The sequence below is a fragment of the Klebsiella sp. K47 genome (assembly GCF_051858335.1).
Taxonomy (GTDB): Bacteria; Pseudomonadota; Gammaproteobacteria; order Enterobacterales; family Enterobacteriaceae; genus Klebsiella; species Klebsiella pneumoniae.
In genome coordinates this window covers 1-53,742 of record NZ_JBPYUI010000030.1, presented here as the reverse complement: position 1 = coordinate 53,742, position 53,742 = coordinate 1, and the positions used below count along the sequence as shown (strand labels likewise).

Annotated in this window: 56 protein-coding genes; 26 read left to right on the top strand and 30 right to left on the bottom strand. The window is 59.6% G+C overall.

The window, feature by feature from the left end; all coding sequences use genetic code 11:
- A partial coding sequence (sbcC, locus tag RRF55_RS23150; protein WP_308904859.1) for an exonuclease subunit SbcC occupies positions 1–2,327 on the top strand: 2,327 nt, incomplete at its 5' end.
- 73 nt (positions 2,328–2,400) lie between these two features.
- Here sbcC and mak read toward each other — a convergent pair.
- A complete protein-coding gene (mak, locus tag RRF55_RS23145) occupies positions 2,401–3,315 on the bottom strand; it encodes a fructokinase (RefSeq protein ID WP_021312321.1) in 915 nt (304 codons plus the stop codon).
- A 91-nt stretch (positions 3,316–3,406) separates the two neighbouring features.
- Between mak and rdgC the strand changes: the two genes are divergently transcribed.
- Entirely contained in the window at positions 3,407–4,318 is a 912-nt protein-coding gene (gene rdgC, locus RRF55_RS23140; protein WP_002890285.1) for a recombination-associated protein RdgC, read from the top strand.
- A 71-nt stretch (positions 4,319–4,389) separates the two neighbouring features.
- Here the strand turns inward: rdgC and ppnP are convergent, their stop codons facing one another.
- From ppnP to aroL, 4 genes are all read right to left on the bottom strand, one after another.
- Positions 4,390–4,674 carry a pyrimidine/purine nucleoside phosphorylase gene (gene ppnP / locus RRF55_RS23135; RefSeq protein WP_002890284.1) on the bottom strand — a complete coding sequence of 95 codons (285 nt, stop codon included), beginning with the start codon at positions 4,672–4,674 and terminating at the stop codon, positions 4,390–4,392.
- A gap of 77 nt (positions 4,675–4,751) precedes the next feature.
- Entirely contained in the window at positions 4,752–5,432 is a 681-nt protein-coding gene (locus tag RRF55_RS23130; protein ID WP_004144619.1) for an AroM family protein, read from the bottom strand.
- Between the two features lie 250 nt (positions 5,433–5,682).
- On the bottom strand, positions 5,683–5,874 hold the full coding sequence (locus RRF55_RS23125; RefSeq protein ID WP_002890278.1) for a YaiA family protein: 192 nt from the start codon (positions 5,872–5,874) through the stop codon (positions 5,683–5,685).
- 71 nt (positions 5,875–5,945) lie between these two features.
- The gene (gene aroL / locus RRF55_RS23120) at positions 5,946–6,479 is read right to left on the bottom strand and encodes a shikimate kinase AroL (protein ID WP_002890276.1); all 534 of its coding nucleotides are present in this window, start codon (positions 6,477–6,479) and stop codon (positions 5,946–5,948) included.
- Between the two features lie 328 nt (positions 6,480–6,807).
- Here aroL and RRF55_RS23115 point away from each other — a divergent pair, with 328 nt between their 5' ends.
- The gene (locus RRF55_RS23115) at positions 6,808–7,518 is read left to right on the top strand and encodes a DUF2076 domain-containing protein (RefSeq protein ID WP_002890273.1); all 711 of its coding nucleotides are present in this window, start codon (positions 6,808–6,810) and stop codon (positions 7,516–7,518) included.
- Here RRF55_RS23115 and RRF55_RS23110 read toward each other — a convergent pair.
- A complete protein-coding gene (locus RRF55_RS23110; protein WP_002890230.1) occupies positions 7,515–7,973 on the bottom strand; it encodes a YaiI/YqxD family protein in 459 nt (152 codons plus the stop codon). The two genes, RRF55_RS23115 and RRF55_RS23110, sit on opposite strands and share 4 nt — an antisense overlap.
- Before the next feature lie 116 nt (positions 7,974–8,089).
- On the opposite strand from RRF55_RS23110, the gene proC reads away from it, so the two are divergent.
- Positions 8,090–8,899, top strand: a complete 810-nt coding sequence (proC, locus tag RRF55_RS23105; RefSeq protein ID WP_004177276.1) for a pyrroline-5-carboxylate reductase — start codon at positions 8,090–8,092, stop codon at positions 8,897–8,899.
- Between the two features lie 67 nt (positions 8,900–8,966).
- Here the strand turns inward: proC and RRF55_RS23100 are convergent, their stop codons facing one another.
- The 5 genes from RRF55_RS23100 to RRF55_RS23080 form a co-directional block, all read right to left on the bottom strand.
- On the bottom strand, positions 8,967–9,284 hold the full coding sequence (locus tag RRF55_RS23100) for a PsiF family protein (RefSeq protein ID WP_002890225.1): 318 nt from the start codon (positions 9,282–9,284) through the stop codon (positions 8,967–8,969).
- 91 nt (positions 9,285–9,375) lie between these two features.
- Complete coding sequence (gene phoA / locus RRF55_RS23095; protein WP_004232385.1) at positions 9,376–10,806, bottom strand: alkaline phosphatase; 1,431 nt, start codon at positions 10,804–10,806, stop codon at positions 9,376–9,378.
- An 89-nt stretch (positions 10,807–10,895) separates the two neighbouring features.
- Positions 10,896–11,156, bottom strand: coding sequence for an anti-adapter protein IraP (gene iraP, locus RRF55_RS23090; RefSeq protein WP_002890221.1), 261 nt, complete (start codon positions 11,154–11,156; stop codon positions 10,896–10,898).
- A 298-nt stretch (positions 11,157–11,454) separates the two neighbouring features.
- Positions 11,455–12,654 carry a multidrug efflux MFS transporter gene (locus RRF55_RS23085; protein ID WP_253893914.1) on the bottom strand — a complete coding sequence of 400 codons (1,200 nt, stop codon included), beginning with the start codon at positions 12,652–12,654 and terminating at the stop codon, positions 11,455–11,457.
- 169 nt (positions 12,655–12,823) lie between these two features.
- Positions 12,824–13,507: an extensin-like domain-containing protein gene (locus RRF55_RS23080; RefSeq protein ID WP_021312323.1), complete on the bottom strand. Its 684-nt coding sequence runs from the start codon at positions 13,505–13,507 to the stop codon at positions 12,824–12,826.
- 99 nt (positions 13,508–13,606) lie between these two features.
- Here RRF55_RS23080 and ddlA point away from each other — a divergent pair, with 99 nt between their 5' ends.
- Complete coding sequence (gene ddlA, locus RRF55_RS23075) at positions 13,607–14,704, top strand: D-alanine--D-alanine ligase (protein ID WP_004151348.1); 1,098 nt, start codon at positions 13,607–13,609, stop codon at positions 14,702–14,704.
- A 32-nt stretch (positions 14,705–14,736) separates the two neighbouring features.
- On the opposite strand, the gene RRF55_RS23070 is transcribed toward ddlA, so the two are convergent.
- Positions 14,737–14,940 (bottom strand): DUF2754 family protein, encoded by a 204-nt coding sequence (locus tag RRF55_RS23070; protein WP_002890215.1) that lies wholly within the window; start codon positions 14,938–14,940, stop codon positions 14,737–14,739.
- Between the two features lie 252 nt (positions 14,941–15,192).
- Here RRF55_RS23070 and RRF55_RS23065 point away from each other — a divergent pair, with 252 nt between their 5' ends.
- Complete coding sequence (locus RRF55_RS23065; protein ID WP_002890210.1) at positions 15,193–15,495, top strand: YaiY family protein; 303 nt, start codon at positions 15,193–15,195, stop codon at positions 15,493–15,495.
- Here RRF55_RS23065 and RRF55_RS23060 read toward each other — a convergent pair.
- The 3 genes from RRF55_RS23060 to RRF55_RS23050 all read right to left on the bottom strand — a co-directional run bounded on the left by RRF55_RS23060 (position 15,492) and on the right by RRF55_RS23050 (position 18,467).
- Entirely contained in the window at positions 15,492–16,598 is a 1,107-nt protein-coding gene (locus RRF55_RS23060) for a DUF1615 domain-containing protein (RefSeq protein WP_004183146.1), read from the bottom strand. The genes RRF55_RS23065 and RRF55_RS23060 overlap by 4 nt on opposite strands.
- Before the next feature lie 18 nt (positions 16,599–16,616).
- Positions 16,617–17,837, bottom strand: coding sequence for a peptide antibiotic transporter SbmA (gene sbmA, locus RRF55_RS23055; RefSeq protein ID WP_439419174.1), 1,221 nt, complete (start codon positions 17,835–17,837; stop codon positions 16,617–16,619).
- 117 nt (positions 17,838–17,954) lie between these two features.
- Positions 17,955–18,467 (bottom strand): isochorismatase family protein, encoded by a 513-nt coding sequence (locus RRF55_RS23050; protein WP_072143249.1) that lies wholly within the window; start codon positions 18,465–18,467, stop codon positions 17,955–17,957.
- Positions 18,468–18,686: 219 nt separating this feature from the next.
- Here RRF55_RS23050 and ampH point away from each other — a divergent pair, with 219 nt between their 5' ends.
- The 4 genes from ampH to RRF55_RS23030 all read left to right on the top strand — a co-directional run bounded on the left by ampH (position 18,687) and on the right by RRF55_RS23030 (position 23,574).
- Positions 18,687–19,847, top strand: a complete 1,161-nt coding sequence (gene ampH / locus RRF55_RS23045) for a D-alanyl-D-alanine-carboxypeptidase/endopeptidase AmpH (protein WP_004178722.1) — start codon at positions 18,687–18,689, stop codon at positions 19,845–19,847.
- Positions 19,848–19,953: 106 nt separating this feature from the next.
- Complete coding sequence (gene hemB / locus RRF55_RS23040; protein WP_439419173.1) at positions 19,954–20,928, top strand: porphobilinogen synthase; 975 nt, start codon at positions 19,954–19,956, stop codon at positions 20,926–20,928.
- Between the two features lie 255 nt (positions 20,929–21,183).
- Positions 21,184–21,675, top strand: coding sequence for an REP-associated tyrosine transposase (locus RRF55_RS23035; protein ID WP_004178721.1), 492 nt, complete (start codon positions 21,184–21,186; stop codon positions 21,673–21,675).
- A 180-nt stretch (positions 21,676–21,855) separates the two neighbouring features.
- A complete protein-coding gene (locus RRF55_RS23030) occupies positions 21,856–23,574 on the top strand; it encodes a lysophospholipid acyltransferase family protein (protein WP_130974901.1) in 1,719 nt (572 codons plus the stop codon).
- A 162-nt stretch (positions 23,575–23,736) separates the two neighbouring features.
- On the opposite strand, the gene tauD is transcribed toward RRF55_RS23030, so the two are convergent.
- From tauD to RRF55_RS22995, 7 genes are all read right to left on the bottom strand, one after another.
- Complete coding sequence (gene tauD / locus RRF55_RS23025) at positions 23,737–24,588, bottom strand: taurine dioxygenase (RefSeq protein WP_004147277.1); 852 nt, start codon at positions 24,586–24,588, stop codon at positions 23,737–23,739.
- A complete protein-coding gene (gene tauC, locus RRF55_RS23020; RefSeq protein ID WP_439419172.1) occupies positions 24,585–25,412 on the bottom strand; it encodes a taurine ABC transporter permease TauC in 828 nt (275 codons plus the stop codon). The genes tauD and tauC overlap by 4 nt, the downstream gene beginning before the upstream one ends.
- Positions 25,409–26,176, bottom strand: a complete 768-nt coding sequence (tauB, locus tag RRF55_RS23015) for a taurine ABC transporter ATP-binding subunit (RefSeq protein ID WP_004178719.1) — start codon at positions 26,174–26,176, stop codon at positions 25,409–25,411. Before tauB ends, tauC begins: the two co-directional genes overlap by 4 nt.
- Positions 26,177–26,187: 11 nt before the next feature.
- Positions 26,188–27,150 carry a taurine ABC transporter substrate-binding protein gene (tauA, locus tag RRF55_RS23010; RefSeq protein ID WP_002890192.1) on the bottom strand — a complete coding sequence of 321 codons (963 nt, stop codon included), beginning with the start codon at positions 27,148–27,150 and terminating at the stop codon, positions 26,188–26,190.
- 239 nt (positions 27,151–27,389) lie between these two features.
- Positions 27,390–28,322, bottom strand: coding sequence for a homocysteine S-methyltransferase (gene mmuM / locus RRF55_RS23005; RefSeq protein ID WP_004144601.1), 933 nt, complete (start codon positions 28,320–28,322; stop codon positions 27,390–27,392).
- Positions 28,309–29,718 (bottom strand): S-methylmethionine permease, encoded by a 1,410-nt coding sequence (mmuP, locus tag RRF55_RS23000; protein WP_002890161.1) that lies wholly within the window; start codon positions 29,716–29,718, stop codon positions 28,309–28,311. The genes mmuM and mmuP overlap by 14 nt, the downstream gene beginning before the upstream one ends.
- Before the next feature lie 82 nt (positions 29,719–29,800).
- Positions 29,801–29,929 carry a hypothetical protein gene (locus RRF55_RS22995; protein ID WP_072143245.1) on the bottom strand — a complete coding sequence of 43 codons (129 nt, stop codon included), beginning with the start codon at positions 29,927–29,929 and terminating at the stop codon, positions 29,801–29,803.
- 62 nt (positions 29,930–29,991) lie between these two features.
- On the opposite strand from RRF55_RS22995, the gene eat reads away from it, so the two are divergent.
- From eat to eutC, 3 genes are read left to right on the top strand one after another with little or no spacing between them, the layout of a single operon-like run.
- Complete coding sequence (gene eat / locus RRF55_RS22990; RefSeq protein ID WP_032438726.1) at positions 29,992–31,371, top strand: ethanolamine permease; 1,380 nt, start codon at positions 29,992–29,994, stop codon at positions 31,369–31,371.
- A 9-nt stretch (positions 31,372–31,380) separates the two neighbouring features.
- Complete coding sequence (locus tag RRF55_RS22985; RefSeq protein ID WP_004147269.1) at positions 31,381–32,769, top strand: ethanolamine ammonia-lyase subunit EutB; 1,389 nt, start codon at positions 31,381–31,383, stop codon at positions 32,767–32,769.
- Positions 32,766–33,542, top strand: a complete 777-nt coding sequence (gene eutC / locus RRF55_RS22980) for an ethanolamine ammonia-lyase subunit EutC (protein WP_063416994.1) — start codon at positions 32,766–32,768, stop codon at positions 33,540–33,542. Before RRF55_RS22985 ends, eutC begins: the two co-directional genes overlap by 4 nt.
- A gap of 439 nt (positions 33,543–33,981) precedes the next feature.
- Here the strand turns inward: eutC and RRF55_RS22975 are convergent, their stop codons facing one another.
- Positions 33,982–34,125: a hypothetical protein gene (locus tag RRF55_RS22975; RefSeq protein ID WP_020804790.1), complete on the bottom strand. Its 144-nt coding sequence runs from the start codon at positions 34,123–34,125 to the stop codon at positions 33,982–33,984.
- Here RRF55_RS22975 and RRF55_RS22970 point away from each other — a divergent pair.
- From RRF55_RS22970 to RRF55_RS22950, 5 genes are read left to right on the top strand one after another with little or no spacing between them, the layout of a single operon-like run.
- The gene (locus RRF55_RS22970; protein WP_004147267.1) at positions 34,118–35,224 is read left to right on the top strand and encodes an ABC transporter substrate-binding protein; all 1,107 of its coding nucleotides are present in this window, start codon (positions 34,118–34,120) and stop codon (positions 35,222–35,224) included. The genes RRF55_RS22975 and RRF55_RS22970 overlap by 8 nt on opposite strands.
- A 19-nt stretch (positions 35,225–35,243) precedes the next feature.
- On the top strand, positions 35,244–36,143 hold the full coding sequence (locus RRF55_RS22965) for a branched-chain amino acid ABC transporter permease (RefSeq protein ID WP_002890128.1): 900 nt from the start codon (positions 35,244–35,246) through the stop codon (positions 36,141–36,143).
- Positions 36,143–37,192, top strand: a complete 1,050-nt coding sequence (locus tag RRF55_RS22960; RefSeq protein WP_439419171.1) for a branched-chain amino acid ABC transporter permease — start codon at positions 36,143–36,145, stop codon at positions 37,190–37,192. Before RRF55_RS22965 ends, RRF55_RS22960 begins: the two co-directional genes overlap by 1 nt.
- Entirely contained in the window at positions 37,179–37,961 is a 783-nt protein-coding gene (locus RRF55_RS22955; RefSeq protein WP_004151354.1) for an ABC transporter ATP-binding protein, read from the top strand. Before RRF55_RS22960 ends, RRF55_RS22955 begins: the two co-directional genes overlap by 14 nt.
- Complete coding sequence (locus RRF55_RS22950) at positions 37,954–38,649, top strand: ABC transporter ATP-binding protein (protein ID WP_002890126.1); 696 nt, start codon at positions 37,954–37,956, stop codon at positions 38,647–38,649. Before RRF55_RS22955 ends, RRF55_RS22950 begins: the two co-directional genes overlap by 8 nt.
- Before the next feature lie 116 nt (positions 38,650–38,765).
- Here the strand turns inward: RRF55_RS22950 and RRF55_RS22945 are convergent, their stop codons facing one another.
- Entirely contained in the window at positions 38,766–38,936 is a 171-nt protein-coding gene (locus RRF55_RS22945) for a hypothetical protein (RefSeq protein WP_002890108.1), read from the bottom strand.
- 333 nt (positions 38,937–39,269) lie between these two features.
- Here RRF55_RS22945 and RRF55_RS22940 point away from each other — a divergent pair, with 333 nt between their 5' ends.
- From RRF55_RS22940 to RRF55_RS22925, 4 genes are read left to right on the top strand one after another with little or no spacing between them, the layout of a single operon-like run.
- The gene (locus RRF55_RS22940; protein ID WP_002890106.1) at positions 39,270–40,079 is read left to right on the top strand and encodes an ABC transporter substrate-binding protein; all 810 of its coding nucleotides are present in this window, start codon (positions 39,270–39,272) and stop codon (positions 40,077–40,079) included.
- A gap of 1 nt (position 40,080) precedes the next feature.
- Positions 40,081–40,899 carry an amino acid ABC transporter ATP-binding protein gene (locus RRF55_RS22935; protein ID WP_004151355.1) on the top strand — a complete coding sequence of 273 codons (819 nt, stop codon included), beginning with the start codon at positions 40,081–40,083 and terminating at the stop codon, positions 40,897–40,899.
- Complete coding sequence (locus tag RRF55_RS22930; RefSeq protein ID WP_009307885.1) at positions 40,896–41,648, top strand: amino acid ABC transporter permease; 753 nt, start codon at positions 40,896–40,898, stop codon at positions 41,646–41,648. Before RRF55_RS22935 ends, RRF55_RS22930 begins: the two co-directional genes overlap by 4 nt.
- Positions 41,638–42,327, top strand: coding sequence for an amino acid ABC transporter permease (locus RRF55_RS22925; RefSeq protein ID WP_048976053.1), 690 nt, complete (start codon positions 41,638–41,640; stop codon positions 42,325–42,327). Before RRF55_RS22930 ends, RRF55_RS22925 begins: the two co-directional genes overlap by 11 nt.
- Before the next feature lie 3 nt (positions 42,328–42,330).
- Here the strand turns inward: RRF55_RS22925 and RRF55_RS22920 are convergent, their stop codons facing one another.
- The 6 genes from RRF55_RS22920 to ecpR form a co-directional block, all read right to left on the bottom strand.
- A complete protein-coding gene (locus RRF55_RS22920) occupies positions 42,331–43,041 on the bottom strand; it encodes a fimbria/pilus periplasmic chaperone (protein ID WP_002890061.1) in 711 nt (236 codons plus the stop codon).
- Positions 43,010–44,653, bottom strand: a complete 1,644-nt coding sequence (ecpD, locus tag RRF55_RS22915; protein WP_002890060.1) for a fimbrial adhesin EcpD — start codon at positions 44,651–44,653, stop codon at positions 43,010–43,012. Before ecpD ends, RRF55_RS22920 begins: the two co-directional genes overlap by 32 nt.
- The gene (locus RRF55_RS22910; RefSeq protein ID WP_102007257.1) at positions 44,643–47,168 is read right to left on the bottom strand and encodes a fimbrial biogenesis outer membrane usher protein; all 2,526 of its coding nucleotides are present in this window, start codon (positions 47,166–47,168) and stop codon (positions 44,643–44,645) included. The genes ecpD and RRF55_RS22910 overlap by 11 nt, the downstream gene beginning before the upstream one ends.
- 25 nt (positions 47,169–47,193) lie before the next feature.
- Complete coding sequence (locus tag RRF55_RS22905) at positions 47,194–47,862, bottom strand: fimbrial chaperone EcpB (RefSeq protein ID WP_004144586.1); 669 nt, start codon at positions 47,860–47,862, stop codon at positions 47,194–47,196.
- A 58-nt stretch (positions 47,863–47,920) separates the two neighbouring features.
- Positions 47,921–48,508: a common pilus major fimbrillin subunit EcpA gene (gene ecpA / locus RRF55_RS22900; RefSeq protein ID WP_002890053.1), complete on the bottom strand. Its 588-nt coding sequence runs from the start codon at positions 48,506–48,508 to the stop codon at positions 47,921–47,923.
- A gap of 74 nt (positions 48,509–48,582) precedes the next feature.
- Positions 48,583–49,125, bottom strand: a complete 543-nt coding sequence (gene ecpR, locus RRF55_RS22895; RefSeq protein WP_004144585.1) for an ECP biosynthesis operon DNA-binding transcriptional regulator EcpR — start codon at positions 49,123–49,125, stop codon at positions 48,583–48,585.
- A gap of 848 nt (positions 49,126–49,973) precedes the next feature.
- On the opposite strand from ecpR, the gene phnC reads away from it, so the two are divergent.
- The 4 genes from phnC (at position 49,974) to phnE (RRF55_RS22875) (ending at position 53,597) form a co-directional block, all read left to right on the top strand.
- Positions 49,974–50,816, top strand: coding sequence for a phosphonate ABC transporter ATP-binding protein (gene phnC, locus RRF55_RS22890; RefSeq protein WP_002890003.1), 843 nt, complete (start codon positions 49,974–49,976; stop codon positions 50,814–50,816).
- A gap of 22 nt (positions 50,817–50,838) precedes the next feature.
- Complete coding sequence (phnD, locus tag RRF55_RS22885) at positions 50,839–51,777, top strand: phosphonate ABC transporter substrate-binding protein (protein WP_002890002.1); 939 nt, start codon at positions 50,839–50,841, stop codon at positions 51,775–51,777.
- A 66-nt stretch (positions 51,778–51,843) separates the two neighbouring features.
- On the top strand, positions 51,844–52,716 hold the full coding sequence (gene phnE, locus RRF55_RS22880; protein ID WP_021312332.1) for a phosphonate ABC transporter, permease protein PhnE: 873 nt from the start codon (positions 51,844–51,846) through the stop codon (positions 52,714–52,716).
- On the top strand, positions 52,713–53,597 hold the full coding sequence (gene phnE / locus RRF55_RS22875; protein ID WP_031588346.1) for a phosphonate ABC transporter, permease protein PhnE: 885 nt from the start codon (positions 52,713–52,715) through the stop codon (positions 53,595–53,597). The genes phnE (RRF55_RS22880) and phnE (RRF55_RS22875) overlap by 4 nt, the downstream gene beginning before the upstream one ends.
- The last annotated feature ends 145 nt before the right edge of the window (positions 53,598–53,742 follow it).

The following is a 53,742-nucleotide window of genomic DNA, read 5'->3' as shown; positions in this document are numbered from 1 at the left end:
AGGCGCTGGCGGACGCCGCCCCGGCGCTGGCGAAGCTTGAGCTGGCCCAGCCCGCCGCCCAACTGCGTCCCCTGTGGGAGCGCCAGCAGGAGCAGACGGCAGGCCTGGCGCAAACCCGGCAGCGGATCAGTGAAGTAAATGCTCGCTTACTTGCCAGCACGGTGCTGCGCGCGCGCATCCGCCAGGGCGCCTTGCGCGCTCAGCAGCAGCGTCAGGCTGAACTGGCCGATCTGGCGCAGTGGCTGGCCGCCCATGAGCGTTTCCGCTTATGGGGTCAGGAGATCGCCGGCTGGCGAGCGCAATTCTCGCAACTGACGCGGGATAAACAACAGCTAACGGCTCAGAGCACCCGCCTGGCCGCGCTACGCCAGAAGCTGGCCACGCTGCCAGCCAGCCCTCTCGCCCTGAGCGCGGATGACGTTGCCGCAGCGATAGAACAGCAAACCCAATCGCGGCCGCTGCGCCAGCGCCTGATCTCCCTGCATGAGCAGCATCAGCTGCTGCGCAAGCGTCTGCGCCAGAACGCCGACAGCGTCCAGCAGGCGCAGGCGGAGCAGGTAAAACTTAACGCTACCCTGACGCTGCGCCGGGAACAATATAAAGACAAAAACCAGCACTATCTCGACCTGAAGGCGCTCTGCCAACGGGAAGAAACGATTAAAGACCTGGAAAGCTACCGCGACCGGCTCGAGGCGGGTAAGCCCTGTCCGCTGTGCGGCGCCTGTGAACACCCGGCGATTGAACAATACGCCTCGTTGACGCTCACGGATAATCAGCGCCGCCGCGATGCGCTGGAAAAGGAGGTCGCCGCGCTGAAAGAAGAAGGCCTGTTGATCCTCGGGCAGGTCAAGGCCCTGACGCAACAGCTCCAGCGTGACACCGAAGCGGCCGGGCGGCTCGCAGAGGAAGAGCAAGCGCTTACTAAAGCGTGGCAGGAGACCTGCGCCTCTCTGCACATCGCGCGGGATATTGCGCAAGAGATAAACGACTGGATGCAGGAGCAGGAGCGCTACGAGCAGCAGCTCTATCAGCTCAGCCAGCGCCTGATGTTGCAGAGTCAGCTTAACGATCAGCAGGCGCTGGAGCGCCAGGCCGAGCAGCAGCTGGCGGCCACGCGCCAGGGACTGGAGAGCGCCCTGCAGGCCCTGGCCCTGAGCCTGCCGGCAGAAGGGACAGAAGCCGCCTGGCTGCACGCTCGCGAAAGCGAATTTGCCCAGTGGCAGGCGCAACAGACCCGACATGATGCCATTCAGCAGCAAATCGCTGCTCTGCGGCCACTGCTGGAGACGCTGCCGACCAGCGACGAGACAGAGGTTGAAGCTGAGTCGGCCATCCCGGACAACTGGCGCGAAATCCACGAGGAATGCCTGTCGCTGCACAGTCAGCTTGTCGCCCAGCAGCAGCAGGAAACCCAGGAAAAGGCGCGTCTGGACCAGTCGCAGGCGCAATTCACCTCCGCCCTGGCCGCCAGCCGCTTTAGCGATCGGGAGGCGTTCCTCGCCGCGCTGCTGGATGACGAGACCGCCCAGCGGCTGACGCAGTTAAAACAGACGCTGGAGCAGCAGCTTCAGCAGGCGGCCGCGCTCTGCGAGCAGGCGACCCGGCAACATGAGGCGCACCTGGCGCTGCGTCCGCAAGGGGTGGACGCTGACGTCCCCACCCTGCAAACCCAGCTGCACGCCCTGGCCCAGCGGCTGCGGGATAACACTACCCGCCAGGGTGAGATCCGCCAGCAGCTCAGGCAGGACGCAGAGAGCCGTCAACAGCAGCAGGCGCTGGGGCAGCAGATTGCAGAGGCGGCGCAGCTGGCGGACGACTGGGGCTATCTCAATTCGCTGATCGGCTCCAGCACCGGCGACCGGTTCCGCAAATTCGCCCAGGGGCTGACGCTGGATAATCTGGTCTGGCTGGCAAACCAGCAGCTCAACCGCCTGCATGGCCGCTATCTGCTACAGCGCAAGGCCAGCGAGGCGCTGGAGCTGGAGGTTGTCGATACCTGGCAGGCCGACGCCGTGCGCGACACCCGCACCCTCTCCGGCGGCGAAAGTTTCCTCGTCAGCCTGGCGCTGGCCCTGGCGCTGTCAGACCTGGTGAGCCATAAGACGCGGATTGACTCCCTGTTTCTTGATGAAGGCTTCGGCACCCTCGACAGCGAAACGCTGGACACGGCGCTGGACGCCCTGGATGCCCTTAACGCCAGCGGTAAGATTATCGGGGTGATCAGCCACGTGGAGGCGATGAAAGACCGCATTCCGGTGCAGATCAAAGTGAAGAAGATTAACGGCCTGGGCTATAGCCGGCTGGACAAAGCGTTTGCGGTGGAGTGAGGTCTGAATTATGGCGATGTCCCCGCCCCCTAACCCTCTCCCGAGGGAGAGGGTTAGGGGGCGGGGAAGCGGTTCAGGTCCCCTGGAGCGGCCACAGCCAGGCCGCGCCGCGTACCCCGCTGGAGTCGCCGTGCATCGCTTTGCGGATCGGCGTTTCACACTCGCAGCCGAAGACCCACTGCTTCACCAGGTCCGGCACCGTCTGATACAGCCGTTCGACGTTGCTCATCCCGCCGCCCAGCACGATAACGTCCGGGTCGAGGATATTCACCACGTGGGCCAGCGATTTCGCCAGCCGCTGTTCATAGCGGCTCAGCGCCAGTTCAGCCTTTTCGTCACCTTCTCCCACCAGGCGCATAATCTCGCTGCCGGTTAACCCTTTGCCGCTCAGCCGCTGATAGTCGGTGGCGAAACCGGTGCCGGAGATAAAGGTTTCGATACACCCCTGTTTGCCGCAGTAGCAAGGGACTTCCGCACGGTAGCGCAGCTCATCGTCGTTCATCCACGGCAATGGGTTATGTCCCCATTCGCCAGCGTTACCATTGCCGCCGATATGCGCCCGCCCGTTGAGCGCCACCCCGGCGCCGCAGCCGGTGCCGATAATCACCGCGAATACCGTTTGCGCCCCCGCCGCCGCGCCGTCCACCGCTTCCGACACCGCCAGACAGTTGGCATCGTTAGCCAGCCGGACTTCCCGCTCAAGGCGCAGGCTGAGGTCCTTATCAAAGGGCTGGCCGTTGAGCCAGGTCGAGTTGGCGTTTTTCACCACCCCGGTATAAGGCGAAATTGAGCCAGGAATGCCCATCCCCACGGTACCCTGCTGTCCGGTCGCCTGCTCGGCCATCGCCACCAGAGTGGCGATGGTCTCGATGGTTTGCCGGTAGTCCTCCCGCGGCGTGGGTAACCGGTGGCGAAACAGCTGCTCTCCCTGGTCGCTCAGGGCTATCACTTCGGTTTTTGTTCCACCTAAATCAATACCAATACGCACGCTCAGCTCCTCACCCCGATTAACAATGCAAGCATAGCGACAATTCGCTATCATGCCCGCCTGATTTAACGACAAAGCCGTGGAAATTATCATGCTGTGGTTCAAAAATTTAATGGTTTACCGTCTCAGCCGCGATATCGAATTGCGCGCCGAGGAGATGGAAAAACAGCTGGCCGAGCTGACATTTACCCCTTGTGGCAGCCAGGATATGGCGAAAACCGGTTGGGTGTCGCCGATGGGATCGCACAGCGACGCGCTGACGCATACGGCAAACGGCCAGATCATTATCTGCGCGCGTAAAGAAGAGAAGATCCTGCCGTCGCCGGTGATTAAGCAGGCGCTGGAGGCAAAGATCCAGAAGCTGGAAGCCGATCAGGGGCGCAAGCTGAAGAAGACCGAGAAAGATTCCCTGAAAGATGAAGTGCTGCACTCGCTACTGCCGCGCGCCTTCAGCCGCTTCAGCCAGACAATGATGTGGATCGACACCGTCAACGGCCTGATCATGGTCGACTGCGCCAGCGCGAAGAAAGCGGAAGATACTCTGGCCCTGCTGCGTAAAACCCTCGGCTCGCTGCCGGTGGTGCCGCTGACCCTGGAGAATCCGATTGAGCTAACGCTGACCGAGTGGGTCCGCTCCGGCACCGTGGCGCAGGGCTTCCAGCTGCTGGACGAAGCCGAGCTGAAAGCGATGCTGGAAGATGGCGGCGTGATCCGCGCCAAGAAGCAGGATCTGGTTAGCGACGAAATCGCTGTACACATTGAGGCCGGGAAGGTCGTCACCAAGCTGGCGCTGGACTGGCAGCAGCGTATTCAGTTTGTGATCTGCGACGACGCGTCAATTAAGCGCCTCAAGTTCTGCGATGAACTGCGCGACCAAAACGAAGATATCGATCGGGAAGATTTCGCCCAGCGCTTTGACGCCGACTTTATCTTAATGACCGGCGAGCTGGCTGCCCTGATCCAAAGCCTGGTGGAAGGGCTCGGCGGCGAAGCGCAGCGCTAAGCGCCGCTTTCCTTCCTGCCGGGCAGGAAGGAAAAAACAACCCGGCGGCAGACGCCGGGCGTCACGCTGGCTTACAGATAGCGGCACAGATAAGAGGTTGGCTCAGCCACCTGCAGATGAAATTCGCTGTTGCCTGGCACATTGAAAACTTCGCCGGCAGCGTAAACTTTCCACTCAGTCTCACCCGGCAGCAGGACATTCAGCGCCCCGCTGACTACCGTCATCTCTTCCGGCTGCGCCGTACCAAAGGTGTATTCCCCTTCCGCCATCACGCCAACGCTGGCGCGACCGGTACTGCTGCTGGTGAAGCCAATGGATTTCACTTTTCCGTCAAAGTATTCATTGCTTTGAAGCATAAACAAGCCCTTCTGATCGTCGGTTAAAGGCTCAATATAGGGGGCGCTCCTTGCCCCTGTCACGCGAAATTAACACATTAGACCAATAGTTCTGCCGCCAGTCGGGAAACCAGCACATTCGACAGCAAAACCGGAACATCGAGGGCTTTTTGTAACACATCGCGATGATGCTGATAGTAACCGAGACAGTCGAGGACCAGCACGTCGGCGCCCTGCTCCAGCAGCGTTTTGCCGGCGGTTAATAGCTCGCTGTCGCTGCCGGTAAACGGATTGGCCAGCGCGTAGTATGGCGACTTTTCCAGCGAGAGCCACTTTTGCCGCTGCATGGGCATGATCTCTTCCACCGGCACGATCACCCCTACCTGGTGCCCATCGACGATCGATGCCACCAGCGGCGGGATGATCCGCTGCGGCTCGAGGAGGATCGCGTGGTGGGTGGTAAAACCGGTCAGCTGTTCGGAACTGAGCAGCAGGATCACATCATAATGTTGTCGATCCAGCATCGCGATCGCGCTGCGGACATCGCGTTCAATTTTCTGTCGCGACACCATCACCAACTGGTTATTACTGAGCAAGGTCAGGAGTCCTTTCTCGCCGTCACCTACGGCGTACTCGGCCATTACCTCGTCAGGCGTCATCTCGCCCAGCAGGCTGATGTGGGCGATCTGTTCTTCCCTGATATGTTCGGTCAGGAGCGGCAATACTCCCGCCAGCGGCACAACGCCGATGGTCAAAATTGCCATCGTTGCACTACTCATATCATGTACCTTTTCACAACCACTGCTTCAACACAGGCTTTCCACACACAGCATCCGCCCCCCTGGTGAGTAAAAATCAACCGTCGAGAAGCGTAGCAGCTCCACGCCGCGGTTGAATGTAAAGATTGCCGGGCGGCGGCGCCGTGCCTGAAAAATCCGTGTGTTAGATATTCATTAGTACGACTGATAAATAAAAAATGTGAGATACGCCCGATATTGCCAGCATGGCGGGCAATTCGGGCTCAGGGGGTTACGACTTGTCAGGATCTTCATAACGCCGTTTGGCATCCACGGCTTCCTGCTCGGTAGGATGTTCGCTGATAAGCGAATCAGGCTCAGGATAATCCGCACGGAGCTGATACCAGGTCACCGTCTGACCCTGAGGACCTTTCTCTACCGCAACCACGCGCGCTTCTCTCGGATATGGGGGCCTGTTTGGCATAGTTCTTCCTTCTTCTGGTAGCAGAACTATTAAGTATAGGCGCCCCTCGCCGCCTTAATGTAAGTAAATTCTTAACTTACCGGGGTTGCCGTCGCGCTGCATAGCATGGACATAATCTGCTCCACCACCCGATCCGGCGAGGCCGTGGCATCCACAATATGGTGGGCAGCGTCCCGGTATAACGCTTCGCGCTGCGCCAGCACCTCGCCCACTTCCTCGCGCACCGGTTTTCCGGTCAGCGTCGGCCGCTGTTCAGCTTTCGGGTAGGCTTCCAGACGGTCAATCAGCGCCGACACCGAGGCCTGCAGATAAATCACCACGCCATTCTCCCGCATAAACTGACGGTTACCTTCCGCCAGCACAATGCCGCCGCCGGTGGCGATTACCGTATTCGGCAGGGTCACGGCCTTCAGCGACAGGGTCTCCAGTTCGCGAAAACGCGCCCACCCTTCCGCCTGCACGATCTCAGCCACCGTCCGCTGCTCATGGGCCTGTAGCCGATGATCGGTATCGGAGAACTGAAAATGCCGCGCTCGCGCCAGCGCATGGCCGACGGTGGTTTTACCGCAGCCGCGTGGCCCAATAAGAAAGATAGGCTGTGTCATAACCGAAGACCCCCTGGTTCCGTCTGTCGCAAAAAAATGAAAACGAAAGCACGTATTATCGCTGTCTGTCCCGCAATGCATACGTAAAGAAAAAATTACACAACTTCTTTACACCCCATTACCACGGTGAGAAGAGGGGCTATTAATGTAAACTTATCATTGCATTTAGTGTTTAACCAGCTTTACTTTCCGCTTGGCGTTATTTTTTATCCACCGCTGGCGTAAACGGTAACACATTTATGCATAGCTTTACGAAGCAACATATTTACAACATCACGTTTCAGAAGCACCCTGATGCCTATTCGACAGTGTGACAGAGGAATGTAACATGCAATCTGAAGAACAACGCCTTATTGATGGACTGTTTTCCCGGCTGAAAGAGGCTGAGGCGCACAGCGCATCGCGCGATGCCAGCGCCGAGGAGCGGATTGCCCAACACGTGAGCGCGCAGCCGGCGGCCCCCTACTATATGGCGCAAACCATTCTTATCCAGGAAGCGGCGATTAAACAGCTTAACGATCGCATCCAGGCGCTGGAGAGTCAGGTCAGCCAACTGCAGGCGGCAAAGCCCAGCAGCGGCGGCTTCCTCTCCGGCCTGTTTGGCGGTGGCGGCTCGTCACGCGGTTCTGACCCTATCCCGGGCGCGGAGCAATATGGTCGCCCGCAGGCCAGCGCTCAGCCGCAGTATACGCCACCACCGCAGCAGAACTATGCCCCGCAGGCTGCCGCACGCGGCGGCGGCTTTATGGCGGGCGCGCTGCAAACGGCCGCTGGCGTGGCAGGCGGCGTGGTGCTGGGCAATATGCTGACCAATATGTTCAGCGGCTCGCACCCGCAGGAGATAGTCAATATCATCGAAGAGAAGCCGCAGCCTGATGCCGCCTCCGCGCAGGACAGCATCGCGCAGGACACCACCGCAGGTGACGATCCGTTCCGCCAGGGAGACGATCAGTTCCTTGCCGACAATACCTGGAACGACGACTTCGACGCCGGCTTTGGCGACGATGATTTTGGCAGCGATGACGATAGCTGGGTTTAACCCTGGCGACGCTTAACCGCCAGCAACCACTTCTCCAGCTCGGCGGCAAACTGTTGCCGATCGCGCTGCGATAAACTATCCGGGCCGCCGGTCTGAACGCCGCTGGCCCGTAATGTCTCCATAAAATCCCGCATCGTCAGCCGCTCGCGGATCGTCGCCTCGCTGTAACGTTCCCCGCGCGGATTCAGCGCCGCCCCGCCCTTCGCCAGCACCTCCGCCGCCAGCGGGATGTCGGCAGTGATCACTAAATCTCCCGCCGCGCACTGGCGAACGATTTCATTATCCGCCACGTCAAAACCCTGCTCAACCCGCAGGGTGCGGATGAAACGCGACGGCGGCACGCGCAGCGGCTGGTTCGCCACCAGCGTCAGCGGAGTCTGGGTCCGCTCTGCCGCGCGGAACAAAATCTCTTTAATCACGTTCGGACACGCGTCCGCATCCACCCAAATGGCCATGCCAGCTCCTGTTACCTGCAATAAGTGACGCCAATGTTACCTGCTTTTCTCCCCCAGGAAAGCGCCAGGATGGTAAGCTAATCAGATCGTAACGAAAAAAGCAGAGGGGAATGGTGATGGATAAGAAAATTGGCTTTATCGGCTGCGGCAATATGGGTAAGGCCATTCTGGGCGGGCTGATCGCCAGCGGTCAGGTACAGCCGGGACAAATCTGGGTCTACACCCCGTCGCCGGACAAGGTTGCAGCTCTGCGCGACCAGTATGGCATCAACGCCGCCGACAGCGCCCAGGAAGTGGCGCAGATTGCCGATATCGTCTTCGGCGCGGTTAAACCGGGGATCATGACCAAAGTGCTGGGCGATATCGCCTCCAGCCTGAATAAAGAGTCGCTGGTGGTCTCTATCGCCGCCGGCGTTACGCTTGAGCAGCTGGCGCGCGCCCTTGGCCACGATCGCAAAATCATTCGCGCGATGCCGAATACGCCGTCGCTGGTTAACGCCGGTATGACCTCCGTCACGCCTAACGCCCTGGTGAGCAGCGAAGATGTTGCCGAAGTGCTGACTATTTTCCGTTGCTTTGGCCAGGCGGAGCAAATTGCCGAGCCGATGATCCATCCGGTGGTGGGGGTAAGCGGTTCGGCGCCGGCCTATGTCTTTATGTTTATCGAAGCGATGGCTGATGCCGCCGTCCTCGGCGGAATGCCGCGCGCTCAGGCCTATAAATTCGCCGCCCAGGCGGTGATGGGTTCCGCCAAAATGGTGCTGGAGAGCGGAGAACACCCAGGGGCGCTGAAAGATATGGTCTGTTCCCCTGGCGGGACCACCATCGAAGCCGTGCGCGTGCTGGAAGAGAAAGGGTTCCGCTCGGCGGTAATCGAAGCCATCACCCAGTGTATGGAAAAATCAGAGAAACTGAGCCGCTCCTGAAGCTGAGCTGGCGGGCTTCAAGCCCTGATAGGTTAAAGAACAAGGGAGCGCGTGCGCTCCCTTTTTTTCAGGCTTTCTTCAGGCAGCTACTCATGAAGGTACTGCGTTCATCACCCTTCAGTGATTTCGCCGTGGCCGCTTTGCTGCAGTCGCTCATTTTCTGCTGCTGAGGGGTGAGCGCCTTTCCCTGCGAGGTCGTGGTCTCTTTTTTCAGACACTGGCTCATAAAGGTTTTGCGCTCCTCACCTTTCAGCATTTTGGCTGACGCTTGCTGATTGCAGTCCGTCATCCTTTGCTGCTGAGGAGTGGGCGTTTTTTCTGCCGCGCCAACCGCGCTGATAAAGATCAAGCCAAACAGTAGGGTCATCAATAAAGTTATTTTCATCGCACCATCCTTCTGTGAGTGGAACGTTGTAAGTCTGGACGCAGATAGAAAAAAAACCAGCCGGTGACGCAATTTCGCCACCGGCAGCGACTTATTTGAGACTCAGGGCAGCTTTCATGGTCGTGAACAGGTCGGTCTGATCGGTCAGGCCGACGACGTTAGCCGCATGCGGACCGTAGGCCGCAATGCGCAGTTGGGTGCCGGTGTGCTCCATCGACTCTTCCTCAGAGTTGCCGTAGCTCATCACCATCACCGCGCCATCGTGCGTGTTCAGAGCCTGGGTCAGCCCCGGGGCTTTGCTATCCGCCGGGATGATCTGGCTGGCATGCGCATGGTCGGCGGTGACGATCACCAGGGTATTACCGTCTTTTCGCGCGAATTCCAGCGCCTTCTGCACCGCTTCGTCAAGATCAACCGTTTCGCCGATCTGGCCGCACGGATTGGCCGCATGGTCCTGCTTATCGATGGAAGCGCCTTCGACTTGCAGGAAGAAACCTTTCTCGTTGCGACTCAGCAGGTCAATCGCTTTCTCCGTCATTTGCGCCAGCGTCGGCACCGAGGCGTCACGCTTCGGGTTTGGCGTACAGGTCACCGGCGGCTTATCGATATTACCGTGATAAGACGCCTTCGGCCCTTCCCAGCGTACCGGCATATTGCCATCGGCAAAGAGTCCCAGCAGCGGTTTATCCTGACTGGCTTCCGTCGCGGCGGCAAGAGAAGCCGCGTCGGTCACAATCTGGTAGCCGCGCGCTTGCGCTTGCTCGCGCAGGGTTTTGCCCTGCCACTCGCCCGCCGTCGCCGTTTCGGCAAAGGTCTTCGCGCCGCCGCCCAGGGTGACATCCGGTCGGGCGTTCAGCAGCTGTTCGGTAATGGAGCCTTTGCCCCCTTTTTCCAGCGCATTGCTGGGGCATTTTTCGCTGGTGACCGTCGGGCCGTAGCATTTACGCGATGTCACATGCGCTACCAACGCCGCGGGGGTGGCGTCCTGCAGCTCGGCGGTGGAAACGTTGCCGGTGGCCAGCCCCGCCGCTTTCGCCAGCTCGAGGATGGTCTGATGCGCATTCTCATGAATATCGACGCCCAGCGCGCCGTTATAAGTCTTCACGCCGGTGGTCCAGGCGGTTGCGGAGGCCGCCGAGTCGGTCACGTAGTCCGGTTTCCCGGTTTTTTTATCCAGCGAATAGTGCGTGTACTGCCCGGTTAACGGCAGAGCATCAATTCCTTTAAAGAAACCGCCCGCCCCCTCGGCATAGTTTCGCGCAGCGGTAATTTCCGAATCACCCATGCCATCGCCAATCAGCAAAATAACGTTTTTAGCTGGCTTATTGATTAACGAGGCGCGCAGCGCTTCGGTTTGATCGCCTGTTAAACGACGCGCGCCGCCAGGAGTGGTGATATCTCCCTGCGCAGCGCGATTTTCCAGAACCGGCGCAGCAGTAGTTTCTGCATGAATAACCGGCGAGCCCAGTAGAGGAATCAGGGCAATAAACAGGGCGCTTAATTTCACTTTTGTCATCTCCATGTAAAAAATACTTAAAAAAACAAAACGAGGGAGACTTTATAAAAGGGAGATGACAGAAAAATGACGGCATCCTTGTCGTGTCACAAAGACTAGCTACGAGGATGCCGCAACAGCTTCTTTAGATATTGCTGCAACAGCATCGCATCATGGTCGTTGACCGGTGGACAGGGGGTCACCTGGTCAATCGCCTGTTCAATATCCTGAATCAATGCCTGCTGGGCATCATGCTCCATATGGCGCAATAATGCGGTGACCACGATCTCCAGCGCTTCAACCTGCACCGTCAGTTCCTTTGCTTCTTCTTCCTTTTGCGCCAGTTTAACCAGTAACTCAGCAATGAGATTCTTCATAGCACCAGTTCCTTATGCGAGGCCTGTTTTGATTGGGATGTCATACGCGATGACGGACCTCAGAATTACTTAAATTAAGAATCATCGCAACACCCAATATACAGCGAAACGTTTTACCACAATAAAATACCACTATAAATAGTATTGTTTAATCATGACCGGGGTTGCTTATAACCAGATTGCCTGGAAAATAATAAAATGGAATAGCGTTCACGCCATGACGATAACAAAAAGTAATAGTAAATCCGCTGAGGCGAATAATGCTGACGGTATCGCAATAAATACCGTCAGCAGAGGTTCAGGCGTTAGCCCGGCGGGTTTGGCGCAGCATCCACGCCAGCTGCCAGAGGTTAATGAAAACGATAATGGCGGTGGCAATAAACACCCAGCGGAAGCCGGCCATGGCTGACACAGAGGCGCCAATTAGCGGCCCGGCGACGTTGCCCAGATACATAAACGACTGGTTATAGCCAAAGATACGCCCGGTGACGCTGTCGCTGCTGTACTTCAGCAATAAGGTCTGCACCGCCGGGAGCATCGCGCCATCGGCAAAGCCGAGCAGAAAACGCAGCGTACCCAATTGCAGCGGGGTGGTGACAAAGGACATGGCGAAGAACATCACCACCGCGCAGCAGAGCGTCGCCAGCAGGATCCGCGAGGTGCCGATGCGGTCGCCAAGCTTACCCAACCGTGGCGCAGAAATCAGTGCCGACACGCCGGGCACCGCGGCGATCATCCCGGCCAGAAAAGCGATATTGTTGCTGTCCGGCGCCATCGACTTAATAAACAGCGCCAGAATCGGGCCGATTGAGCCGTTGCACAATTGGATCACCAGGGTGGTGAAGAACAGGCTGATCACCAGCCCCGGATAGGGCAAAGAGGCAAAGACTTGTTTCCCGGTGAGACACTCGCTTTTGCTGACCTGCGGGCGAACGCCCTCTTTAATCAGAAACAGGGTCACCAGAAAACTGATGGTCAGCAGGATCGCCGTAATAAAAAAGACCATCCGCAGCCCGACGTGGTCCGCCAGGAAACCGCCCAGCAGCGGACCGCCGATCACCCCGCTAATTTGCGCCGTCGACAGCGTGCTTAGCGCCCAGCCGCTGCGCTCGCGCGGCACCTGGGAGGCCACCAGCGCCATGGCGTTGGGAATATAACCGGAGGTTAAGCCCATGATCGCCCGCAGGATAAACAGCTGCCAGACGTTGGTGGCGAAAGCCTGCAGTAAAATGGCAATCGCCATCCCCAACGAGGCGCGCAGCAGCATGAGCTTGCGGCCTTTACGGTCCGCCAGGCTTCCCCACATTGGCGAGACGATCGCCGAGACAAGAAAAGTGACGCTGAAGGTCAGCCCCGACCACATCGATAGCGCTTCATGCGAGGTGACGCCGAGCTGGGAGACGTAGAGGGGTAAAAAGGGGAGAATTTGACTAATCGCCAGGCCGGTAAAAAAGCAACCAAACCAGACGGAGATGAGATTAACCTTCCAGGATTCCATAACTACGCGTATTCATTAATGATTTGCCAATTATTATCTAGCTTAGCAATTTCATCCCACTGGTGTACTACCATAGATGCGCTGGCGGTGAGTTTGGTGTTTTATGGCTGCGGATGAGAGCCTGACGAAGCATTTTCTGGTCATTTAGGCTGCTCATAGCGCTTTATGCTCAAAAGCAGAAGCCCTGCCCGCGCATGCCGAAATGAAAATGGTTGGCGTGAGCCGCGTTGTACTCTGGCCCCAGCGCGTTACCGAAGTAATGGCAACTGCTGCTCAACAGCGCCGCCAGCCAGGGGCGCGAAGTCTCGCTCCGCCAGCCCTGCAGGACGCTAACGCGTCTACCGTCCGCCAGACGGAAACCGCTGACGTCCAGCGCGTCCGCCGTGGCGTGTTCACTGCGCCGCGCCTGTTGACGATGGTAAATATTGCGGCAGGCAAAGCTGCCGAGATGATCGATCTGACGCAGATCGCTCCCCATCAGCTGCCGGGTCAGCGGCTTCGCCTGCTGCTCGATGTACAGCGCACTGCTCAGCGCCAGCGGGCAGCTGGCGAGAAAACTACTGCTCAGCTGCACCGAGCCAAAATTCGCCACCCGCACCACGTTACGCAGAGGGCAGCTTCCCTCGCTGTCGGCCACCGGCCGGCTGGCGATAAGCCGCCGGCGATTGGCTTCCGCCAACAGGGAGGCGCACTGGTCTGCCGTCAGCCTGCGCAGCTTAAACGACGTCAGCCAGCCCGGGGGATCGTCCAGCGCCAGCGGCGCCAGCGGATTCAGGTGCGGCGGCAGATTGCGGTATCCCAACAGGCCCGCGCCGAGCAGCCCGGCCAGCACCAGCAGCGTCTTTCCTCTCACGCCCACTCCCGTCAATTGATCAGGTAAATATTATGGCAGCCAGGCAGCGGTTTCACATGGTATGTTATGCCCTTTGATGTTATCTGGATGGAAGTTGAAATGGCAAAGATGAGGGTTGGGATCGTTTTTGGCGGCAAGTCGGCGGAGCATGAAGTGTCGCTGCAGTCAGCGAAGAATATCGTGGAAGCGATTGATAAATCGCGCTTCGATGTGGTTCTGTTGGGTATTGATAAACAGGGGCTGTGGCACATCAACGACGCCGGCAACTACCTGCTCAACGCACAGGATCCTGCCCGCATTGCCCTGCGCCCTTCCACGGTGACTCTGGCGCAGATCCCGGGCCGCGAAGCGCAGCAGCTGATTAACGCCGAAAGCGGCCAACCGCTGGCGGCCATCGATGTGATTTTCCCGATCGTCCACGGCACGCTGGGTGAAGATGGCTCCCTGCAGGGGATGCTGCGCATGGCGAATCTGCCGTTCGTCGGCTCCGATGTGCTGGGCTCTGCAGCCTGTATGGACAAAGACGTGACCAAACGTCTGCTGCGCGACGCCGGGCTCGCCGTCGCCCCGTTTATCACACTCACCCGCGCCAACCGCGCGCAGTTCAGCTTTGCCGATGTCGAAGCGAAGCTTGGCCTGCCGCTGTTCGTTAAGCCGGCTAATCAGGGCTCGTCGGTTGGCGTCAGCAAAGTTAAAAACGAAGAGCAGTACCATCAGGCGGTGGCCCTGGCCTTCGAATTTGACCATAAAGTGGTGGTGGAGCAAGGCATTAAAGGGCGGGAAATTGAGTGTGCGGTGCTGGGTAACGACCACCCGCAGGCCAGCACCTGCGGTGAAATCGTCCTCAACAGCGAGTTTTACGCCTACGACACCAAGTATATCGACGATCAGGGCGCGCAGGTGGTAGTCCCGGCCGCTATCGCCCCTGAGATCAACGACAAAATTCGCGCTATCGCGGTGCAGGCCTACCAGACCCTGGGCTGCAGCGGCATGGCTCGTGTCGACGTGTTCCTCACCGCCGACAACGAGGTGGTGATCAACGAGATCAACACCCTGCCGGGCTTTACCAACATCAGCATGTATCCGAAGCTGTGGCAGGCCAGCGGTCTCGACTACACCAGCCTGATCACCCGCCTGATTGAGCTGGCGCTGGAGCGCCATGCCGCGGACCGGGCGCTGAAAACCTCCATGAACTAAAACGCGTTTTACCCCGCCTGGCAGCGGCGGCCTCAGGCCTCTTCTGCCGGGCGGCGGCGGATCACAAAGCCCGCAATCCAGAAGCTAATGACCCAGGTGATCAGACCGACGGCGTAGGATTGCCACCCCTGTGTTTCAAACCCCAGCAGCCCCACCACGCCATTAAGAATAAAAATCAACCCCAGCGCCACGGCGTAGTAGTGCCAATCGCGGCGAATTTTATCAGTGAGCTTCATGCGGCCTCCAACAGCAAAAAACGCATCTTCGCATAGCCGCCCGCGGCGGTCTGTAGCGATATGGAGAATGTTGCTGGATTGCGACGCCGCTCTCCCTTTTGTGCTCCTGTGGCGCGGTTAACACAACGGCGAAAACAGGATTATTCCTGGACGGCAATTACCAGCAATCTGATACTGCTGATGGCCCCTGACTGCCAGAATACCTGACATAGAGCTGGAGAAAAAACCAGCAGCGCAGATGTGGGAGGGCCTATGGCTGAATTCAGTTTTTCAAAATCGCTTTTGGGAAATAAAAAAAGGGGGGCGCTGACCGGCAGCCATGTCGCCTACGGGCTGTTCGTGTTGATCTGCTGCTGGGCCGGCGCGCAGATGCTCAGCATGCTGATCCACGCCCCGGGGGTATTTGAACGCCTGATGCAAGCCCAGGACGCCAGCCGTCCGCAAGTCGACATCAGCCTCGCCGTGGGTACCCTCTTTGGTCTGATCCCTTTCCTTATCGGCTGCACGTTCATCGGGGTACTGGCGCTTATCGTGCGCTGGCGTCAGCGCCGTTAACGCCGCGCCATACAGTTTGCCCGCCGCTCATCAACCCGTTTCGCAAACCACGCCGTCGTCAGATTTCGGGTGATTTTTGGACTCTCCAGCTGGATCCCTGGCAACATCTCCCGCGGCAGGGTTTTGCCCGCCTTTTTCTCGGCGAGACGGAAAACCTGCTGATAGAGATCGGTCTTCTCAAACGCCAGGCTGTCGCCCTTTTTCAACTGACGATGGATCTCGCTGTCGCTCATCCCCAGCTGGCTCGCCAGGCGACGCACCGCCAGCTCGGTGCTGCCCGGCTCCTCGCTGTCGTAGCGGATAAGGTCGCCGTCGAGCGCCAGTTTTACCCCGCTGGCTTTCACCACCGCGTTCTGGAAGGCGGCGTTACGGCTGGCGTACCAGCCGGCGTTGAAGTCGGCAAAGCGGTACAATGGCGCACTATAACTGGCCGGATAGTTCAGCAGATGATAGGTGCCAAACCACAGGCCACCGCGCAGACTGAAGACCTCCTGGCGCACCGTGCCGTTCATTTTCCACGGGTAGCCGGAGGTGTGCTGCTCGGCAAAAGCAATGCTGACCTGCATCGGCCCCCCGGTGTGCACCGGGTTAAGGGAACCGAACAGCTTCTGCCCCATCGGCACCATCCCGATAAAGTCATCAAAAATGGCGCTCAACTGCTTTTCCGTCTTCACATTGTCCAGACGGTCGCTATAGCTTTTACCGTTTGGCGAGGTGATCTTCAGCGCGGTATGGACCAGAAACGGCGGAATGTGCATTTTTTCCGCCCGGCGGTCAATTTCCTGCCAGGCGATTTTATTCAGCCCCGGCACCACCGGATCGGACTGATAGTTAGACTCTTGCTGCGCGACCGCCAGCACCGAGCAGACGTTTTCTTCCGTCGGCGCCAGCTTCTGGCTGTCAAACGCGGTGGCGATGGCTTGCGCCCAGGCCTCCCGATCCTTGACGCTGGCCGGCATTTTCTGCCGCACCACCGACGCCACGTCAACAGGCTTCTCGCCCTCTTTCAGCGCCGGAGCCTGCTGGCTGGTACAGGCGCTCAGCGCCATGGCCGCCAGCAGCGTCAATGAAACGGGAATAATGCGCGATAAACGTGCGGCCATTATGCTTCCTTGTCTTGATTAACGTAATGTCGGGATCGCTTCCTGCAGCGGTTTGCCGTCCAGCTCGCGTTCAAAACTGCGCAGACGTTTGTAGATGGACATCAGTTCCACCAGCGTTGTCCACGAGCTGATCAGGTACTGGAACGAGCCGCGCACCTGGCCGAAGACGTTGGTAATTTGCGTCATCAGCCCGAGGGTAATCGTACCGGCAACGATCGACGGAAACAGCAGGAAAAGGCCGAAAACGTTATCCACCTGCAGATAGAGGATGCGGGCGATATTGAAATACATATAGTGGAAATAGAGACGGAAATAGTTGCGACGCACCGCGCGGAATAGCTCGCGCACCGTCGGCGGCGTGGCGCGAGTTTCATCGTCCTCGCCGTAAACCAGCTCTTTACGATAGGCCGCTTCCACGCGCTGGTTTTTAAACTCCAGGCCCGGCAGCTTAATCCCCACCACCGCCAGCAGGCCGGTACCCATCAGCGACCAGACGATAGCGGCAATCACCAGGCCATACGGCAGATGGCCGACGATAGGCAGGTCGGGAACATGTTCGGAGAGCGTCACCAGCACCGGCAGGAAGGCGATCAGGGTCATCACCGCGTTGATAAAGCTCACGCCCATATCTTCGAGGGTGGAAGCAAAACGCATGGTATCTTCCTGCACACGCTGCGCGGCGCCTTCGATATGGCGCAGATGCTGCCAGTGGGCCATATAGTGCTCGTTCATCGCCGTGCGCCAGCGGAAGACGTAGTGGCTGACGAAGAAGTTGTTCATCACGCCAATAATCACCGCGATGATCGCGATGCCGAGAAAGACGCCGATTTCCTGATAAAACTGGTTGATGCTGACCTTATGCGGGGTGGCCAGCGCGCTCTGGATCAGGTCGTAGAACGGCGCATACCAAGCGTTGATCGCCACCCCGACTTCCACCAGAAACCAGGTGACGAAGATGATGAGCGAGGTGCCGAGAATCGACCAGTACTGCCAGCGGTGCGGGCAGTAGACAAACCAGAACAGCGCGAACACGCCGACGCAAAACAGATAGTAAGCGTATAACACCAGATAGTTGAGCGACCAGAAGCGCGCCGCGCTGATCGCCACATTTTGCGATGCCCCGGTGACCCGCAGCAGCCAGTCGCCGCCGCCCGCCTGCCAAAAGATCACGGCCAGCAGCGACCAGATAAAGGCAGAAATAAAAAACGGCCCCGGTTTGGGGAAAAAAGATTTAAACATCATTGTCTCCTGCTAACTTCTTATCGTTCTGCTATTGCTGTGTACGACGCATACGTCGGCCGCCGCGTGGATGAGCCCTCGCGGGACAGACGAATGATAAGACCGGATATCAATAGCTTAGTTCTGCTGCCATGCGTGCAGAATTGTTTCTGTGGGTTTCACCTGTAAAGGATTGCCAGGAATGGTCAGCGTACGCCACACCTCATTGTAGTGGGCGATAAGCGTCGCGGCCTGCGCGGCGGGGCGGTCGGCGGTGGTGTGGGCATCTTCCGCGATAACAATACCGTACCCGCGGCTGGCGCCATTTTTAATGGTGGTATCGAGGCAGTAGTCGGTGGCGCAGCCGCAGATGACGAACTGCTGAATGTCGTGTTCGTCCAGCACCTGCGCCAGCGAGGTGTGATAGAAGGCATCGCAGGCGGTTTTGGTGACATACAGCGCGCCAGCCGGCTGTTCCAGCTCAGGAAGCAGGGCGAAGCCTTCGCTGCCGGCTTCGAGGCCGCCGGCTTCATCATGCTGAATGAAAATAACCTTGTCCGCCGCGCGCACCAGACGATTAATTTGCGCGACGCAGCGCTCGCGCGCCAGACGCGGCGTGGCGAACACGCCGTTTTGCATATCCACGACCATCACTACCCGTTGAGCCGTCATTGTTCTCTCCCACGAACCTTCAGCCAAACGGTCATCATACGCGCCGGCGAAAAAAGCCGGTATCCGAAAGCGTAAAAAAGTCTTTTTTACGCACCGTTACCTTTTTCCTGCAGGAATGTCGTGAATCCCGCTTTGTTCTGCGCCACTTCGTAGTATAAATACCCTCTTCTTTTTTATTTATTTAATGGATGATCTCCGTTGAAACGTAGTTTGCTCATTTTTGCTGCGCTGTGCGCGGCGTCGTGGACCTCGGTGCAGGCCGCACAGCCTACCGTTGACCCGGTTTTCGCCTCGGATGTGGTCGATCGTTACGCCAATCATATCTACTACGGCAGCGGCGCCACCGGCATGGCGCTGGTGGTTATCGATGGCAATCAGCGTGTTTTTCGCAGCTTTGGCGAAACCCGCCCGGGGAATAATCAGCACCCGCAGCTCGACTCGGTGATCCGTATCGCCTCCCTCAGCAAACTGATGACCAGCGAGATGCTGGTGAAGCTGCTCGACCAGGGGGTGGTGAAACTCAACGATCCGCTGAGCAAATACGCCCCGCCGGGCGCCCGGGTGCCTGACTGGCAGGGAAAACCAATCACCCTGGTTAACCTCGCGACCCATACCAGCGCCCTGCCGCGCGAGCAGCCTGGCGGCGCCGCTCATCGTCCGGTGTTTGTCTGGCCGACCCGCCAGCAGCGCTGGAACTGGCTCTCTACCGCGACCCTGAAGACCGCGCCGGGCTCGCAGGCGGCCTACTCCAACCTGGCCTTCGATTTACTGGCGGACGCGCTCTCCACCGCCGCCGGCAAACCGTATCCGCAGCTGTTTGAAGAGCAGATCACCCGGCCGCTGGGGATGAAGGACACCACCTTTACCCCGTCACCGGATCAGTGCCAGCGGCTGATGATCCCGGAAAAAGGCGCCAGCCCATGCAACAACACCCTGGCGGCGATCGGCAGCGGCGGAGTCTACTCGACGCCGGGGGATATGATGCGCTGGATGCAGCAGTTCCTGTCATCCGATTTCTATACCCGCAGCCAGCAGGCCGACCGGATGCAGACGCTGATTTATCAGCGTAACCAGCTGACCCGGGTGATTGGTATGGACGTGCCGGGCCGCGCAGACGCGCTGGGCCTCGGCTGGGTGTATATGAAGCCGAAGAACGGCCATCCGGGGATTATTCAGAAAACCGGCGGCGGCGGCGGGTTTATCACCTATATGGCGATGAATCCGCAGGCTAACGTTGGCGCCTTTGTGGTGGTAACCCGCTCGCCGTTAACCCGCTTCAACAATATGAGCGATGGCATCAACGACCTGGTCAGCGAGCTGAGCGGCGCACAGCCCAACATGCAGACGGCCAGCCAGTAAGCCCGTGGAAGGTTTCGCCGATGCGCCATAACGATCGTTTTGGCGAAACATCCCGCTGCCATTTCAGTTACACTATCGTCTTTCATTTCACAAAATCAGGCAAACCATGACAGATTTAATCACTCGCCCCCGCCGCCTGCGTCAATCCGCTGCGCTGCGCGCCCTGTTTGAAGAGACAACACTGAGTTTGAACGACCTGGTGTTGCCGATCTTTGTTGAAGAAGAAATTGATGATTATCAAGCGATAGAGGCCATGCCCGGCGTGATGCGCATTCCGGAAAAATATCTGGCGCGCGAGATCGAACGCATCGCCAACGCCGGGATCCGCTCGGTGATGACCTTTGGTATTTCTCATCACACCGATGCCACCGGCAGCGATACCTGGAATGAAAATGGTCTGGTGGCGCGTATGTCGCGGATTTGTAAGTCCACGGTGCCGGAGATGATCGTCATGTCCGATACCTGCTTCTGCGAATATACCTCCCACGGCCACTGCGGCGTGCTGTGCGACCACGGGGTGGATAACGACGCGACCCTCGAAAACCTCGGCAAACAGGCCGTTGTCGCCGCCGCCGCGGGGGCGGATTTCATCGCTCCTTCCGCCGCGATGGACGGACAGGTGCAGGCGATTCGCCGCTCGCTGGACGCCGCCGGCTTCACCAATACGGCGATCATGTCCTACTCGACCAAGTTCGCTTCTTCCTTCTACGGTCCGTTCCGCGAAGCGGCCGGTACCGCGCTGAAGGGCGATCGGAAAACCTATCAGATGAGCCCGATGAACCGCCGGGAGGCCATTCGCGAGTCGCTGCTCGATGAAGCCCAGGGCGCCGACTGCCTGATGGTGAAACCGGCTGGCGCCTACCTGGATATTCTGCGCGATATCCGCGAACGCAGCGATCTGCCGCTCGGCGCCTATCAGGTCAGCGGGGAGTACGCGATGATCAAATTTGCTGCCCAGGCGGGCGCTATCGATGAAGAGAAAGTGGTTCTGGAAAGCCTCGGCGCTATCAAACGCGCAGGCGCCGACCTGATCTTCAGCTATTTCGCCCTCGATCTGGCCGAGAAAAAGATCCTCCGTTAAACCCGCCCCTCCCCGGTGGCGCTGCGCTTACCGGGGCTACCAAACCTCATCTCCGGTGCGCTGTATTTATCGCGACCACCACACCGTAGCCCGGATAAGGCGCTTGCGCCGCTATCCGGGGACAGGCGCTAACCAATATCTGTAGCTAAAACTTTGCGCGCCGCTTTCCACCTTCTGCGCCTTCTCCTTGGCGTACCGGATTTCGCCTTCTAACGTGTTAAACCACATCATAAATACCGAATTCCAGGAGATCCTGTGGTGGCTTATCGACGTTATTACATTAAGGGGGGAACCTGGTTCTTCACTGTTAACCTTAAAGACCGTAGAAGCATGCACCTAACTGAAAACATAGAATTATTGCGCTACTCTGTCGCCGTTGTTAAACAACATCGCCCCTTTATTATTGATGCCTGGGTGGTGTTGCCTGAACATCTGCATTGCATCTGGACACTACCTCATAATGATGACGATTTTTCTTCACGCTGGAGAGATATCAAAGGCTGTTTTAGCAGAACGTTAAAACGACAACCCCTCTGGCAACCGCGCTTCTGGGAGCATGCCATACGCGATGAAGATGATTACCGCCGACACGTTGATTACATCCATATCAATCCACTTAAGCATGGCTGGGTCACCCGGGTGATCGATTGGCCATTTTCAACCTTTCATCGCGATGTCCAGCGCGGGCTATATCCCCCAAATTGGGCTGGCGATAGCTTTGATCTTAGCTGCGGTGAACGCCGATAGCCTCTCCCCGGTGGCGCTGACGCTTACCGGGGCTACAAATCGGCGCCAACCGTAGCCCGGATAAGGCGCTTGCGCCGCTATCCGGGGAACCTCGCTTGCTGCGACCGAAACTTCACCCAACTGTAATCTGAACGACATCTCCACCTTCTACTGTCTGGGCAGGACGGAGGAGGAGCCACTATGTTTAGTCTCGACAACGTACTCGATGACCTGTGGCCTCAGGCGAGGCCCGCCCCCTGGCAAAAGAAACTGTTAAAAAAGCTATTTTATGAGGAAGAGTTTCAACAATTTGCCGACCGTCACCGCCACCTGAAGGGGCTTGATACGGTCGAACAGGTGCTGGAATACCTCAATATCCGCTGCGCCATCCCGGCGCACGATCTCGAACAAATCCCCGAATATGGCCCGCTGGTCATTATCGCCAACCACCCCACCGGCACCCTCGACGGCCTGGCGCTCCTGTATGCGGTATCCCGCGTGCGCCGCGATGTCAAAGTGGTCACCAACCGCATGCTCACCCACCTTGAGCCCCTGAGCTCGCTGTTTATTCCGGTAGATAATATTCATGGCCGCACCGCTAAAGCGGCGCTGCAGCAGATGGACCAGCAGCTGCAGGCCGGCGGGGTGCTGATCTTCTTCCCGGCGGGGGAAGTCTCCCGCCTCACCCGTCGCGGCATCCGCGATAAAAAATGGCACTCCGGCTTTATTAAGCTGGCGGCAAAATATCGCGCCCCGCTGCTGCCGGCGTGGATTAACGCCCGCAACAGCGCCCTGTTTTACGCCAGCACGCTGATATCAGACAACCTGCCGCTGCTCCTGCTGATGCAGCAGATGTTTCGCCGGCGCAACAGCAGCCTGCCGGTGCGCATCGGCCAGCAGATCCCCTGGTCGAGCTGGTTCGATGCGCAGTCCAGCGCTCGCGAGCTTACCGGCCGCTGCTATCAGCACCTTGAACAGCTGCGCAAAGGGCTGCCGGGGCGGTTTAAAACCGAAAGCGCTATCGCCCGTCCGGAAGACCGGGCGCTGCTCAAACGCGAACTGCACAAGGCCGAATGTCTGGGCCGCACCGCCGATGGCAAAGCGATTTACCTCTGGCAGCGCAACGGCCAGGAGGACGCGCCGCTGCTGCGCGAGCTGGGACGTCTGCGGGAAATCGCCTTCCGCGCGGTCGGGGAAGGCAGCGGCAAACAGCGGGATATCGACGGGTATGACGACGACTATCTGCATCTGATCCTGTGGGATGAAGAAGACCTCGAGATCGTCGGCGCTTACCGCTTTATGCCGACGGCTATCCAGTTGGCAAAGCGCGGCCTGGAGGGGATCTACAGTTACAGTCTGTTCCATTACGACGGGCGGATGGACGATGTCCTGCAGCACGGCATTGAGCTGGGGCGCAGCTTTATCCAGCCGCGCTACTGGGGGCGTCGCGGGCTGGACTACCTGTGGTCCGGCATCGGCGCTTATCTGGCGCGCTATCCGCACTATCGCTATCTGTTTGGTCCGGTGTCGATTTCTGGCGGATTGCCGCCCGCCGCCCGCGATCTGCTGGTGGCGTTCTACCGGATGTGGTTCCCGGCGACGCATCCGCTGGCGGAGTCGCGTCGCCCTTATCCGGCGTCGCTGCCCGACGTGCTGGCGCAGTTTGGCGGGGAGGATTACAACGACGATCTGGCCCGGCTGAAGTCCCTGCTCGGCAATCTCGGCTGCGCGATCCCGCCGCTGTATAAGCAGTACTCGGAAGTGTGCGAGCCGGGCGGCGTGCAGTTTATCGATTTCGGCAGCGATCCGGATTTCAACAACTGCGTGGATGGTCTGGTGCTGGTGGATCTCACCTACCTGAAGGCCAATCGCTACCAGCGCTATATTGGCGCGCATCTGGGTGCGCAAAAATCGGCATAAACGCTTTTTCCCGGCTTGCGGCGCGTTGCGCCTTAGCCGGGCTATGGTTCACCGTTTCCGACGGTTCGGTAGCCCGGAAAAGGCGCGTCAGGCGCCGCCTCCGGAAAGCAGCGGGCAATGTTCTCCGCGGCTTGCGGCTGATGCCTTAACCGGCCACAAGCCTTACCCCGCCCGGTAATACGGCTTATCGCCGAGGATCGTCGCCCGGTGCATGATCCGCCGCTGCGGCAGATAGTCGGCGTTGGCGTAATGCTGCGTCACCCGGTTATCCCAGATAGCGACATCGTTCGGCTGCCAGCGCCAGCGCACCTGAAACTCCGGTTTAGTGACATGAGCAAACAGGAAGTTCAGCAGCGCTGCGCTCTCTTTCTCACTCACCTCGACAATTCGCGTGGTAAAGCCTTCATTAACGAACAGCGCCTGCTTGCCGGTCACCGGGTGGGTACGCACCACCGGGTGCAGCAGCGGCGGATGCTTCGCCACCGCTTCCTGCCAGCGCCGATGCTCGGCTTCGGTCTTGTTGTACTTATACTCCTGGAACGATTTGCGGAAATCGTGTTCGGCATGCAGGCCGCTCAGCAGCTGCCGGAAGGGTTCTGACAGCGCTTCCCAGGCGGCGATGCCGCTGGTCCACAGGGTGTCCCCGCCGGTCGTCGGCAGCTCTTTCGCCGCCAGAATGGCGCCGGCGGGCGGCGTGTCGATAAAGGTGACATCGGTATGCCAGTTGTCATTATCCGGCGGATTATCGTTGTGGGTATCGAGGACGATAATCTCCTCCACCCCTGGGGCATGAGGGTAGACCGGATGGATATGCAGGTCGCCAAACCGCAGCGCCAGGTCGCGCTGTTGCGCCGGGGTGATATTCTGCTCGCGCAGGAATACCACCTGATGACGCAGCACCGCGTGATACAGCTGTTCAAACTGGTTGTCGCTCAGCGGACGGGTTAAATCCGCCCCGCTCACCTGCGCGCCAATATAGGGCCCCAGCGGGGTAATGCTCAGACGTTCACTCATTGTACTTCTCCATGCCAGGGCGTCAGGCGCCGCTGCAGCGCGCGCAGACCCAGTTCCAGTAAAAAGGCGATAATGGCAATCACCGCGATCCCCGCCAGCACCACATCGGTGGCGAGAAACTCGCCGGCAGACTGCACCATAAATCCTAATCCGCGGGTGGCGGCGATCAGCTCTGCGGCCACCAGCGTTGACCAGCCCACCCCGAGACCAATGCGCAGCCCGGTGAGGGTCTCCGGCAGTGCGCCGGGCAGGATCACCAGCCACAGCACCTGCGCCCGGCTGGCGCCCAGCGAACGGGCGGCGCGAATCCGCACCTGCTGCGCGCTTTTTACCCCTGCCAGCGCCGACATGGCTACCGGCGCGAAAATCGCCAGGTAGATCAGCAGGATCTTCGAGGTTTCACCGATGCCAAACCAGATCACCATCAGCGGTAAGTAGGCCAGCGGCGGTACCGGACGATAGAGTTCGATCAGCGGGTCGAGGATACCGCGCACCGTCGAGTTGAGCCCCATGGCGATCCCCACCGGTACGCCAATAAGCACTGCCGCCAGCAGGGCGATAACGATCCGCGTCAGGCTCGCCGCCAGGTGCTGCCAGAGCGTCGCATCCATAAAGCCCTGTGGCCCGGCGATGGTGATAAGCTTCTGCAGCACCTGGCCCGGCGGCGGCAGAAACAGCGGGCTAATCAGCTGCAGCGCCGCGACCGCCCACCAGACGGCCAGCAATACCGCCAGGGTCGCCACGCTGAGGGTGAGCTGGCGGGAGAGCGGCCAGCGCCACTTCAGCGTCGACTGACGCGGTTTGTCGTTCAGTACCACGCTCATGAGAAAGCCTCCCGTTGGTCAAACACCCGGCTCAGAATGTATTCCCGCTGTTCAATAAAGCGCGGGTCGGATTTGATGCTGCGGCAGGATTCGCCCGCAACAAAGCGACGGCTGAAATCAAGCGGCAGCCTCTCCACCACCCGTCCCGGCCCCGGCGACAGCAGCACCAGCTCGGTCGCCATGAAGATGGCCTCTTCAATATCATGGGTGATCAGCAGCACCTGTTTGCCGGTCTCATGCCACAGTTTCAGCAGCAGCGTCTGCATCTGCTCGCGGGTAAAGGCGTCAAGCGCGCCGAAGGGCTCGTCAAGCAGCAACAGCTGCGGATTCGCCGCCAGCGCCCGGGCGATGCCCACCCGCTGGCGTTGACCGCCGGACAGTTGCCAGATAAAGCGCTTTTCCGCCCCTTCGAGCCCCACCTTCTTCAGCATCTGCGCCGCCGCTTGCCGGCGCTGCGCTTTATCCACGCCCGCCAGCTGGAGGCCCAGCGCCACGTTATCCTGCACATTGCGCCACGGCAGCAGACCTTCGTTCTGGAAGACCACCCCGCGCTCTGCGCCCGGCCCGGTCACCCGCTGACCTTCGAGGGTGATGCTGCCGTGCTGATAGGGCACGAATCCGGCAATCAGGTTCAGCAGGGTAGTTTTACCGCAGCCCGAAGGCCCCAGCACCACCAACAGCTCCCCACTCTCCAGCGTCAGGTTGATATCCGCCAGCGCCGGTTTACCGCCGTAGTCGGCGGAAAGATGCGAGATTTGCAGCATCGCCGCCTCCTTTACTTCACAAAGCGGTCAGTAACGTACTGACGATAATCGGTTCCCGCCGCAGGCACTTTGCCCTGCTCTTTCAGGAAGCGCGCGGTATCGACGATGGCCTGATTGACCGGCCCGTTCAGCGCCTGCGCCTGCTCAGCGGCGGTGAGATAGGTATTGCCCTTCACCAGCCCGGGGACATCGGCTTCCGGCACGCCGCTCAGGCGCGCCAGCTTGCTGATGTTGTCCGGCTGTTTTAGCCATGCCTCCGGGTTGGCGATGTAGGGCTGCTGGGCGTCGATGGCGCTTTTAGCAAACGCTTTGACGATCTCCGGATGCTGCTCGGCGAAGTCCTTACGGACCACCCAGACGTCAAGAGTCGGCGCGCCCCACTCCCCAACCTGAGAAGAATCGGTCAGCACCTTGCCCTCTTTTTCCAGTTCGTTAACCGCTGGCGCCCAGACGTAAGCGCCATCGATATCCCCGCGCTGCCAGGCGGCGATAATCGCCGGCGGCTGCAGGTTAATAATCTGTACCTGGCCCGGCTTGATGCCCCAGTGTTTGAGCGCCGACAGCAGGCTGTAGTGGGTGGTGGAGATAAACGGCACGGCGATGCGCTTGCCGATCAGATCTTCCGGTTTGGTAATGCTTTTCTTCACCACCAGCGCTTCGGAGTTGCCGAGCTTTGAGGCAAGCAGGAACACTTCAATCGGCACCTGCTGGCTGGCGGCCACCGCCAACGGGCTGGAGCCAATATTACCGATCTGCACATCGCCGGAGGCCAGGGCGCGTACCACGCTGGCGCCGCTGTCAAATTTCCGCCAGTCGACGGTCGCCCCGCTGGTTTTGGCGAAGGTGTTGTCCGCCTGGGCGACTTTCGCCGGCTCAGCGGAGGTTTGATACGCCACGGTCACATTGACCGCCTGCGCCTGGAAGGCGGCGACAGCCAGCGCCGCCAGAAGAGTAATTCGCGATGTGAATGCCATAATGTCTGCTTCCCCTGAGTTGTTATAGGTGCAGTATTTCCGGCATCAGGATGGAGATGAAGTAATTAAAAATTCTGGCTAATAGCGAATCGTTTTTAGAACAAAAGCGGGAAAGGATAGTTGGTTTTGTGCGGTGAGTTAGTGACAGATGGTTGGCGCCGGGCGGCGGCTACGCCTTACCCAGCATCCGGTTCGCGCAATATGTAGGCCGGGTAAGCGCAGCGCCACCCGGCAAAAATTTAGCGCTTCGCGTTAAGCGCGGCGATGTCCTTCGGCGTGGTGCGGCAGCAGCCGCCGATCAGCTTCGCCCCGGCGGCCAGCCACTGCGGCAGATAATCCGCCAGGCTGGCGCAGGCTTCGCCATGATGGTGCCAGGTCTTGCTCACCGCATCATAATGTTCGCCGGAGTTAGGATAGACCACCAGCGGCAGGGCCGTCAGGCTGTGCAAATGCGCCAGCGCCGCGGGCGTATTTTCCAGCGCGATACAGTTGATCCCCACCGCCACCACCTGCGGGTTATCCGCCAGGGCGGCCATCACCTCGCGCAGCGGCGTGCCGTCGCTGAGATGTTCGGCGTCGCGCAGCGTGAAGGAGTACCAGGCGCGGGCGCGGGGATACTCCTGCAGCAGGGCCGCCAGGGCCTGGATCTCAGCGAATGACGGCAGGGTTTCGCAGGCCAGCAGGTCGGCGCCGGCATCCAGCAGCGCTTCGACGCGCGGGCGGTGGAAGGCCTGGAACTCTGCCGCGCTGCGCTGATAATCGCCGCGATACTCCGAGCCGTCGGCGAGAAACGCGCCATACGGCCCCACCGAACCGGCCACCAGCAGCGTACCGGCCTGCGGGTTCTCGGCGAGGTACGCCTCGCGCGCTTTGCGCGCCAGCTCGACGCTTTTGCCGATTAGCGCCCGGGACTGCGCCTCATCCAGCCCGCGCGCGGCAAAGCCCGCCGGAGTGGCCTGATAGCTGGCGGTGATCGCCACCTGCGCCCCGGCGCGAAAGTAGTCGAGATGCACATCGCGGATCAGCTGCGGGTTCTCCAGCAGCACTTTCGCCGACCACAGGCTGTCGGCCAGATCGCAGCCGCGGGCCTCCAGCTCGGTGGCCATGGCGCCGTCCAGCAGCACGAAAGGCTGGGCGGCAAGCAGGGCGGTAAACGGATTAGTCTGCGACATGTTGGGGCTCCTGAGTCATATTCCGTGAACGAGTAAGATACCAGGCACCATAGCACAGGGCCACAAAGGGGATCCCGCACCACAGCGCAATTCTCTGGCTCGGGTCAAAAGCGAGGCCCACGCAGGCCACCAGGCACAGCACAAAGCCCAGAACGGGCACTACCGGATACCAGGGAGCGCGATACTGCAGATCGCTCAGCGCCTTACCCTGCTGCAGATGGCGGCGGCGGAACATAAAGTGCGAGGCGCAGATGCTCAACCACACTGCCACCACCGCAAAACCGGAGATCGCCGACAGCGCGACAAACACCGTATCTGGCGCCACCACGCTGGAGAACAGCGCCAGCACGCCGCCCAGCATACTCACCGACAGGGCGGTCACCGGCACGCCCCGTTTATTGACTTTGGCAAAGCAGGCCGGCAGCGTCTTCTCGTTCGACAGCGACCACAGCATCCGCCCCGAAGCGTACAGGCCGGAGTTAGCCGCCGACAGGATCGCCGTCAGGATCACGAAGTTGAACATGTCCGCCGCATAAGGGATGCCCACCTTCTCAAACACCAGCACGAAGGGGCTTTTCTCCACTCCCGCCTGCTGCATCGGGATCAGCGCCGCCAGCACAAACACGGTGCCGATAAAGAAAATAATCAGCCGGGCGATGGTGGTGCGGATGGCAACCGGAATAACCTTATGCGGGTTTTCCGTCTCTCCGGCGGCAATGCCGATAAGCTCCGTCCCGGAGAAGGCGAAGTTCACCGCCACCATGGTCATCAGGATCGGCAGGCCGCCGTGCGGGAACCAGCCTTCGGCGGTGATATTGCGCAGGCCCGGCGCCGGGGAGCCATCCTGCATCGGAATGATGCCGAAAATGGCCGCGCCGCCGAGAATAATAAACGCGACGATGGTGATCACTTTCACCAGCGAGAACCAGAACTCGCCTTCGGCGAAGAAGCGCGTCGAAATGATGTTAAGGCCGAAGATCACTGCGCAGAACACCACGCACCAGATCCAGACCGGCACCTGCGGGAACCAGTACTGCATGCAGAATCCCGCCGCGGTGAAGCTCGACCCCAGCGCCACCGTCCACGTTAGCCAGTAGAGCCACGCCACGGTATAGCCCGTCGCCGGGCCAAGATAGCGCGCCGCGTAAACGTGGAAGGCGCCGGTCTCTGGCATCGCCACCGACAGTTCGCCAAGGCACTGCATCACCAGCCAGACCACCAGGGCGCCAATCAGATACGCCAGCAGCGTCCCGGCCGCGCCGGTGGTGGAGATGATATAGCCGGTATTGAAGAATAAGCCGGTGCCAATCACGCCGCCGAGCGACAGCATGATCAGATGGCGCGTTTTCATGGTGCGCTTCAGCTGCCCACCTTGTTGTTGTGTTGTGCTTTGCATTTTATTTTCTCACGCCAGCCCGCTTGCCCGGGTCATGCTGCGTATAAACGTATAGACATCTAAACATCCAAAAGAAGAAGTGTTATACCGTGCCGCCGCTGAAAAAGCAAAGCCGCTGCACCAGGGTGCGCGCCGACAGCGTGCAGCCTGCCCCATTTTTGCGCAGCGCCAGCGGGCGCGCCACGGACTGACGCCTTATCGCGGCAGACAACGTTCTGGCACTCTCTTTGCAGCCTGTCGTTCAGCACCTTTCTATCTGGCGAGGCAATACGTATGACAGAGCACACCACCACCTTAAAAAGAACGCTCGGCAGTTTTCGTTTATGGGGGATCGCCGTCGGACTGGTGATATCCGGGGAGTACTTCGGCTGGAGCTACGGCTGGTCGCAGGCGGGCACGATGGGGTTTATGGTCGTCGCCCTGGCGGTCGCCGCCATGTACTGCGCCTTTATTTTCAGCTTTACCGAGCTGACCACCGCCATCCCGCACGCTGGCGGCCCTTTCGCCTACGCCTACCGCGCCTTCGGGCCCACCGGCGGCTTTATCGCTGGTTTTGCCACCCTGATTGAATTCGTCTTCGCCCCGCCGGCCATCGCCATGGCCATCGGGGCCTACCTCAACGTGCAGTTTCCGGCGCTGGATCCGAAATGGGTCGCCTGCGGCGCCTACGTGATCTTTATGACGCTCAATATTCTCGGCGTCGGCATCGCCGCCACCTTCGAGCTGATCGTCACTCTGCTGGCCATCTTCGAGCTGCTGGTGTTCGTGGGCGTGGTCGCCCCCGGCTTCTCCTGGAGCCACTTCACCACTAACGGCTGGGCGGGCGCGGACAGCTTCAGCGGCCTGGCGCTGCCGGGGATGTTCGCCGCCATTCCGTTCGCCATCTGGTTCTTCCTCGCCATTGAGGGGGCCTCCATGGCGGCCGAAGAGGCCAAAGATCCGCAGCGCACCATTCCCCGCGCCCTGGGCGGCGGCATTCTGACGCTGACGGTGCTGGCGATCGGCGTGATGGTCTTCGCCGGCGGCGTCGGCGACTGGCGCGCGCTGTCCAATATTAACGATCCGCTGCCCCAGGCGATGAAGACGGTGGTGGGCAACGGCAGCGGCTGGCTGCATATGCTGGTGTGGCTGGGGCTGTTTGGCCTCGTCGCCTCCTTCCACGGCATCATTATGGGCTACTCGCGGCAGATCTACTCCCTCGCCCGCGCCGGCTATCTGCCCGCCGGGCTGGCCTCCCTCAACCGCCGCACCCGCACCCCGCATCTGGCGATCCTTGCCGGGGGCGTGGTCGGGATCGCCGCGATCTTCTCCGACTCGCTGATCACCATCAGCGGCATGCCGCTGACCGCCTGCATCGTCACCATGTCGGTATTTGGGGCTATTGTTATGTATATCACTTCCATGGCGGCGCTGTTCAAACTGCGCCGTAGCGAGCCGAAGCTGATTCGTCCGTTCCGCGCCCCGCTCTACCCGCTGGCGCCGGCCTTTGCCCTCAGCATGGCGGTGCTCTGCCTGGTGGCGATGGTCTGGTATAACCTGCTGTTGGCGCTGATTTTCGCGGCGATGATGCTCGGCGGCTACCTGTGGTTCCGCAAAACCGCAGCGGCCCGTGAACGGGCGCCAGTGGATCCTCAACTGCGCACGGTCTCCTGAGGAGGCGGCATGTATAAAACCACGCTATCGGGCCAGGTATGGCGCTTTGATAGTCTGAAAACGCTGATGGCGAAAGCGTCGCCGGCCCGCTCCGGCGACGCCCTCGCAGGGATTATCGCCACCTCAGCCGAAGAGCGGATGGCGGCGAAAATGGCCCTCGCCGAGGTGCCGCTGACCGACATTCTCGACAACCCGCTTATCCCTTACGAGCAGGACGAAGTGACTCGCCTGATCCTCGACACCCATGATGCGCAGGGCTTTGCCGCCCTGCGTCACCTGACGGTCGGCGATTTTCGCGACTGGCTGCTGGATGATGCTACCGATACCGCCACGCTGCAGCGGGTCGCCCGCGCCATCACCCCGGAGATGGCGGCGGCGGTCAGTAAGCTGATGCGCAATCAGGATCTGATCCTTGCCGCCAGCAAATGCCAGGTGGTGACGCGCTTTCGCAACACCATCGGCCTGCCCGGCCACCTCAGCGTACGCCTGCAGCCCAACCATCCCACCGACGACCTGAAAGGCATCGCCGCCAGTATGCTCGACGGGCTGCTGTACGGCGCCGGGGACGCGGTGATCGGCATCAACCCGGCCAGCGACAGCTTACCGGTGCTGGCGCAGCTGAACGTCATGCTGGACGATATTATTCAGCGCTTCGCCATCCCTACCCAGTCCTGCATTCTGACCCATGTGACCAATACGCTGCAGCTGATTGAGCGCGGCGCGCCGGTGGATCTGGTGTTCCAGTCGGTGGCCGGTACCGAAGCGGCCAACAGCGGCTTCGGCATCAATCTTGCCTTGCTGCAGGAGGCCCGCGAGGCGGCCCTCAGCCTCAGGCGCGGTACCCTCGGCAGCAATGTGATGTATTTTGAGACCGGCCAGGGAAGCTGCCTGTCGGCCAACGCCCACCACGGCGTCGATCAGCAAACCTGTGAGGCGCGGGCCTACGCCGTCGCCCGCCACTTTGAACCGCTACTGGTCAATACCGTGGTCGGTTTTATCGGTCCGGAGTATCTCTACGACGGCAAGCAGATTATTCGCGCCGGGCTGGAGGATCATTTCTGCGGCAAGCTGATGGGCCTGCCGATCGGCTGCGACGTCTGCTATACCAACCACGCGGAAGCGGATCAGGATGATATGGACACCCTGCTGACCTTGCTGTGCGCCGCCGGGCTCACCTTCCTGATAGGCGTGCCCGGAGCGGACGATATCATGCTCAATTACCAGAGCACCTCGTTCCATGACGCGCTGTACGCCCGTCGTCTGCTGGGCTTAAAGCATGCCCCGGAGTTCGCCGACTGGCTGGCGAAGATGCAGATTATCGATCCGCACGGCGCGCTGCGGCTCACCGACGCCCGCCATCCGCTGCTGTCCGTCCTGCCGCAAGGAGCCTCCGTATGAACCGTCCCGATGCCTGGAACCCGCTGCGTGAATTTACCGATGCGCGGATCGCCCTGGGGCGCAGCGGCGCCAGTCTGCCGACCCGCGAAGTCCTCAACTTTGGTCTGGCCCATGCCAGAGCGCGGGATGCCATTCATCAGCCGTTCGCCAGCCAACAATTGGTGGCGCCGCTGGCGGCGCTCGGCCTCGAGGCCCTGACGGTGCACAGCGCCGCGCCGGACCGTCATACCTATCTGCGGCGCCCGGATCTCGGGCGGCAGCTCGCCGATGAGAGTCGCGCCGACCTCGCCGCCAGCGGCGTCCGCCCCGCCGACCTGCTGCTGGTGATCGGCGACGGCCTCTCTTCCTGGGCGGTAGAGCGCCAGGCGGTGCCGTTGATCCGCGCCCTGCTGCCCTATCTGCAGACGCTGGGTATCGGCCTGGCGCCGGTGGTGCTGGCGCATCAGTCGCGGGTGGCGCTGGGGGATGATATTGGCGAAACCCTGAAAGCCCGCGCGGTGGCGATCCTGATTGGCGAACGACCGGGTCTCTCCTCGCCGGACAGCCTCGGCGTCTACCTCACCTGGCAGCCCCATCGTCAGCGCCTGGAATCTGAGCGCAACTGTATCTCCAATATTCGTCCGGAGGGATTAAGCCATGACGCCGCCGCCTTTAAACTGGCCTGGCTGCTGGAGCAGGCTTTTTTACGCCGCGTCACCGGCGTGCAGTTAAAAGATGAAAGTGATAATCCGGCGCTGCATGGTAAAATAAAACCGTTGCCCCCTTTAAAATAATAAGTCACGCGAGCAGCAGAATAGATTTTTAATATTATCTTGTGCACCTGACTTTATATTCCGCCGCGTGCTGAAATTGCCCGACGGCGCTTCGCTGGTACGGGTTTACGGAAGCCGTGCCAGCGGTTTATATGGCGTATTTTTCAGGCCGGGTAAGGCGCCAGTCGCCCCCCGGCAAAATGCTTTCACCGTACCAAAAATCGTGTTGTCGCCAGCCTTATGCCCTTCCCTGCAGGTAATAAGAATATTGCATGAGTAAAAACGAAACGGACGTTGTAAGGTAAATCAGCGCATTAAAAATATCCATCATACTTCAAGTTGCATGTGCGTTGGCTGCGTTCTCTCCCCCAGTCACTTACTTCTGTAAACGCCTGGAGACTCGCTTACTTGCCGCCTTCATGCGACTCGAATTATTTAGGGTATATATCTCGTTATCTATTCAACATAACAGCCAATAATTCGCCGGATACGCTGGCGCATTATTCCTCAATGTTATGCAGTCATTGATGGTTAAAGATAAATAATCGACCGACGGAGAAATATCAATGAAATCGTTTTCCGGGAAAGCGTCTTTAATGGCCACGCTGGTTGCCGCGCTGGTCGGCGCCAGCAGCGCGCAGGCAGCGGAAATTAAAATCGGGGTGGTATTACCCCTGAGCGGCGCCCTCAGCGGCTATGGCCAGCCGTCGCAGAAAGGGCTGGACATTATTCAGGCCATCACCCCAACGTTAAAAAATGGCGATACCATCAAGCTTATCGTTATCGATGATAAAAGCGACAAAGTCGAAGCAGCCAACGCCATGCAGCGCCTGGTCTCCAGCGATAAAGTGGATGCCGTGATCGGGGAAGTCACCTCCTCCAACACCCTGGCGATGACCAAAATCGCCGACGACAGCAAAACGCCGCTGGTCTCCTCCACCGCCACCAACGACCGCGTCACCCGCAACCATCCCTACGTCAGCCGGGTCTGCTTCTCGGACAGCTTCCAGGGGGTGGTCGGGGCCAATCTGGCCTCCCGCGATCTGAAAGCCAAAACCGCCGCCATCGTGTTTGACAGCAGCAACGACTACTCCGTCGGCCTGGCGAAAGCGTTCCGCACCCAGTTCCTGAAAAACGGCGGCACCATTCCCATCGAGGTCCAGGCCCCGGGCGGCAGCAAGGACTTTAAAGCCCAGCTGGCGAGCGTCAAGGCGAAGAATGTCGACATGATTTACATGCCGATCTACTACACCGAAGGGGCGCTGATTGCCGTGCAGTCTAAACAACTGGGGCTCAACAAACCGGTGGTGGGCGGCGACGGTCTGGCCGCGGATCAGGTCTTCTTCGATGTCGGTAAAGACGCGGTCAACGGCTATATGACCACCGATTACTACTCGCCGAACGCCAAAGAGCAGACCCCGGCGGGGGAAACCTTCATCAAAGCCTGGGAAGCCAAATACCAGCAGCCGACCCATACCTGGGGCGCAATGGCGGCGGACGCCTATAACGTCATCGTCAACGCCATGAACCAGTGCAGCGATCCCCACGATCGGGTCTGCGTGAATGAAAAAATCCGCGCCACCAAAGATTTCCAGGGGGTGACCGGCACGCTGACGTTACAGAACGGCGATGCCATTCGCAGCGCGGTCATCAACGAAGTGAAAGATGGCAAGCTGGCGTTTCGTACCGTGGTTAACCCTTAAGTTGTGACGAGGCTACAAAATGGACGGCGCCATTTTTCTCCAGCAAGTGGTCAATGGAATGAGTCTTGGGGGCATGTACGCCCTGATTGCCATCGGTTATACGATGGTTTATGGCGTGCTGCGGCTGATCAACTTCGCCCATGCGGACGTGATGATGGTCGGCGCGTTTAGTACGCTGTTTTTATTTTCTTCGGTTGGGCTACCCTTCGGGGTAGCCGTTTTCCTGACCCTCGGGCTGTGCGGCCTGTTTGGTATGCTGATTGACCGGGTCGCCTATCGTCCGCTGCGTCAGGCCTCGAAAATCTCCATGCTGATCACCGCCATCGGCGTCAGCTTCTTTCTCGAAAACCTGTTTAACGTACTGTTTGGCGGCAGCTCGCGCTTCTTCTCCGCCCCTGACTTTTTCAACCAGACCCGGGCCTTCGGCAGCGTCATCATTACCAACGTGGCGTGGATTGTGCCGCTGATCACCGTCCTGCTGCTGCTGGCGATCCTCTGGCTGCTGTACCGCACCCGCTATGGGATGGCGATCCGCGCGGTGGCTTTTGACGTCAACACCGTGCGCCTGATGGGCATTGACGCCAACCGGATCATCTCCCTGGTCTTCGCCCTCGGCAGTAGTCTCGCGGCGCTCGGCGGCGTGTTCTACTCCATCAGCTACCCGACGATCGATCCCCTGATGGGCGTGCTTATCGGCCTGAAGGCCTTCGCCGCCGCCGTGCTGGGCGGGATCGGCAGCGTCACCGGCGCGGTGCTGGGCGGCTTTATCCTCGGTTTTACCGAGGTGGTCGCCGTGGCGATCTTCCCCGAACTGGGCGGCTATAAAGACGCTTTCGCCTTCCTGTTCTTGATTCTGGTCCTCTTGTTCCGCCCGGTCGGCATTATGGGCGACGAACGTCTGGAAAGGAGCCGTTTCTGATGCTCAACGCGACGACGACCGCCGGGGCGCAGCTGCGCAACCTGGTCATTATTGTCATCTGTATCGCGCTGCTGGCCGGAATCAACGTGGTTTTCAATGACTACATTGTTCGTGTCATCAGCACCATTTTTATCTTTATGATCCTCGCGGTCAGCTACAACCTGATCAACGGCGTGACCGGCCAGCTGTCGCTGGAGCCGAACGGCTTCGTGGCGGTGGGCGCCTACGTCACCGCCCTGCTGATCCTCTCCAGCGACAGCAAGGTAGACATGTTTGAAATGGCCGCCCCCAGCCCGTGGATCCTCAGCCTGCACGCGGGCTTCCTCCCTGCCCTGCTGATAAGCGGCCTGTGCGCGGCGGCGCTGGCGGTGTGCCTCGCCGTGCCGGTCTTCCGGGTACGTGGCGACTACCTGGCCATTGTCACCCTCGGCTTTGGGTTTATCATCAAGATCCTCGCCATTAACAACCCGCAAATCACCAACGGCGCCATCGGGCTGAACGATATTCCGCAGCAGCCGCATCTCCTGTTCTGGTGCGGGCTGTTCGCCCTGCTGGCCACCGGCATGATCCTCCAGCTGGTGTGGTCGAAGTATGGCCGGATGATGAAAGCTACTCGCGACGATGAAGATGCGGCGATCGCCATGGGGGTCAACACCTTCCGCATTAAAACCTGCGCCTTCGCCACCAGCGCCTTCTTCGAAGGGATCGGCGGCGGTCTGCTGGCTTCCCTGCTGACCACCATTTCCCCAGGGCTGTTCGACTTTATGCTCACCTTCCAGCTGCTGATTATTATCGTCCTCGGCGGGCTCGGCAGCACCACCGGCGCCCTGCTCGGCACCGTGCTGGTGGTCGGCAGCGGCGAGTGGCTGCGCTTCCTCGATCAGCCGCTGCAGTTCTTCGGTCACGATCTCGGCGCGTACCCGGGCCTGCGAATGGTGGTCTTCTCCCTGCTGTTGCTGATCATCATGCTCTTCGCCCGCGAGGGGCTGCTGGGGAAAAAAGAGATTTGGCAGACCGGAAGAAGGAGCGGCGGCTATGGCGGAAAATAACGTTATCCTGCAGGTGCAGGATGTCACCATGCAGTTCGGCGGCCTGCGGGCCATCGACAACGTCAGCTTCCATGTTGACGAGGCGGAGATCTTTGGCCTTATCGGCCCTAACGGCGCGGGCAAAACGACCCTGTTTAACGTCATTACCGCCAACTATAAACCCACCAGCGGCAGCGTCACCCTGGCGGGCACGTCGCTGAAGGGGCTGAAGCCCAACCAAGTGGTGAACGCCGGGATCGCCCGCACCTTCCAGAATATCCGCCTGTTTAACTCCATGACGGTGCTGGAGAACGTGATGGTCGGACTCGACCGCGCCAGCCGCTATTCGCTGCTGGAGGCGGCCCTGCATATTGGTCGCTACTTTCCGGCCGAGCGGGCGGCGAAAGCCAAAGCGATGGCCATCCTGGAGGATATCGGCATCGCCCACTTCGCCCATATGCAGGCCACAAACCTAAGCTATGGCAACCAGCGCAAAGTGGAGATCGCCCGCGCGCTGGCCACCGCGCCGAAGCTGCTCCTGCTCGATGAGCCAGCCGCCGGGATGAACCCGAAGGAGACCGAGGATCTGGCGGAGCTGATCTTCCGCATGCGCCATGACTATCAGCTAAGCGTCCTGTTAATCGAGCACGATATGCCCTTCGTCAACCGCCTGTGCGAGCGGGTGATGGTTCTGGAGTACGGTAAGCCGTTGTTCAGCGGCCTGATGGCCGAGGCGATCCAGCATCCGGACGTCATTTCCGCTTATCTGGGAGAAGCCAATTATGCTTAACGCCCGGGAACTGAAGGTCTTTTACGGCGTGATCCAGGGTCTGAAGGGCGTCGATATCGACGTCTATGACCGGGAAATCGTCACCCTGATCGGCAGCAATGGCGCCGGTAAAACCTCCACCCTGAACGGGATCGTCAACCTGGTGCGCTCCAGTGGGCGCGTCAGCTTCCTCAACGACGATATCTCACGCAGCCAGACCCACCAGATCGTGCGTCGCGGGCTGGCGCTGGTGCCGGAGGGACGGCGCGTCTTTACCAACCTGACCATCGAAGAGAACCTGCGCATGGGCGCTTACAATAATCTCGCCGGCTACGCCCGCCTGCGCGATCGCATGTACGCCCTCTTTCCGCGGCTCAAGGAGCGGCGCCATCAGATGGCGGGCACCATGAGCGGCGGCGAGCAGCAGATGCTGGCCATCGCCCGGGCGCTGATGAGCGAGCCGGTGTTATTGATGCTGGATGAACCGAGCCTCGGGCTGGCGCCGAAAATTGTCGGCGAGCTGTTCGGCATCATTAAGCAACTGCGCGAAGAGAATATGACGGTGCTGCTGGTGGAGCAGAATGCGACGGCCGCGCTGGCGATCGCCGATCGGGCGTATGTCCTGGAGAATGGCCGGATCACCTTGTCAGGCGCGGCGCGGGAGATGCTGACTAATCCGGAAATTAAGCGGATGTATCTGGGGGGATAGGCATGGTCAAAACTGCCTGGGCTGCGGCGGCGCCTCCTGCAAGGCCGCAACCTCAGGCAGTCTCTTGCTACACAAAGCACACCTCGTTCCAGTAGGCTTCTCGCGTCCTGCGTCGCTCAGTATGTCTTATCATGACGGAACCACCGGGTTTCCACGTTGCCAATGTCCACGCCGTAGAGGCTGGCTACCGGCAGGATCGCCTCCATGACGCGCTGGGTATCCTGCTGTCCGGCTTCACCGTTGGACAAAAAAGCCAGCCAGCCCGTTAACCGTTGCCACAATGCCACTTTCGTTTTCTCCTCTGTCGGGAAGCGAATCGCCTGGGTCTATTTCAACCACAGTTGGCCGGGCGCGGGAAATATTAATTCCGAATTTGCAATCCTGGCTGGCGCATATTACCCCCGGTCCTATCACCCTCTCCCTGGCCCTCTCCCTGAGGGAGAGGGGACCGCCCGGCAGTCGTTGCCGTCCTGGTAAAAGCCAGCGGCGCATAAAGAATACCCATAGGTTTGTTAAGTTCTTTTTGGTTATAGATAAGAATTTTTTCTTCTTTGCCGCCGACGGGCAATTTGTGGGAGCGTGATGTCCACAAAACAAAACAGGGATTCAGGGGAAAAACTATGCGCAATAAAACCACAAAAATCGCACTGGCGCTGGGTATGCTGCTGCTCGCCTCGCAGGCACAGGCGGACCAGCTGGCTGACATCAAAGCCGCCGGCGTCGTAAAAGTCGCCACCTTCGACGCCAACCCGCCGTTCGGCTCCGTGGACGCCAAAACCCACCATATCGTCGGCTACGACGTCGACTTTGCCCAGGCGCTGGCGAAAGCGCTCGGCGTCAAACTCGAGCTGGTGGCCACCAACCCGGCCAACCGTATTCCGCTGCTGCAGTCCGGTAAAGCCGACCTGATCGTCGCCGACATTACCATCACCCCGGAGCGGGCCCAGGTTATTGATTTCTCAACGCCGTATTTCGTCACCGGCCAGCAGTTCCTCGTGCCGGCCGGCTCTCCGGATAAGCTCGATGAGTACAGCAAAGCGCGCATCGGCGCGGTGAAAGGCACCACCGGCGAGCAGGCCCTGCACCAGCGTTTCCCGCAGGCTCGCGTCCTCTCCTATGACGATATTCCGCTGGCCCTGACCGCCCTGCGCAACGGCAACGTCCAGGCCATCACCCAGGACAGCACCATCCTCGCCGGTCTGCTGGCGGAAGCGCCGGATAAAGCCAAGTTTAAAATTCTGCCCGACCTGCTCAGCAAAGAAGAGATTGGCGTGGGCGTGAAGAAAGGCGAACCGGCCCTGCTGAAGGCCGTCAACGATGAGCTGGTGAAGCTGGAGAAAACCGGCGAAGCCGCGAAAATTTACGATGTCTGGTTTGGCCCTGCCACCAAAACGCCGCAGCCGCGCGCCTTTACCATAGAAGCGAAATAATATGTTCTCGGGTTTACTCTCCCACTCCGCGGCTCCGGCCGCGGATTTTTCACGTCTGCAGCGCGCCAGCATTACGTTCCGTGATGTGGCCAAGCGCTACGGCGATCATCAGGTACTTAACGCCATCAACCTGCAGGTCGAGCCCGGCGAAGTGGTGGCGATCCTCGGCCCTTCCGGTTCGGGAAAATCGACGCTGATCCGCTTGATCAACCAGCTCGAATCCTTAAGCGGCGGCGAGATCCTGATCGACGGCAAACCCACCAGCCGGCTGAGCGGCAGCGCCTTGCGCCAGCTGCGCAGCCGCGTCGGCTTTGTCTTCCAGCAGTTCAACCTTTATGCCCACCTGACGGCGCAGGAGAACATCACTCTGGCGCTGGAGCGCGTTCATGGCTGGGAAAAAAGCGCGGCTCAGGCGCGGGCGCTGGCGCTGCTGCGTCAGGTCGGACTGGAAGAAAAAGCGCAGCAGATGCCGGCGCAGCTCTCCGGCGGCCAGCAGCAGCGGGTGGCCATCGCCCGCGCCCTGGCCTCCTCGCCGCAGATTATCCTGTTCGATGAGCCCACCTCGGCGCTCGACCCGGAGATGATCGGCGAAGTGCTGCAGGTGATGAAAACCCTCGCCCACAGCGGGATCACCATGCTGGTGGTGACCCACGAAATGCAGTTTGCCCGCGAAATTGCCGACCGGGTGGTGTTTATCGACGGCGGCGACATCCTCGAAGTCGCCCCGCCGGCTGAGTTTTTCGCCCATCCGCAGCATGCCCGCGCGCGGCGTTTTCTGCAGAAGGTGCTGGATCCGCTGCACCAGGAGAGCCTCGAGTGACGCCGATGCTTGACTGGCACGGCGTCCTGAGCGGGCAGCCGTTGCAATGGATTATCTCTGGTTTTCTCACCACCATCTGGGTCAGCGTCGCCGGGATCCTGCTCGCCACCCTGCTGGCGGTCCTGCTGCTGGCCCTGCGCCTCGGCGGCGGACGCGCGGGGCGCGGACTGGTGGCCGCGTGGGTCTCGTTGTTTCGCAACACTCCCCTGCTGGTCCAGCTGCTGTTCTGGTACTTTGCCGCCTGGAACCTGCTGCCGCTGGCGGTGAAGGAGGTGGTGAACGACGAACACGCCTGGTCCATTTTGCCGGGTAACGTCTGGTGGCTGACGCCGGAGTTCCTCTGCTCGATGTGGGGGCTGGGGGTCTTTACCTCCGCCTTTCTGGTGGAAGAGATCGCCTCCGGACTGCGCGCCGTCAGCCACGGGCAGCGGGAAGCCGCGCTGTCGCAGGGCTTTACGCCGTGGCAGGAGCTGCGCTTTATCCTCCTGCCGCAGGGGCTGGCCAACGCCTGGCAGCCGATTGTCGGCCAGTATCTTAACCTGATGAAACTCTCATCGCTGGCGAGCGGCATCGGCTTTGCGGAACTGACCTATCAGGTGCGGCAGATTGAGAGCTATAACGCGCACGCCCTGGAGGCGTTTGCCGTCGGCACCGCGCTGTACCTGGCGCTGGGGGTGGCGATGGGCGTGGCGCTCACGCGTCTCGGCCCGGGAAGAAAACTGCAACGGAGCGCCCGACATGAACGCTAATCTGGCGGTGATCGCCGATAACCTCGATTACCTGCTGTGGGGCCGACTGGCGGAGGGCCAGCCCGGCGGCGTGGCGCTGACCCTGCTGATGGCCATCGGCGCCACCCTGCTGGCGCTGCCGGGAGGCATTGCGCTGGCGGGCCTGGCCTGGCGCTACGGCGGGCTGGTGCGGCGTCTGCTGTTTCTGTGGGCGGAAATTATCCGCGGCATCCCGCTGATATTTGTCATCTTCTGGCTGTGGTATCTACTGCCGATGCTGACCGGCGGCGATCTGCCCGGCGCGGTGACCGTGACCCTGGCACTGGCGTGGTTTACCGCCGCCTCGGTGATGCACTCGGTGCTGGCCGGGCTGCAGTCGCTGCCGAAAGGACAGTATGAGGCGGCGCTGACCCAGGGGTTCGCTCCCGGGCAAACGCTGCGCCTGGTGCTGCTCCCGCAGGCGCTGCGCAACGTTCAGCCGTCGCTGGTGGGGATCTTTATCGGCCTGCTGAAGGACACTTCGCTGGCGTTTATCGTCAACGTCCCGGAGCTGACCACCGTGGCCGGCCAGGTCAACAGCCGGGTGCAGATCTATCCCCTGGCGATCTTCGTCTTCACCGGCGCGGTGTACTACCTGCTGTGCTGCGGTCTGAGCCTGCTGGCCAGCCGGCGCTTTACCCGCCGCGCGACCACCAGATAAGGCTCACTCCGCGGGACGGGGCTTCAGCGGACAGGTATCGCTGATCTTAATAAATTTGTCGTTATAGACCAGATAGTGGTTCCCCGGCTGGCGCAGCGCCGGCTGGCGAACCACGTCCCCGGGACGCAGATACCACGCGTCCCCCTCCTCTTCGGTCGAATCGCATCCGGGCTTAATCAGCAGCTTAAACCAGGTATTGCCGGTGTTGCTCACCGTCCCGGCCACCTTATCGAAAGACCATTTAAACTGCACTTCGCGCGGGCGCACCACCAGAATGGTATCCATCACCACCACCGGCTCCATGCTGACCTCGCCGCCGGTCGGGCTGCGCCTCGTCAGGTTGCGGGTGGGGATTTCGCGAAACGAGACCCGATAGTAGCGCTCGCGGTTATCCCGCGGCCCATGATAGTAAAATTTAAAATACTCGCTCTCACCTGCCTGCAGCACCAGCTGGCGGGGGGCGAACAGCAGTTCGCCATCCACCGGCCGGGAGCGGACTTCGCTGCCGCCCGGGCGATCGATGGCGCTGACGGCGATGCGGTACAGCCGCGCGCTTTTATTATTGTTGACCACCCGTTTGCTGGCGAAATCCGCTTCAGCCGGCAGGGAAAAGGTCAGGTTGCCGACCGAGATCGCCTGCGCCAGCGGCGCTGCCAGCAGGCAGCCCACCGTCAGCAGGGCCTTAGTTAATGTTGCGCCACGTCGCCTGGACATGAATCTCTCCTGAAGCGCTGACTTCGCCAAACCAGCCGTTATCGTCTACCGTCCGCAGCGAAATGGCGTTATCCATCGGAATCGAAAATTTCACCGTGGTCTTATCCATCTGCCCCACTTCGCCGGAGATATCGGTCCACGGCGTGGTCAGCCACAGCGCATCGGTCATATCCCGCCAGCTGTCATCGCACCCGGCATCGTAGGTCTGAGTCGTGCCGCTGCGGGTGATAAAAGAGAGCGTCGCCGGGAACGGCACTTTCGCCGTACCGTCATCGGAGCTGAAGAGACAGTAGGAACGCCCGCCAATCACCTGCGCCGGTCCGGTCACCTTGATCAGCACTTCATCGGCGGCCGTTTTACCGCTGGTGGTGACGATGTAGCCGAAATCGAGCGCCGGTTCGCCGCTGCCGACATACCCCTCGCGCGACGGCGCCGAGGTATATTCGTCGGAGATAATGCTGATGCTGAAATCACGGGGCTTGATAATCAGCGTGTTGGAGGTGGAAAACTCATACCAGCCTGACTCCGGCGAGGTGGTGTTCTGAAAGCGAAAGTTGAACAGATCCTTGGTGTTGATATCGCTGATCCCGAGGTTCACCATCTGTTTAAAGAAGTTGCTGGAGAAGAAAACATAGATCGAGTCTGAGCTCTTCATCTCGTTGAAGGTGTAGTAATAGGCGGTATTGCTCACCGGCTTCCAGGAGCTGCCGTTGAGGCTGAACTGCATATCGTACGCCCCGACGGCCGAGGCCAGCGACGAGTTGGCGATCGCCGGGAAAATATGGATCGAGGTGTTGCTTAAGCCGTTGGTCTGCAAGGTATAGTTGACCATCTTACAGCTTAATCCTGAGCGGCTGCCGATGGTCTGCGTCCGGCAGTCGGCGTTCCCTTCCCCGAGGGTCGGCACGCCATCGCTGTTGATAAACACCTCCGCCAGCGAGTGGGTATTAATCAACCGCAGGTTCGCGGCTTTGGTGTGGGTGACGTTGCGCACATACCAGTTACCGGAGGCCTGATCCTTACAGCGCGCGCCGCTGCTGGCATCGTAGTTCACCGAGGTCTGACAGGCATTGATGGTCATCGTAAAGCTGCCGCCGACCGGCATCTGCTGCAGATATTGATAGAAGGCGTCTGACATCATGCCGTGCATCCACTTCGCGCCGCCGCTGGTCACCGTCGCGCCGTAAAACCCGCTGGCGTCGGTGGTCTGCGGCAGGATCAGGCTGGTAGCCATATCGCACCCGGCGTACCAGTTGATGCAGCGCAGGCCGGTTAAGGGGTGTGAAACCGGTGAGTTTTCCAGCCACATATCAAACTTCCAGTTGGCATTGAGCCCGGTGTTGTAGCCGTTATCGATATAGCCGAGACTCTGCTGATAGATGGTGCCGGAGCCGGTGTATTTTAAGCCGGTCCAGCGGTTAGCGCCGGTCATACGCGGATCCAGCGCCCCGCCGGGGGTGACGAAAAAGTTGTCGTCGGAGTTGTTTTCCACAAACACAAACTCGCGCGCCGGCGCATCCGACCAGGTGGTCTTGGTCACCGCCGCCCTGAGCGCGGCTGCCGGCCAGAGCAGCGCGAGGATCGCCAGCGCCATCAGTGCATTAACTTTCATTCTCTTCTCCTGACTGCTGCACCGCCGCCCACGACGAGAGGCCGCTGCAGACCACATCCCCCACCCAGACGGCGCCGCGCGCCTGGCTGAGCTCCAGCGCCACTTCGCAGGTTTTATTGCCGCCGTAGCTGAAATCGATAGTGGGGTATTTCTTATCCACGTCCATGACAAACTCGCCGTTTTCATCGGTGCGGGTACGGCCGATATGGTTGTTAATCCGCGCATTCGCCAGCAGCGTGCCGTCTTCTGCACGAATACGGCCGGAGACGGTGACCATCTGCTTCACCTCTGGCTCAATCACCGCGACGTTGCCCGGATAAAGGGTCAGATGACTCTTGCGCCCGCTGACGATGTCGTAGCTGTCGAGCGAGTTTTTGCTGTTCTGCAGCTCCACCTCATAGCGACCATAGGGAGAGAGCGGCAGGTAGTTACGCTTGCCGCTGAGCGGGAAGATCCGCCCGTTAACCCTGGCGCTGATCTGACCATCGTCCTCCAGCCCGGTGTTGAAGATCACCCCAGCGTTGCCGTCGGTTCGTCCGCTGGCGGCGATATTTTTGCCCTGCCAGCCGACGCTGCCGCTGGCGGTGAGGTTGGTGTTGACGTAGCCGTCCGCCGCGCTGTTGACGTTCAGCGTGCCGCTGGCGTAGCGGGCGTCGAACTGGGCATACGCGCCGCCGCTGAGGGTTTTGTCATCCCCGGTATCGCCGGAGATGGCCCGCGACAGATTGGCGCCGATGGTGCGAATAGTGCCTTCATCAAACTGCTTGCGCGCTGAGAGGTTAGCCATGGTATAGCCGTTCTGATGGGTCATCCCGGCGCTGAACCAGTTGCCCAGCGGCAGCGACAGATCGAGGGCGATATATTTCCCGGTGTTGGCGCTGCTGTCGCCATTGTTATAGCGCTGGATCCCCGCCCGCAGGCCGAGCGAGCCAAAGGCGCCGCTGTAGACCGTCTGATAGTAATCCGCGGTGTAGTAATGGCTGTTGTAGCGACGGTCATCGTTGTAGCTGACGCTGAACGTCCCCAGCTTCGACCACAGCGCGTTCAGGTTGAGGGTGCCGCCGATCGCCCGGTTGTCGGCATCGCTGCGCCGCAATTGATCGCCAATGCGGGTTCTCTCCTGGTTAACCCACACTGAACTGAATCCCCCGGGCAACGTGGCGCTGATGCTGCCGACGCTGCTCCACGAGCTGTCGCTGGCCAGCATGTTTTGCAGGTTAACGTTGATCGACTCGCCCAGCGGTAGCGTCAGGCGGGTTTCCCCCACAGCCTGGTTGTCGTAGCCATAGCCCGTAGCCGCCCAGCTCAGGGTGCTGAGCGACCCGGAGGCCGAAAGGCCTGCCAGCCAGCTCTCTTTCGCCGGCCGGGTCTTTTTCCCGCTCTCTGACCAGCGATCCATATGAAAACTGCCGCCCCATACCTGCCACGCCAGCGGCGCGCCGGCGCCGCGTCCCCGGCTGAACAGCTTATTGACCCGCTGGGTGCGTTTGCTGACCACCCGACCATTGACGATCACCTCCACTTCCACGTCGTAAATACCGTACGGCAGGCCGCGGGTATCCACTTCATGGTTGCCCATAGCGAAGTTCTGGACGCTCAGCAACCGACCGTCACGGGTGAGATGCACCTCGCCCGCCGCCGGCAGAAAGGCGATCACCGGCGTGGCGGACTGGCTGTTGTCGAAGACGGTGGAGCTGGCCTGGTTCCCCCAGGAAAGGCCGTAAATCTTACCGGCCGAAATAGCGGTCATCGGTCCCAGGGACTGCAGGTTCCAGGTGTCAAGCATCCCGCCGGCAAAGCGGTGGCCGGCGAAATCGCGCTCATACATGGCCTTATATAATTCACTGTCCTGCTGACCGCTGCCGATGCCGTACAACGAGCCGTCGAGCACCACGTGATGCTCCCGCAGCGCCGTGACGTTGTTCAGCGACAGGTAGCTGGAGGTGTTGCTCCCGCCGTTACGCATCTGATTGTTATAGACGCCGAGGTTATAGCTCAGGTTGCTGCTGAGAGCGTTGACGCTGGACTGGCCGATATCTTCGCTGCGCGAGCGCAGGACGGTGCCCAGCGCCTCGCGCTTGACCACCAGCTGCAGCAGCAGCTGGCGCAGGCTGAGATCCAGCTGTGCGCTGTCGGTCAGGGGAATGGTGAGCGCCTCGCTGAACGGGGCGTTGACCAGGCCGATCAGCTGCTGGCGGGTCTGTTCGCTGACGCTGGCGTTACCTTCGCTCTCCTCCAGCTGGATCTGCCGGACGCGCAGCTGGCCGCCGTCCAGCCAGATAAAGGCGCTGCCGATCCGCTGATCGTCCCGGGTGCTCTGGCTGCCGGCGAGATGAATATAGAGCGGGACGCTCATGCCGTCCTGCAACGCCTGGCTGAAGGCCTGCGGAATAATCACCCCGCCAATCTGCTGCGCGCCTGCGGCAGCAGCGCTGACGTCGGGCTGAACGAACAAAAAGATCATGCCGAAGGCAAGCCGCGTTTTCAGTCCTGGGGTAATCCATCGTTGAGGCATCGTCGTTATCCATCTGCACAGCTGTCTATTTCACGGGAACAAACTGCTCACCCTGCCAAAGCGCCACCCGTCCTTTTTTATCCGCCGTGTCCACGCGCGTAAAACGGCGCGATTTACCCGGCATCAGGTAGTAATTCTCTTTACATTCCTTACCATCGGCGGCCTTCAGGCAGGGGCCGTAGGCGAGGATCCGCAGCGTCGCATTCCCGGTGTTGGTCAGAGAGCCGTTGGCGTACTGAAAGCGATAGTTCACCTGCCGGGGCGCCACCACCAGGATGGTGCCGATGCGGGCGGAAGCAGTGGCCACCGCGCTGCGGTTGGCGTTATCGCGTTGGGCATCGCTGAGCGCCTGATCGAACCAGACAATGCGGTAGTAGCGCTCTTTGTCATCCGCCGGGCCTTTGTAGAAGAAGCGGATCACATCGCTGGCCTGGGCGGGTAGCAGCAGGCTGGCGGGAGTGAGCAATACCTCATCCGGTTTGTCCATCGGGATAACCTGCCCGCCGTCCAGCGGGGAAGAGAGCCGTTCGAGATGGATATTGATCAGTCGACCGCTGTCTGTGCTGTTCTTGATCGTTTTGCTCAGCGTGCTGCTGCCGCTGTTCATAAAGGATGAAATATCGCCGACATCCAGCGCCTGCGCCGGCGACACCCCGGCAAGCAGCAGCCCGAGGGCCAGAAGGTGCTTTTTCATAACAATTCCGTCCGTGAAAAAAGCAGGGGGAGATCCCCCTGCTGGTGCATCAGAAGGATCAGCTGGTCCAGGTGGCGTCGAACTGTACGCTGACGTCGCCGCTCCAGATCCCTTCCGGCAGAGTGCTGTAATCGGTCACGGCGGTGGTGCCGTTGGTGGTGCCGCTGATGATGGAGAAAGTGAAACCATCCTGCGCTGTGGTACGGCCGCTGGCGTTGTAGCCATTAGCCAGCGCGCTGAGGTTGCCGCCCATAATATTGTTGGCGGTATCGATCATCACGGTATCGCCAGTTTTTTCCACCGCGGCGCCGTTATAATCCACGCCCACGCTCAGCGTGGAGCCGGAGGTATCCAGCTGGGTTAAGGTGTTGGTGATAAGACGCGAGGTCAGCTTAAAGGCGGTCGCCGTTGTGTCCCCCTCAATCGCCACGTCAAACAGACCTTTCTGCGAGTTAAAGCCTTTAATGCCTTCGGCGTACTGGAACGCCAGGCTGCCGAGCGGGGTCACAACCAGCTTGCTGGTGGTGTCTTTTTTAGCGGTCGCAGACCAGGTCGCTACAGCCTGAGCCGTTACGTCAGCAGCCTGCGCCACGCCCATACCGGTAAACGCCGTTACCAGAGCTATTGCCAGAACCTTTTTTTTCATCGCTTTTTCATCCTGAGTTGAATTAAGGACATGATGTCCCGGTGAACCATTTAAAAAACAGAATTGCCTGGGTGTTACTGAACTAACTTATATATTTTGGAATACAGTTTGGCCTCAGCATTACGCCGATGGGTATACACTGTCTTCACGCTACAATTTTCAATTCTGGCGATCGATTTCGGCTGCATGCCCTGGGCGGTCATGCGGATAATTTTCATTTCCCGATCTGTAATTTTATCTTTCTTAATATCTTTGCGGAGAAACCTGCCATTAATTACATAGGCCAACTCTTTTCGAATATCGCGACTCAGACCAACATATACCACCCCGCGAATATCGCTATTGTAATACCAGTAGTTCGCTAAGGCCTCTGATTTCCTGGCCGCAATCAATACGACCTGTTTCCCCTTTACCGCGGATAGCCATTCGCTGTCGCGCCTGATAAATTCGTTTAATGAAGCCGTATTGAGATTGATAAACACAAAATCTTTTCTGATTTTCTCCAGTGAGAGATAAATTAATTCGTCGATGTCTACAATCAGTTCGGACAGTCCTTTATAGAAATAGGAGTCATCGGCAGACCAAATATACTTATCGGAACAGCTTTTATATTCCATATAGTTTTTAACCTCATAGTCCTTGAAGTAATCATTTTTACAACGTCACTGCTTGCCAGGCCTATAAAGTTTACTGGCGTATTCGTTTCCTTTAATAAATCGCCATTAAATAAGACACGCATTACTTATCAATATTGGATAAGCGGGGGATTAAACTATAATTATTTTCTGCTTGGCGTTGAATTTAAGTTTTTTCCTATGGAGTGTCAACATGCGGAAAGGCAATGAATTTCGCGCCCAGGTCAATATTTACAAAAACTGAAAATATCAAATTTTTGAGCGCCAGAAAAAGACATTTATTTTCATGAGGTTATTGGTAATATAACCGTCAATTCTTATCTGCGCTTTATATTATCCAGGATCTTCGCCCTATTATGTTAGGAATATTCTTAATGGAACTCTTGAATGGCTTATCAAATAAACCGGATTTAGCACAAAAGAAAGGATATAAATCTACAAATAAACAAAAACCAGGATGATTCACCAACACATAAGACTCATGAATAGATTAACCTGCCGCACAAAATAGTTATGTATATGTTAATACATGCGGGATGTTGAATGCTAAACAAAGGCAGACGCATTATCTATTCGATTAAACAGTCTTCTTCATCAAGATTAAGCGAAGATTGCCGAAGGCTGTCTACGCCTACGAACCGGTCTGTCCCCGCGTCCTCCAAAGCATAGCGGCTTTTCGGCGCTTCGCCAGCCGCCGGCATGCCGCACGCATTGAGCCGCTGGCCGTCGCTCTTTCACGCCAGTTCACGCTTTGTTCGCAATACCGTCATCGAAATTTCATATAAAGACCTATTAATAGTGGCCAGTTAATGACGAACCTGGACACTCTTATGAACAGCTCTCTTGCCGCGGTGGCCGAAACTGATTTCCAGCCGTTCACCGATCCCGCTGCCGGCCGGCAGCGGAAGGTCTTAAGCGTGCGTAATCTGAGTAAAGCTTATCAAGCCCAGCACAAGGTGCTGGACGGCATCAGCTTTGATCTGCACGCCGGGGAAATGGTCGGGGTCATTGGCCGCTCCGGCGCCGGTAAATCGACGCTCCTGCATGTCCTCAACGGCACCCACAGCGCCAGCGGCGGAGAAATTCTTAGCTACCCGGAAGTCGGTACCCCGCACGATGTCTCACAGCTGAAAGGCCGCGCGCTCAATGCCTGGCGTAGCCACTGCGGAATGATTTTTCAGGACTTCTGCCTGGTGCCGCGTCTCGACGTGCTCACCAACGTCCTGCTGGGCCGCCTCAGCCAGACTTCAACCCTGAAATCGCTGTTTAAAATCTTTCCCGCAGCCGACCGGGCGCGCGCCATTGCGCTGCTTGAGTGGATGAACATGCTGCCGCACGCGCTGCAGCGGGCGGAGAACCTCTCCGGCGGGCAGATGCAGCGGGTGGCGATCTGCCGGGCGCTGATGCAAAACCCCGGGATCCTGCTGGCCGACGAGCCTGTCGCCTCGCTGGATCCGAAAAACACTCAGCGCATCATGGATGTGCTGCGCGAGATTAGCGAGCAGGGTATCAGCGTGATGGTAAACCTGCATTCGGTGGAGCTGGTCAGGGCCTACTGCACCCGGGTTATCGGCGTCGCCAGCGGCCAGCTTATTTTTGACGATCACCCCTCCCGGCTGACGCAGGATGTGCTGCAGCGGCTGTACGGCGATGAAGTTAGCCAATTGCATTAATTTCACTCACACGGGCAACATAATGAAAAAATATATGACTGGCGCAGTTCGTTTATCCGCAATGGTCGCGGGCATGATGATGGCATGGCAGGCAGCGGCGGCGCAGCCGAAAGAGCTCAATCTGGGCATTCTCGGCGGCCAGAACGCCACCCAGCAAATCGGCGATAACCAGTGCGTGAAGGCCTTCCTCGATAAAGAGCTGAACGTGGATACCAAACTGCGCAACTCTTCCGACTATTCCGGGGTGATCCAGGGCCTGCTGGGGGGCAAAGTCGACGTGGTGCTGAGCATGTCCCCCTCCTCCTACGCCTCGGTTTATCTCAATAATCCGAAAGCGGTGGATATCGTCGGCATCGCCGTGGACGACAAAGATCAGTCTCGCGGCTATCACTCAGTAGTGATCGTCAAAGCCGACTCCCCGTACAAAACGCTGGACGATTTAAAAGGCAAAGCCTTCGGCTTCGCCGATCCGGATTCCACTTCCGGGTATCTGATCCCTAACCATGCGTTTAAAGAAAAATTTGGCGGTAACGCCGACAACAAATACAACAACACCTTCTCCAGCGTCACCTTCTCCGGCGGCCATGAGCAGGACATCCTCGGCGTGCTGAATGGCCAGTTCGCGGGCGCGGTCACGTGGGCCTCGATGGTTGGCGATTACAACACCGGCTACACTACCGGCGCGTTCAACCGGCTGATTCGCATGGATCATCCGGATCTGATGAAGCAGATCCGCATTATCTGGCAATCGCCGCTGATCCCGAACGGCCCGATCCTGGTGAGCAATGCGCTGCCGGCGGACTTTAAGGCGAAGGTCGTGGCGGCAGTGAAAAAGCTGGACACCGAGGATCACGCCTGCTTTATCAAAGCGATGGGCGGTACTCAGCACATCGGCCCGGGCAGCGTGGCTGACTTCCAGCAGATTATTGATATGAAACGCGAGCTGGTGAGCGCGCGTTAATCCTGCCTCAACGCCGCCTGCTTGCCCCAGGGTAAGCGGCGGCGCTACGTTGAAGATCCCCGACGCATGAAGACAACCCACACCGAATTTGAACGCTATTACCAGCAGGTACGCTCGCGGCAAAAGCGCGATGCCGTCTGCTGGTCGCTGCTGCTGCTGGCGCTCTATTTTGCCGCCGGCAGCGCCGCGGAATTTAATCTGCTGACTATCTGGCACTCGCTGCCCCACTTCTTTGACTATATGGCAGAGACCATTCCGCCCCTGAGCGCCGGCAACCTGTTCGCCGATGTGCAGACCAAAGGGTCGCTGGCCTGGTGGGGCTATCGCCTGCCGATCCAGCTGCCGCTGATCTGGGAAACCCTGCAGCTGGCGCTGGCCTCGACCCTGGTGGCGGTCGCCATCGCCACGGTTTTCGCGTTTCTTGCCGCCAATAACGCCTGGTCCCCGGCGCCGGTGCGCTTTGCCATTCGCGTGCTGGTGGCGTTTTTACGCACCATGCCCGAGCTGGCGTGGGCGGTGATCTTTGTGATGGCGTTCGGCATCGGCGCGATCCCGGGCTTTCTGGCGCTGATGCTGCATACCGTCGGCAGCCTAACCAAACTGTTCTACGAGGCGGTGGAAAGCGCGCAAAACAAACCGGTACGCGGCCTGGCGGCCTGCGGCGCGTCCCCGCTGCAGAAAATTCGCTTCGCCCTGTGGCCGCAAGTGAAACCGCTGTTTCTCTCCTACGGCTTTATGCGGCTTGAAATCAACTTCCGCTCGTCGACCATTCTCGGGCTGGTGGGCGCGGGCGGCATCGGCCAGGAGCTGATGACCAACATCAAACTCGACCGCTACGATCAGGTGAGCATCACCCTGCTGCTGATCATTCTGGTGGTGTCGGCGCTGGACATGCTGTCCGGTCGTCTGCGCCTGTGGGTACTGGAGGATAAGAAATGAGCGTCTGGCACATGCAACCGGATCTCGCCGCCAGCCGGCGGCAGCATAAGCAGCTCTATCAGGTCCAGGGGCGCTACCTGCGCTACGTCGGGCTGGTGGCGCTGGCCTGCGTGCTCTATTACGTCTGGTTTTTTCTGCAGTTTGGTATCAGCGGCGAGCAGCTGACCACCGGCCTGCAGCAGATTGGCCGCTACCTGGCGCGGATGTTCGTCTGGCACGACTTCTGGAACTGGCCGTTCGGCTATTACTTTACGCAAATCGGCGTCACCCTGGCCATCGTCTTCGCCGGGACGCTGACCGCCACGGTGCTGGCGCTGCTGCTCTCCTTCTTCGCCGCCCGCAACATCATGCGCGGCGTGGTGCTGGGGACCCTCGCCCTGCTGATGCGCCGCCTGTTTGATGTGCTGCGCGGGATCGACATGGCTATCTGGGGGCTGATTTTCGTGCGTGCGGTCGGCCTCGGGCCGCTGGCAGGGGTGCTGGCGATCATCATGCAGGACACCGGCCTGCTGGGAAGGCTGTACGCGGAAGGACACGAAGCCGTGGACCGATCTCCCGGGCGCGGACTGACCGCCGTGGGCGCGAACGGCCTGCAAAAGCATCGCTTTGGCATTTTTACCCAGTCGTTCCCGACCTTCCTCGCGCTTAGCCTGTATCAGATTGAATCCAACACCCGCTCCGCGGCGGTGCTGGGCTTCGTCGGCGCCGGCGGTATCGGGCTTATCTATGCCGAGAATATGCGTCTGTGGAACTGGGATGTGGTGATGTTTATCACCCTGCTGCTGGTGGCGGTGGTAATGATCATGGACACCCTTTCCGCCTGGCTGCGCCGTCGCTATATCGGCGGCGCCGTGGTGCCGCTGTATCAGGGCGGACGCTAGCGCGCCTTTGCGCCGGATGGCGGCTTCGTCTTGTCCGGCCTACTCGTCCGGCTCTGACTGTCTCCAGGCCCGGCAAGCAACGGCGCCGCCGGGCGATGGCATCAGGCACGGAGCTGCGTTTATGCCGGGTGGCGGCTGCGCCTTA

What these genes read in the sequence shown, in the direction of transcription:
- rdgC (WP_002890285.1), top strand. Translation starts at nt 3,407, where the DNA reads ATGCTGTGGTTCAAAAATTTAATGGTTTACCGTCTCAGCCGCGATATC.
- ppnP (WP_002890284.1), bottom strand. Translation starts at nt 4,674, where the DNA reads ATGCTTCAAAGCAATGAATACTTTGACGGAAAAGTGAAATCCATTGGC.
- RRF55_RS23130 (WP_004144619.1), bottom strand. Translation starts at nt 5,432, where the DNA reads ATGAGTAGTGCAACGATGGCAATTTTGACCATCGGCGTTGTGCCGCTG.
- RRF55_RS23125 (WP_002890278.1), bottom strand. Translation starts at nt 5,874, where the DNA reads ATGCCAAACAGGCCCCCATATCCGAGAGAAGCGCGCGTGGTTGCGGTA.
- aroL (WP_002890276.1), bottom strand. Translation starts at nt 6,479, where the DNA reads ATGACACAGCCTATCTTTCTTATTGGGCCACGCGGCTGCGGTAAAACC.
- RRF55_RS23115 (WP_002890273.1), top strand. Translation starts at nt 6,808, where the DNA reads ATGCAATCTGAAGAACAACGCCTTATTGATGGACTGTTTTCCCGGCTG.
- RRF55_RS23110 (WP_002890230.1), bottom strand. Translation starts at nt 7,973, where the DNA reads ATGGCCATTTGGGTGGATGCGGACGCGTGTCCGAACGTGATTAAAGAG.
- proC (WP_004177276.1), top strand. Translation starts at nt 8,090, where the DNA reads ATGGATAAGAAAATTGGCTTTATCGGCTGCGGCAATATGGGTAAGGCC.
- RRF55_RS23100 (WP_002890225.1), bottom strand. Translation starts at nt 9,284, where the DNA reads ATGAAAATAACTTTATTGATGACCCTACTGTTTGGCTTGATCTTTATC.
- phoA (WP_004232385.1), bottom strand. Translation starts at nt 10,806, where the DNA reads ATGGAGATGACAAAAGTGAAATTAAGCGCCCTGTTTATTGCCCTGATT.
- iraP (WP_002890221.1), bottom strand. Translation starts at nt 11,156, where the DNA reads ATGAAGAATCTCATTGCTGAGTTACTGGTTAAACTGGCGCAAAAGGAA.
- RRF55_RS23085 (WP_253893914.1), bottom strand. Translation starts at nt 12,654, where the DNA reads ATGGAATCCTGGAAGGTTAATCTCATCTCCGTCTGGTTTGGTTGCTTT.
- ddlA (WP_004151348.1), top strand. Translation starts at nt 13,607, where the DNA reads ATGGCAAAGATGAGGGTTGGGATCGTTTTTGGCGGCAAGTCGGCGGAG.
- RRF55_RS23070 (WP_002890215.1), bottom strand. Translation starts at nt 14,940, where the DNA reads ATGAAGCTCACTGATAAAATTCGCCGCGATTGGCACTACTACGCCGTG.
- RRF55_RS23065 (WP_002890210.1), top strand. Translation starts at nt 15,193, where the DNA reads ATGGCTGAATTCAGTTTTTCAAAATCGCTTTTGGGAAATAAAAAAAGG.
- RRF55_RS23060 (WP_004183146.1), bottom strand. Translation starts at nt 16,598, where the DNA reads ATGGCCGCACGTTTATCGCGCATTATTCCCGTTTCATTGACGCTGCTG.
- sbmA (WP_439419174.1), bottom strand. Translation starts at nt 17,837, where the DNA reads ATGTTTAAATCTTTTTTCCCCAAACCGGGGCCGTTTTTTATTTCTGCC.
- RRF55_RS23050 (WP_072143249.1), bottom strand. Translation starts at nt 18,467, where the DNA reads ATGGTCGTGGATATGCAAAACGGCGTGTTCGCCACGCCGCGTCTGGCG.
- hemB (WP_439419173.1), top strand. Translation starts at nt 19,954, where the DNA reads ATGACAGATTTAATCACTCGCCCCCGCCGCCTGCGTCAATCCGCTGCG.
- RRF55_RS23030 (WP_130974901.1), top strand. Translation starts at nt 21,856, where the DNA reads ATGTTTAGTCTCGACAACGTACTCGATGACCTGTGGCCTCAGGCGAGG.
- tauD (WP_004147277.1), bottom strand. Translation starts at nt 24,588, where the DNA reads ATGAGTGAACGTCTGAGCATTACCCCGCTGGGGCCCTATATTGGCGCG.
- tauC (WP_439419172.1), bottom strand. Translation starts at nt 25,412, where the DNA reads ATGAGCGTGGTACTGAACGACAAACCGCGTCAGTCGACGCTGAAGTGG.
- tauB (WP_004178719.1), bottom strand. Translation starts at nt 26,176, where the DNA reads ATGCTGCAAATCTCGCATCTTTCCGCCGACTACGGCGGTAAACCGGCG.
- tauA (WP_002890192.1), bottom strand. Translation starts at nt 27,150, where the DNA reads ATGGCATTCACATCGCGAATTACTCTTCTGGCGGCGCTGGCTGTCGCC.
- mmuM (WP_004144601.1), bottom strand. Translation starts at nt 28,322, where the DNA reads ATGTCGCAGACTAATCCGTTTACCGCCCTGCTTGCCGCCCAGCCTTTC.
- mmuP (WP_002890161.1), bottom strand. Translation starts at nt 29,718, where the DNA reads ATGCAAAGCACAACACAACAACAAGGTGGGCAGCTGAAGCGCACCATG.
- eat (WP_032438726.1), top strand. Translation starts at nt 29,992, where the DNA reads ATGACAGAGCACACCACCACCTTAAAAAGAACGCTCGGCAGTTTTCGT.
- RRF55_RS22985 (WP_004147269.1), top strand. Translation starts at nt 31,381, where the DNA reads ATGTATAAAACCACGCTATCGGGCCAGGTATGGCGCTTTGATAGTCTG.
- eutC (WP_063416994.1), top strand. Translation starts at nt 32,766, where the DNA reads ATGAACCGTCCCGATGCCTGGAACCCGCTGCGTGAATTTACCGATGCG.
- RRF55_RS22970 (WP_004147267.1), top strand. Translation starts at nt 34,118, where the DNA reads ATGGCCACGCTGGTTGCCGCGCTGGTCGGCGCCAGCAGCGCGCAGGCA.
- RRF55_RS22965 (WP_002890128.1), top strand. Translation starts at nt 35,244, where the DNA reads ATGGACGGCGCCATTTTTCTCCAGCAAGTGGTCAATGGAATGAGTCTT.
- RRF55_RS22960 (WP_439419171.1), top strand. Translation starts at nt 36,143, where the DNA reads ATGCTCAACGCGACGACGACCGCCGGGGCGCAGCTGCGCAACCTGGTC.
- RRF55_RS22955 (WP_004151354.1), top strand. Translation starts at nt 37,179, where the DNA reads ATGGCGGAAAATAACGTTATCCTGCAGGTGCAGGATGTCACCATGCAG.
- RRF55_RS22950 (WP_002890126.1), top strand. Translation starts at nt 37,954, where the DNA reads ATGCTTAACGCCCGGGAACTGAAGGTCTTTTACGGCGTGATCCAGGGT.
- RRF55_RS22940 (WP_002890106.1), top strand. Translation starts at nt 39,270, where the DNA reads ATGCGCAATAAAACCACAAAAATCGCACTGGCGCTGGGTATGCTGCTG.
- RRF55_RS22935 (WP_004151355.1), top strand. Translation starts at nt 40,081, where the DNA reads ATGTTCTCGGGTTTACTCTCCCACTCCGCGGCTCCGGCCGCGGATTTT.
- RRF55_RS22925 (WP_048976053.1), top strand. Translation starts at nt 41,638, where the DNA reads ATGAACGCTAATCTGGCGGTGATCGCCGATAACCTCGATTACCTGCTG.
- RRF55_RS22920 (WP_002890061.1), bottom strand. Translation starts at nt 43,041, where the DNA reads ATGTCCAGGCGACGTGGCGCAACATTAACTAAGGCCCTGCTGACGGTG.
- ecpD (WP_002890060.1), bottom strand. Translation starts at nt 44,653, where the DNA reads ATGAAAGTTAATGCACTGATGGCGCTGGCGATCCTCGCGCTGCTCTGG.
- RRF55_RS22910 (WP_102007257.1), bottom strand. Translation starts at nt 47,168, where the DNA reads ATGCCTCAACGATGGATTACCCCAGGACTGAAAACGCGGCTTGCCTTC.
- RRF55_RS22905 (WP_004144586.1), bottom strand. Translation starts at nt 47,862, where the DNA reads ATGAAAAAGCACCTTCTGGCCCTCGGGCTGCTGCTTGCCGGGGTGTCG.
- ecpA (WP_002890053.1), bottom strand. Translation starts at nt 48,508, where the DNA reads ATGAAAAAAAAGGTTCTGGCAATAGCTCTGGTAACGGCGTTTACCGGT.
- ecpR (WP_004144585.1), bottom strand. Translation starts at nt 49,125, where the DNA reads ATGGAATATAAAAGCTGTTCCGATAAGTATATTTGGTCTGCCGATGAC.
- phnC (WP_002890003.1), top strand. Translation starts at nt 49,974, where the DNA reads ATGAACAGCTCTCTTGCCGCGGTGGCCGAAACTGATTTCCAGCCGTTC.
- phnD (WP_002890002.1), top strand. Translation starts at nt 50,839, where the DNA reads ATGAAAAAATATATGACTGGCGCAGTTCGTTTATCCGCAATGGTCGCG.
- phnE (WP_021312332.1), top strand. Translation starts at nt 51,844, where the DNA reads ATGAAGACAACCCACACCGAATTTGAACGCTATTACCAGCAGGTACGC.
- phnE (WP_031588346.1), top strand. Translation starts at nt 52,713, where the DNA reads ATGAGCGTCTGGCACATGCAACCGGATCTCGCCGCCAGCCGGCGGCAG.